The following is a 57,671-nucleotide window of genomic DNA, read 5'->3' as shown; positions in this document are numbered from 1 at the left end:
CTACAAGATAGAAGAGTGGCATACCTACCACATATAAAATACTGATTGTTACTGCGCAGTTTTTTATCTTTTTTAAAGCCCTAACAGATAATTTCGAGAAAGCGTTACCCTTGTCAATGAAGCTTACAAGTTTAAAGGCTTGATATAGAGCAAAATAAAAAGGTATCACGGTTGCATATAGATTGATTAAAACAAGATATTTTATAAATGCAATATCCGGGAACAATTCCGCTGCATATTTCCCTATGTTAGGAACTAAAAATATACATAAAGCAAGAACAGGGATTCCAATCAGAATAATAGCTGTCTTTAAAAAGAGTGTTGATCCTTGTTTCATATAAAGCACCTCATTTGAATATTATCTATTTAATCTAACATGAAATTTATCGTTTAACAATAAACTTTTATTTATTATAATCTTGTTTTTATTGTTAAACCAATTTTGTATTTTAATGAAGATAATCATTCCTTCTTTCTGTAAATGATGTTATGTTAAAAGTAACGATTAAGTCGTTCTTATCCCGCTATTTGTGGGAGTCGGGCTGCCCGTAAAAGCCCGATTGGTGAAGGCTAATAATCAGTGGGGATTGAAAAACCCCCTCTGATTAAAGTTTCACTTTATAGATAATAATTAATATGATTATACCTTTAGAATTTCTTCAACTACTACAAATAAATGAACAGTAAAAAGCCGATTATCCTTTAGATTACAAGAAATCGGCTTTTTTATATAAAAGATCGCTTAGCGTACGAAAATCGCTTTTTGTTGGCAGTGCCCTGTCACAATCAAGCTGAGAAAAACAAATAATCCAAAACGAGAAAATTCTTAAGTTGATGGATGTGTGATGCTACTCCTATGTTAAGGTTCGAGTCATTTGAAACAGCAACCTCTATATTGAGTGGTGTTAAAGCGACGTATATGATAAAAAAGATGTATCGCTTGTAAAAAAATTGCATCACCTTGAATGAGCTAATACGACAAGAATCCGTTTCGGGCCTAATTAGGGAATGCAGTACAGATCAGTATATAGTATACAAGTATTCCCTTTCTATAAATACGGTATGTTTTTAATATAATTAAAAGAAAATTTTTGTGTTCTTTAATATGATGTGACATAATACCAGTTTTTTTCTATTTTTGTGATTTCTTTATATTCATTATTAAAGTCGTATTTGTTTGGTTTAGTATCATTGGGTGTATAAATAAATCCTGAAAAATTATCTAATATACCACGATAAGTAAAAAAGAAAACAGAAATACCATTTTTATTTTGTTGAATAATTACATCCCCACCGTTTTTGGAAGTGGATGCAAACTGTTTAGGTAAATGAATTTGTCTACTATCATAATGAACATTAGGAGTTAACTCTTTATGTTCTATACGTGCTATAACTGTTTCACGGTCTTCTTTATAGATAATAAAATCTAAATTTATATAAATCTCATTAAATGGTATACATATCCAAGTAATTATTATGATTAATTGAATAATTAACGGTTTCCAATTTTTGTATTTGATAAGATGTATGATTGTGAAAATTAATATCAAGAAAAACAATCCATGAACTATTATTGAAAGAAATGGCATAACAAATGGGGTAAGGAATTCAACTAAATACCATTTGAAAAAATGATAAAGTATAAGAGCGAGACCGCTTATTAATGTAATTTTGGTTAAATTCTTATTCAAATTTTGAATCTCCTTTCTATACTAAAAACTATGTGATTTTAGTATGAATATAAAATATATTTTTTCATAAATTTCCCTTGTTTTCATTTTATTAACTTTGTGTGATTAATATTTTGAATATATCATAGATTTAAAATTAAATAAACGGACGTTGAATTTTTATATTTTATATAGAATAACAGTTAAATAAAAGTGAGGGAAGTTTTCAAAATAGACTAGTTTTTTATTTGAAATGTAATTTGATTAGTTTCATGAAATAGATCCAGTTCCGGTAAAATCAATTGCAACAAGTGAACATTACGAGACTAAGAGGAGCATATCAAAGTCGGTGACACCGACTTATGGGACAGTTCACTTCTGATTGTGGAAACGGGGCAGTACAGAAGTGGAAAAATTCTGTGTTTCTTTTTAATTAATATATTTATTGGGAAAAACTTCGAAATTTCCGGCACAAATGCTCCTTCTATCCTATAATAGAAGCTATTCTGGACGTAAGCAATTTGTAAGGAATGAGTAAGAAAAAAGAGATTTTCATAGTATAAAATATTTATTATACCTGCGTATAACACCTGCTACTAATAATGTGTTATAATACGAATTAGCAACATAAAGGAAAGGAATTAGAAAAAATGACCTTACAAAATACTAAAAATTTAAAAAAACAAGTTGCTCCTTTTGAAAAATCAACGGCAAAAAAAAGTGTTTGGCAAATCATCAATACGGTAGTGCCATTTATTATCTTATGGTACCTTGCTTATAAAAGTTTGTCCGTTTCTTATTGGTTAGCATTAGTTCCAGCTGTGTTAGCCGCTGGATTTATGACACGGGTTTTCATTATTTTTCATGATTGTACCCATCATTCTTTCTTTAAAAGCCGTCGTGTAAATAGAATAGTAGGGACATGTATGGGTGTTTTAACTTTATTCCCGTTTGATCAATGGGGGCATGAGCATTCCGTTCATCACGCTACAAGTGGTAATTTGGATAAGCGAGGTACAGGAGATATTTGGACGCTTACAGTGAATGAATATTTAGCAGCGCCATTTAGACTCCGTTTAGCATATCGTTTATATCGCAACCCATTCGTTATGTTTGTGTTAGGTCCGATTTATGTTTTTCTACTTAAAAATAGATTTAACAGAAAAGGTGCTAGAAAGAAGGAACGCATGAACACCTATTTGACGAATGTTTTAATTGTTGCTTTAGTAGGGTTACTTTGCTGGGCAATCGGATGGCAATCGTTTCTTTTAGTACATGGTTCCATATTCTTAATAGCAGGTTCAATAGGTATTTGGCTGTTTTACGTACAGCACACATTCGAGGATTCTTATTTTGAAGAAGATAAAGAGTGGGAATATGTGAAAGCGGCAGTGGAAGGAAGTTCTTTTTATAAACTACCTAAAATCTTGCAATTTTTAACTGGTAATATTGGATTTCATCATGTTCACCATTTAAGTCCAAGAGTACCTAACTATAAACTAGAAGAGGCACACAATAATACGCTTCCTTTAAAGAATGTACCAACGATTACTCTTGCTACAAGTTTGCGGTCACTCCGTTTCCGTCTTTGGGATGAGCAAAACAACAATTTTGTTAGCTTTAAAGACGCCAAAAAATTAGTGAAAAACAATGTTTCTATTCCAGTAAAACCAGAACTATAACTTCATCAAATATGACTGACTCCCCTTAATCATTTTCGATTTAAGGGGAGTTTTTGTTTAACTAGTAGATGCACGATATGGAGAAAACTTAAATGATTTAAATTGTAATGGAGGTGGATTAGGAATAGTAGGTATTAATATTAGAGGACGATAAAAATATTATGTTAACAATTTGAGGCGATTGATATTACTTTTTTCAATAGATATTATGCTTAGTCTCTGAGTATATTTCATCTGGTGTGCATCATGTCTTACAAGAAACGTATGATTTAAAACTTAATACAATCTGCAGCAAATACATATAAAAATGATGTTACCTTAATGATAAAAGGGTATTACGCTATAAAATAAATGATAATAAGAACAGTAAAATTATTTTAAGATAACAAAATACAAAACGGACAAACTCAATTATCCTTGAATTTGTCCGTTCAGTTACTGGTGAAAAAGGAGGAGTATGTAAATGTAATGTACATATAGTCTAAAACTGTTTAAAGATATGTGAATGTATTTAAAGTGGGTTTCTTTACACTTATTTATTACTTTTTAGTTTGCCTAGATAGTTCAACAGACTTTTGCGTACAACGCTGCATAGCTGAAATGATTGCTGTTCGTAAGCCTTTTTCCTCTAATGTTGCTACAGCTTCTATCGTTGTTCCGCCAGGAGAACAAACCATATCTTTCAATGCACCTGGATGTATTCCTGTTTCTAGTACCATTTTTGCAGAGCCGAATACAGCTTGAGCTGCGAATTTATATGCTTGATTTCTTGGCATACCATCTAGTACGGCAGCATCTGCCATCGCTTCTATAATCATATATACGTATGCTGGCGAAGAACCACTTACAGATGTTACAACGTCCATTAATTTTTCGCTTACAATCTCTGTTTGACCAAAGCTATTGAAAATGTTTAGCACATCTTCTAAATCTTTTTCTGTCACCATTTCATTAGGGCATAACGCAGACATTCCTTCTCCAACAAGAGCAGGGGTGTTAGGCATTACTCTTACAACCTTTAATTTTTTAGCAAAAGCTTCTTCAGTACTTTTAATGCTTTTCCCGGCAGCGATCGTTACGACGATAACATCGTTTTTGATTATTTCTTTTATTTCGTTAATGATTGATGCGTATAGGTCTGGTTTAATTGATAAAATTAAAATATCAGCATTTTTAGCTACTTCATTGTTGTCAGTAGTTGTAGTTAGCCCATATTTTTCACTAGCATTTTTTAAATTCGTAGTGTTTAAATCCGAACAAAGAATATTATTTGCAGACACTATCTTTTTGTTTAGCATCCCACCAATCATAGCCACTCCCATATTTCCGCAACCGATGAATCCAATTTGTTTATCCATAATAACTCAATCTTGCTCCTTTTATAATAAATTATATCATTTTGAAATTGTTATCTTAAAATAACAATAACATCTCCATACAATATAAAGAATCATTCTAAGAGAATATATTCCTTTTTGCAACACCAAAAGTTGAAAATCAATTATATTCGACATTATGTAAATATATACACTTTAATTTTAGGTTTTATGTTGATGAATATGAGGTAAACTTATATCGATTTGTATTTTCATTCAGTAGGGTAATAGTTTCATACAAGTAACTTGCCGCTCTATTTATTTTTAAAAATACTTCTTGACACCAAATCAAATTATATCGCATAATATAAAAAATTAAACCGAAAATCGTTGAAGGGAAATAGTACATATGTCTTCTTGCGAAAGAGAGTGGAATTCACCGGCTGAAAGATTCCTCGTATAGAATGTATCGAACCTATCCCTGAGTCTTAAATGAAAGTTTAGGCGTTCGCCTGCGTTATAGGCGCCAAGTGGATATCTATGTATATCAATTAAGGTGGTACCGCGGAACAATGACCGTTTCGTCCTTTTTATTTTATTAAGGGCGAAGTGGTCATTTTTATTTTGCTCTTTAATAGGCTAGGTGCAGCACTGATAAGAATAGAAGCCGCTGTAAGCTGTATGAATAGAAGTGAAATTTATAAAAAACTTTGATTTTAGACTTGGGGGATAAAAAAGTGAAAAAACAACGAATTGTTGTAAAGATTGGGAGCAGTTCCTTGGCAGCAAGTCATGGAGGCATCTGTAAAGAACAACTTTCAGATCACGTTACTGCATTGGCACGATTGAAAGAGGAAGGGCATGAAGTTTTACTAATTACATCCGGGGCAGTCGCTGCAGGTTTTTCTGCTCTAGGGTATCCTAGCAGACCTGTGACAATTAAAGGGAAACAGGCTGCTGCCGCTGTCGGGCAAAGTTTATTAATGCGGGCATACACGGAGGAATTCCGTAAATATGGTATCGTTACTGCACAACTTTTACTAACGAGAAGTGATTTTTCTAGAAAAGAACAATACAGTAACGCTTACGCTACTTTAGGAGAGCTACTAAACCGTTCTGCTCTTCCTATAATCAATGAAAATGATTCCATTTCTTTAGAAGAGCTGACGTTCGGTGATAATGATATGCTGTCAGCTTTAGTAAGCGGACTTGTTTCGGCAGATATGCTCATGATTTTTACAGATGTGAACGGTTTATATGACCAAAATCCTCAGAAAAATGCGGATGCGAAAAAATATCATTTCCTTCCTGAGGTAACGGAAGAAATTGCTTCTCTTGCAGGAGATGCGGGCTCAAAACTTGGGACTGGCGGTATGAAATCAAAAATCGATGCTGCAAAGACGGCACTATCTCTTGGAGTGAGTGTATTTATCGGAACGGGATGTGGACAGGAGAAGTTTTTAGATGTTATGAAGGGCAAAGGTGATGGAACATATATCGGGAATGCTCCTCAAAAAGTGATTAAGATAAACAAGCAATGGATCGCCTTACATTCGCTTGTTAGCGGACAAATTGAAGTAGATGCGGGGGCAGCCACTGCCATCATTCAACATGGAAAGAGTCTTCTTCCTGCTGGTGTTACAAATGTGTCAGGATTTTTCCAAGTGGGCGAAGTCGTGGAAGTAATCACGCAACAAGGGCGCGTAATAGGAAAAGGACAATGCACATATAGCGCAGAGGAACTAAAGGATCTAAAAGGTATGCAGAGCCAAGATATTCAAGCAAGAGGGGAAAGGCATAATTATGAAGTCATCCATAGAGATCACTGGGTTTCATTTTAAGAAAAGAGAGCACTCAAATTTTAATGGGCAGGAAAGATTTAGATACTGGTGTTAAATGGTTCTCAAATAAAAACTGATTAACCTTAAAAAGGAGGAAATAAAAATGAATGAAGTGTTGGCAAAGGGGAAAAAGGCGAAAGAAATTGCTAGAGAACTTGTACTTAAATCTACAAATCAAAAAAACGAAGCACTTGCTGCGATTGCTGATCAGATGATAGTAGAAACAGCTTATATTTTAGAGGAAAACAAACGGGATATTGAAGAAGGGAAGACAAAAGGATTTTCTGATTCTCTTCTTGATCGCCTTATGCTGAATGAACAGCGTATCATTGATATGACTGAAGGTATTAAGCAACTAATTGATTTACGTGATCCTGTTGGAGAATGTGTTAGTGCATGGGAACGACCAAATGGATTATCTATTCAGGAGATGCGCGTACCACTTGGTGTTGTCGGAATGATTTACGAGGCAAGGCCGAATGTGACAGTGGATGCTGCTACAATTTGCTTGAAAACAGGAAACGCAGTAATACTGCGTGGTAGTTCTTCTGCTATTCATTCTAACAAAGCCATCGTTAGCGTTATTCACCGAGCGCTTAAACAAACAAGCTTGCCTCCAGAAAGCGTACAGCTCATAGAAGATACAACGCGCCATAGTGCAAAGCAGTTGTTTACATTGAATGAGTACTTGGATGTTCTTATCCCAAGAGGCGGCAAGCAGTTAATAGATACTGTAGTGAGAGAAGCGTCTGTTCCAGTACTTGAAACAGGTGCGGGAAATTGTCATATTTTCATTGATGAAACAGCGGATAAACAAATGGCATTTAATATTATTATAAACGCAAAAACGCAGCGTCCATCTGTATGTAATGCAATTGAAACGATTATACTTCATGAGAATTGGGCGCAACAATTTGGTAGCGAGCTATTTTCTTCCTTGAAGGAAAAAGGCGTGGAGCTACGTGGTGATAATAAAGCATTGGCAATTGATTCTTCTATTGCATTAGCTTCAGAAGAAGACTGGGAAACAGAGTTTTTATCTCTCACACTGGCAGTTAAAGTGGTTTCCACTATGGAAGAAGCGATTCATCATATAAATACGTATGGATCCATGCATTCCGAAGCGATTATTACAGAGAACGAGGAAAACGTCAGTAAGTTTTTCACATCTGTTGATGCGGCTGCACTGTATCATAATGCATCAACTCGTTTTACTGATGGATCTGAATTCGGATTCGGCGCAGAAATTGGCATCAGTACACAAAAGCTACATGTAAGGGGACCAATGGGGCTACCTGCATTGACTTCCACAAAATATGTGATTCGTGGAAATGGACAGATTCGGAGATAAGAATTATAAAAGAACAAGTAATAAGATGAAGACACCCAATTCAGTTTAAGTGTCTTCATCTTATTACAATTATTCATTTACCATACAAAAAGCCCCACAAGCATAGCGCTTAATAAGGAAACAGCCATTCCGCTAACAAGAAGCTTCCAAACATTTTTACCGATTATTGATGATTTTTCCCCGCCAAATAATGAATTGTAAGTTCCATAAATCATACCTACTGTACTAAAGTTTGCAAAAGAAGCTAGAAATGTAGTTGCAACTGCAATTGTATGTGGTTGTAAAGACTTTAGGTTTGATTTTAAATCCATCATTGCAACAAATTCATTCGTTGTTATTTTTATCCCCATTAATTCAGCTACATACATAGCATCTTTTCCTGATAAACCGAGTAAAAAAGCAAAGGGGCTAAAGATAATAGAGAAGATTTTTTGAATTGTTAAACCTGTTACAAAAAAGCTCAAAATACCATTTAAACATGCTGTTAAAGCTACATACCCAATTACCATCGCTAAAATAACAATAACCATATTCATCCCAACTAACATACTGTTTGAAATAGTAGAAAAGAAATCTTTTTTTTCATTTTTTGAAGGTGAATAAATAACATCATCTTCTTTAGTAACTTCTACAGGATTTAAAACATTAGCCAAGATTAATGCGTTAATACAGTTTAAAGGAATAGCGCTGAAAATATATGTTGCTGGAACCATTGATAGATAAGCACCAAGAATGGATCCGCTGACGCTACTCATACTCATAATTCCAAAAGTCAACAAACGATTTTCTTTTAACACAGATAATTGATCACGAACAACTGCAAGTGCTTCCGTATTTCCTAAAAACATCATTTGAATGGAAAAGAAGCTTTCTAACTTTGGTAAACGAGAAATCTTTGAAATGATTGCACCAACTTTATCAATAATCCAAGTTAAGATTCCAAAATACGAAAGAATATCAAAAAAAGTGATAACAAAAATGATAGGAAGTAAGGCGCTAAAGAAGAAATCAACTGTTTGATTTTCCATAGCTGAAGGAAATGCAAATCGAATACCTTCATTCGCACATGATAGTAGCCAACTGAAAAATGACGCAATTTTATTAATGATAATACTGCCCAATTTCGTGCCTAACATAAACCACGTAATAAAAAGCTCCAATATTATTAGAATAACGATTGGTCTCCATTTTATTTTTCTTTTATTAGGCGAACATAGGAAAACGATTAATATTACAACGAAAATCCCTAACATATTTAATATGAAATGCATGTCAACAACTCCTTGAGGCTTATCCCGCATTAACAGGCAGTAAGACTTCCACCTCAAAATTCGCGAATGCGAGGGAGTTGGTGGGAGTTAACTGCCCATAAATGCCCGATTGGTGAAGGCTAATAATCAGTGGGGATGGACAAAACTCCCACTGATTAAAGTTTCGCTTTATTATTTGTATATAAAAAAGCCTCTATTCTTCCAAATTTGGATTATGATCAGAAGTTATGAAGAATGTAAATTATGTTTGGGATTAGTCTATTTCAATTTATGTACTAAAAATTAATGTTTTTTCGCTTTATAAAGGATATGTATTAATAATGTAAAGCAACAAAATAAATCTATTGGTAGAACGAAGGAGAATTAATAGCTGCATCCATTTTTAAATTGTTTAGGTGAAATACCAGTATGTTTTTTAAAAATCTTTGTAAAATGACTTTGGTCGTGAAAATTTAATAATGTAGAAATTTCGGATATAGAATGTCTCGTATAAGTCATTAACTTTTTTGACTCATCTACTTTGGCACGCTGAATATATTCATTTAGAGAAATTCCAACTTCTTTTTTGAAAAGGGAAGATAGATAACTAGGGTTTAATGTGACTATTTCTGCAAGGATAGTTAGTGTAATATCACCATAAAGATGAGCAAATATATAATTTTGGCATTCGTTTATAGGTTTGGAATGTTGCTGCATTGTACCATTTTTGACACGTTCTGCAAACTCAAGTAAAGCATTCTCCAAAAAAGGGGCAATGGCTTCATTTTTATGTATTTCTTCGAGTTTTTGTATAAATAAATCGCTAAGAGTATATGCGATTTCAGGGAAAAGTCCTCCTTCTATCGCAGATCTAGTTGCAAGTGTAATAGCTGCAATGGCAGAATTTTTTTGGCTTCGCAGGTGACTCGTCTTTGATAACACCCCAAGCTCTCCTGATTCAGGTAATCTCCTTAGATTTTTAATTAAATCATCCTTTTTCCCTTGCTTAATACACTCAAATATTTTCCTCTCAGCTAGTGGATCGATATGAGTTAATGTACTTTGTCGTTGCTCCGATATATGTATTTCAGGCTGTTCAATTTTAAATTCCACCTTTTTTACAAGCATGTTTTTTTGCAGAACATCTGCTATGTTCAATTGTTTCTGATACAGCATGTAATAAAGCACTAAACTTATATTTAAAAAACTCAAATTATTTAATACGGGTAGAGAACGATAATATCGAATCATTTCTTCTTTGTCTATTTTTAGTTGAAGATCATTAACGATACCTTTAATTGATGTTTCTGATAGCCTGGAATAAAGGACGGGTCCAACAATGATGTTCCCACTAATTTGGTCGTTCAAACGCAGATTAATTGCGAAAAAATTTTCAAGAAAGGCTGTCTCTTCTAATGACGGAAAAGTAAAGGGAGGCTGTTCTTTAAATATTTCATTAAGTATCGCCTCTTTTGAAGAATACATAGGGTTATGCTGAATATTGGACGAGATTTCAAATACTAAATCTCCATTGTTATTAAGAAAATAGACAGGTGTTTTATGTACGTCAAAGACTAATTTACAAATATAATATAAATCCTCTAGTTTGGAGAAACTCATTATTTTAACCTCTATTCTTTAAAAATCAGCTAAATTTTTTACCAGTATTCTAAAAAATATACCATAACATCTAAAAAATAATAACTATAATGACATTAAGAAAACGTTTACTTAATTATTTTTTAGGAGGGCTATCATGAAAAGGGATATTAAGAAAATCATTTCACAAATGACATTAGAAGAAAAGGCAAGTCTATGTTCTGGATTAGACTTTTGGAATACAAAAGGGATTGAGCGATTAGGAATTCCTTCAATTATGGTAACTGATGGACCACACGGACTTAGAAAACAGGCAGAGGGAGCAGATCACTTAGGGATTTATAACAGTATTCCAGCGACTTGTTTCCCTTCAGCAGTAGGATTAGCAAGTACATGGAATAAAGAATTAATAAAACAAGTAGGAGTTGCATTAGGAGAAGAATGTCAGGCTGAAAATGTAGGAGTTCTCCTTGGACCAGGTGCAAATATAAAACGTTCGCCGTTATGCGGAAGAAACTTTGAATATTTTTCAGAGGACCCGTATTTATCATCACAAATGGCTGCAAACCATGTTAAAGGCGTACAAAGTCAAGGGGTTGGAACGTCATTAAAACATTTCGCTGCTAATAATCAGGAGCATCGCAGAATGTCAGTAGATGCAATTGTTGATGAAAGAACATTGCGTGAAATCTATCTTGCTAGCTTTGAAGATGTTATTAAGGAAGCACAGCCTTGGACAGTAATGAGCGCTTACAACAAAGTGAATGGTGAATACGCTTCGGAAAATAACTATTTATTAAATGATATTTTAAAAGATGAATGGGGATTTGAAGGTTTTGTTGTTTCTGATTGGGGTGCAGTAAATGAGCGTGTTGCAAGTCTAGCGAACGGTTTGGAGTTAGAAATGCCTTCAAGCTTTGGAATTGGTGAGAAGAAAATTGTCGACGCAGTTAACTGTGGTGAGCTAGCTGTAGAAAAGCTTGATCAAGCAGCAGAGCGTCTTCTTTACATTATTTTTAAGGCTTATGATAACCAATTAGAAAACGCTGTGTATAGTAAGGACGCACATCATCAGCTTGCAAGAGAAGTTGCAAGTGAAAGTATGGTTATGTTACAAAATGAAGCTTCCATTCTTCCGCTGAAAAAAGAGGGAACGGTAGCAGTAATTGGAGGATTTGCAAAGCAACCACGTTTTCAAGGTGGCGGAAGCTCTCATATTAATCCAACAAATCTTGAAAGTATTCTCGAAGAAATTGAAACGGTATCAGGTGAAAAAACGAACATATTATTTGCCCAAGGCTATGACATTGCCAGTGATGATGTAAATGAAAGCATGGTTAATGAAGCAAAAAAAATAGCAGAGCGAGCAGATACAGCGGTCCTTTTCGTTGGACTTCCAGATCGTTATGAATCTGAAGGCTTTGATCGAAAACATTTACAAATGCCAGAAAATCATGTGCAATTAATTGAGGCTATCGCTGAAGTTCAAAGTAATGTCGTTGTAGTTTTAAGTAACGGTGCTCCAATTGAAGTGCCATGGATAGGTAAAGTAAAAGGAATACTTGAAGGCTATTTAGGTGGCCAAGCATTAGGCGGGGCGATTGCCGATATATTATTTGGTGATGCGAATCCAAGCGGGAAATTAGCGGAAACATTCCCGAAAGTGTTAAGCGATAATCCTTCTTACTTAAACTTCCCTGGTGAAGGGGACAAAGTGGAATACAAAGAAGGTGTGTTCGTCGGATACCGTTACTACGATGCGAAAAATATTGAACCGTTGTTCCCATTTGGTTTTGGATTAAGCTATACAAATTTTGAGTATAGTAATCTTTCAATAAATAAGAAAGAGATAACGGATACGGACACTGTTTCTATCAGTGTGAACGTGAAAAATACTGGCAGTATAGCAGGGAAAGAAATTGTTCAACTCTATATAAAAGATGTTGAAAGTACAATGATTCGTCCTGAAAAAGAATTAAAAGGATTTGAAAAAGTAGAATTGCAGCCGGGAGAAGAAAAAACGGTTAACTTTACTTTAAATAAAAGATCATTTGCTTATTATAATGTTGAATTGAAGGACTGGCATGTTGAAACAGGTGAATTTGAGATTTTAGTAGGAAAGTCTTCAAGAGAGATTGTTTTACACGATAGTATGTATGTTCAATCAACAGCTATAATTCAAAAAACAGTGCATCGTAATACGTTACTTGGGGACATATTTACGGACCCAATCTTAGCACCAATCGCAAAAGGGCTTATGGAAAAAGCATTAAAAGACAGTCCGTTTGGTAGTATGACTGAAGGGGATAGTGATGCCTCTGAAATGATGGACGCTATGCTGAACTATATGCCATTACGAGCATTAGTGAACTTTAGCGCAGGTGCTTTTACAGAAGAAATGTTAAGTGAAATAATTGGGATATTGAACGATGCGCAGATGAATTGATAAGCGGCGAATGCGAGGAAGTTAGTCGGGAGATAATGGCCCGGAAATGTCTAATTAAAGTTTTACTTTATCCATTGAACATTATTTGTTGAATATTAATTAAGCTTAATAATTCATTGCAGGATGTTTCTCCAGCACGCAAAAAGGCAAATGAGAGTTAGAAACTCATTTGCTTTTTTTGTACTTATTTTGCTAAATGTAGAATCATATGCTTATCTATCATCTTTAATCATTGCTTATAAATATGAACGATGAGATGGCCATGAACCTTGGAGTTTACGAAGTTGTATAATTTGACCTGTATGATATGCATCGTGCAATAGGATATTCATATATTGTTGCCAAACTGGTAGAGACGGACTTGGTTGATCCAGTTCTGCTTCTTGAAGGGATGTTAATGAAGATTGTAAGGCATCATGTACTTGGAGTGTTCGCTTCACTGTTTGTTGCCAAGCATCATCATCATTAGGTCCACCTTGGAAAAACGTGTCATCATTATTTTGTGGAGCAACAAATGTGTCATCTTGATGTAAGCGGGAAAGTAAGCGCTCTTTAAAGGTTAGTAAATGGTTTGCATTTTCCCAAATCGTATTACTGGCCTTTCCTTCTGGGTGCCAACATGCTTGTGCAGCGGTAAGATTCTTTAACGCTTCTGATATCGGTGGGTACCATTCTTCTTCGTAAAAAACTTGCTTGACTCCATTTTGCAACATTTCTTTTTTACTCATTCGTATAGCCTCCTTAACTATGAGATAGACCGGCAATAAGTGTTAGAGAAATTAGGTAGAAACGTACCTACTTATCATCTGATTGATGTTTGGAAGTTTCTAAAAGAACAATACGGCGCCGTTGTAGCAATTGCAAAAATAAACTTATGCTTTCAAAATCATTTTTATAAACGTAATAAATTCTCCTTTCTCTTCAATAAACCTGCCTCATAGTTGAACAAGAAAATTAACTGCAGCTTAAATTTAAAACTTGTAGCAATATAAAATTTCAGAAAGTTTTAAAATTCTAAAAAATTAGAAGGTATAATTCGATAAAAATAGAATTAAATACATAGCAAATAAGGAGGGGATAAAATGGAAGTCTTTCACGTGACGAGTAGAAAGAGGGAAACGTACAACGTTGAAATGAAGTATTCGATACTTTTCGAATGCGCACTTGGCATTGCGGCAATTACTCATAAGAGGTTAATCGATACTCTTGAAAAGACTCAAAGTGAATGGGAAGAAATTAGAAAATCGTTACCTCATGAAATGATAGAACATTTACAATTTGTCGAGAGGCATAATACGTGGAAAGCGTTGCTTCAGTTACTGTATGATGGAGATTTTACGGATTTAACTCAGTTTATTCATAATATCAATTCGCTATCGGAAGTAGATTTTAAATATGTGTGCTTACCGTTTTTAGGAGAAATCCATCAAGAAAAAAGACGTTTAGCCGCAAGCGGAGAAGCATCTGTAATACACGAACTAAAGGAGCTGACACATGATCATCAGTTTTTCTCTACGTATATAGAGTTTGTATGTCATGCCGATGTGCGTGAACTAAAAACGCATTTAATTGCCGTTATGACAGGGTGGTATGACAGTGTTGTTAAAAAAGAGGCAGAAGAAATTGTTTCTATACTAGAGCGAGATTATGAAGCGAAAAATGAAATGAATAAAAAGATGCAACCGGAAGAGTTTGTAGAGTGGGCAACAGGTGGCGTTACATATATGCCAGAGCCAAGTGTTCATCACGTACTTCTTATCCCGCAAATTACATACAGACCGTGGAACATAGAAGCTGATATTGAAGATACGAAAGTGTTTCATTATCCAGTCGCAAATGAAAGTATACATCCAGAAGATCCGTATGAGCCGAGTTATTTTTTAGTTCATAAACATAAGGCGCTCGGGGACGAGGCAAGGCTTCGTATTGTAAAACTACTCTTTGAACAAGAGCGTACGCTGCAAGAAATAACGGAAAGATTACAACTAGGAAAATCGACAGTACATCATCATTTGAAATTGTTACGTTCAGCAAAGTTAGTTGATATTCAAGACGGGAAATATGTATTGAGAAAGAAAGCAGTGCAGTCTTTAGCGAAAGAATTAGATGCATTTTTGAATAGATAATATACAACGAGAATGTACATAAAGGGAGGAATTTAATAGAAAAGTTGGTGAGCTATAGTGAAAAGTGTATTGAAAAACCGTTCATTCTTTTATATGTGGATTGGTAGTGCAATTTCAGAATTAGGCGGGGCTTTCGGGACGTTATGTAATTCAATTCTTGTATATGAGTTAACAGGATCGAAAACAGCATTAAGCAGTATGTGGTTACTATATCTAATTCCTTCTCTCATACTGCAACTTATAAGTGGCCCATTTATTGATAAATGGAGCCGAAAGTGGATTATGATTTTTTCGCAATGGATGCGGGCATCTGTTTTCTTACTGCCTTTGGTGATGCTAGTTACTAGCGGTATAGAAGTTTGGCACATTTACGTTGTCCAAATTATAGTTGGTCTCATTACGCCTCTTTATACCCCTGCGAGCCAAGCGATTACACCAACTGTTGTGAATAAAGAGCAGCTTCAAGACGCGAATGCGTATATTGATGGAATGACTCGTCTTATGATGTTTCTCGCGCCAGTAATAGGTGGTATCGTCATTAAATTTATTGGAATCGAACTTACGCTATCTTTCGTATGTATGTGTTTATTTATAAGCGGAGGATTATTGCTTTTCATAAAAGAAAAGAGGGTACAGCAAGAACTTCGAAAAACGTGGCTAGAGCAGTTTCTTCACGGCTTTACATACTTTTTCACAAAACCAGTTATCGTTTGGCTTGGTATCTTTCTAACATTCGTTCAATTTGGAGTAGGAGTAACGATGGTTACGAATCTTCCTTATATTAAAGACGAACTATCGGCAGGGTATGCTGAATACGGTTATTTTATGGCAGGATTCCCACTTGGCTATGTAGTTGGTTCCATGTTAGTTGGGAAAGTGAAGTATAGAAGCCGTAGATTACTTATGCTTGGAGGATTATTCGTAGGGGGCCTTACTTACATTTCACTAGGTTTAAATAATAGTATTATTATTGCGATTGTAATCGAGGTAATTGCTGGTATTTGTATTTCATTTTTCAATGTTCATAATACGACGATATGCCAACAAACTGTCCCAAATAATATGATAGGAAAAGTATTTTCAGTGCGATTATTTTTCATACGATCGGCAATGCCATTAGGTGTGTTATTAGGGGGAATACTGAGTGAAATGTGGGGAGTGAGAGTACTATACTTTATCATTGGCTCGATTATATGTGTCACTTCTTTAATAGGAATATTGCTTCCGTATTTCAAATTTTTAGATGAGGCGATTGAAGAGAAGTCAGCATAATTCTAAAGATTTGAAACTTTATAATTGAAAATAATTATCATAATCAATTATAATAGAAGAATACTAGTATTCGTATTACAAAGAGGGAGTGGAATATATGTTTATCGAAACGAAAACATTTACAGTAAAAGAAGGTACATCAGATATAGTTGTAGAGCGTTTTACAGGAGAAGGCATTATTGAAAAATTTGAAGGATTCATCGACTTAAGTGTTCTCGTTAAAAAAATAAGACGCGGAGATGAAGAAGTAGTAGTTATGATTCGCTGGGAATCGGAAGAAGCATGGAAAAACTGGGAAACGAGTGAAGAGCATTTAGCTGGACATAGAGCGGGCCGCGGTAAGCCAAAACCAGATCATATCATTAAGGTTGAGCACGGGGTTTATTATGTGAAATCATCGAAATCGGCTTATCAACAGTCGTAAAAATACATTTGTTTAATTATATTTTTTCGAATAAATAACCATCTATCTGCTTACTGATAGATGGTTATTTATATTGAATAAAGAGAATGATTCGCATGCGATGTAAGAAGAATTAACGGACAGGTTAAAACTAGAAATGTTATAATATAAACTCGATTAGTGAGTAAGATTAGGAGGGACAATAATGGTTCAATCGATAGTTCATATTGCATTAGTAGTAAAAGACTATGACGAGGCAATAGAGTTTTATACAAAGAAACTAAATTTCACATTAGTTGAAGATATTTATCAGCCAGAAGAAAACAAACGGTGGGTAGTGGTATCTCCTCCAGGTTCAGTCGGCACAACAATATTACTAGCTAGGGCATCTAAACCTGAGCAAGAGCCCTTTATTGGTAACCAATCAGGCGGTAGAGTATTTCTTTTCTTAAATACTGACGATTTTTGGAGAGATTATAATGAAATGATTTCAAGAGGAATAGAATTTGTGAGAGAACCGAAAGAGCAATCATACGGAATTGTTGCAGTATTTAAGGATTTATACGGGAATTTATGGGATCTGTTGCAACTAAAGGATGATCACCCAATTGCACAAAGAATTAATAGTAAGCAATGTGACTAAGCATTTCACAAGTATGTGAAAATAAAATAGAGCTAGGTATGTAAAAATTAGCAGTGTTTATAATGGAAATGTATGAGAAAAAATATAATTCAATATCGTTTAAAAGGTGTTTGCGTATTTTAGAAACTGAGAAATATCGATATATTCTTATAGGAATTCTATTACGTGCTCAATAACTTTGGAGGATAAAAATGATAGAAAATCTTTCATTTATTACATATGAAAACCATAAAGAGTTAGTACATAAAATTCTAAATGAATATATAGCTAGGAATGAAGAGTGTGGATTAATGCTCATCGGATCTATAGCAAGAGGTGACGCATACCCCGAATCCGATTTAGATTTATACGTTCTTTTAGAGAATGGACAAAAGAAAGATTTTCATTCTGAAAAGAGAGAAGGTATTTTAATTGAATATAAGTATGCAGATTTTAATAGAATTCAATTAAACTTTAAAAATAATCCAATGGAATTATACTCTTTTCTAGAAGGAGAAATTTTATTTGATAGTAACGGTGAGTTGAAAAGGTTAAAGGAAATAGCTCAACATAAATATGAAAATTATTCTGTTTCTAGTGATAAAGTAAAAGGCATTTCTCATTGGTTACATAGTTCGCTTATTAAAATTCAGGCTGCTTTGAAAGCAAACGATGAGTTAAAAGCTTCATACATAGTTCACACATCAATGTGGACATTGCTAGAGGGAATATGGGCTATTAATAACAGACCAACACCTCCAGCTGGATCTGCTTTGAAATATATTGAAACATTATCTAAAGTACCGACGAATTTTGCAGGTTTTATAAATAAATTGTTTTTAGGTGATACGACAGAGCGTATCTCTTCAGCAGTTTTCTTGATTGAGTGGATTTTACTTAATTTGGAGAATAAATAATATGGCTATAACACTTGTCAACTTATATAGGTAAATCGATACTCCATGTCGAATTTTTCATATGATTGCATTCATTTCGAAAAACGTTCTAAGCTATAGGAAAAAGCATAAGACTATAAAAAAGTCTTAGACGGTATATCTTTCTTTACATATGTAAGTGTTATCAATATGAGTATATATACCCTCTGCTTAAATGGAGATGAGTAAATGAGGTTAAATCATATGAATCTATGTGTTGATGATTTATCAGAAGCTAGACATTTCTTTGAAACATTTTTTGATTTTCAATTTTTGGAGCAAAAGGGAAAGGCACTTGTAGTAATGAGTGATGAGAGTGGATTTATACTTGTGCTAAGTGATCCAAAAGCATTTAAGGGGAATAAGGAAGTTATGTATCCTGAAGCTTTTCATATTGGTTTTTTAGTGGAAACTTCAAGTGAAGTTGATCAATCATATAATCGTTTAGTAGCTGGTGGCATTGAAATAGACAAGGAACCGTATTCAATGAGAGGTAGTAGTTATGGTTTTTATTTTACAATGTTTAATGGATTGTTAATTGAAGTATCTTGCCTTGACTATAGAGATGGTAAGAAAGTCTCAAAACTGAATGGCACTCATCAAGAATAATTCTTTGAAGGTGTATATATAGCCCCTTATCCAGTTTGGAAAGGGGCTTGTTATCATAATGCTCGTTATTCAAAAAGCTAAATTTAATCATTTGAACTACTCTCATTTAACAGGTTAACTAGCTGTTTTTTTAGTTAAGGTAAATAATAGGGGAAATATGGAGGTATCAATGTGTTGGCTTGAAATAAAGTTTAATCAAAAACACTCCACAAACCCATATTATATGGTAAATAAGAATAATCCATTTTGAAAAGAGATTAATTAAAATGGATTATTCTCTAGCAGTTTTCAGTTATGGTGTTATAAAAAAGTTTAATCATTTTCTCAAAGAAATCAGTTATATAGAAAAATTCTAGGTCACGGTTAAGTTTTTTAAGTCACATTTAAGTTATTTACTTCACAATCAGTGAGCTAGGCCAAAAAACATAATTCTTAAAATACAAATTCGTTCAGGAGCTGAAATCCAATATTTTCTTTCTGTTAAATCATTTATGATGGACCTATGAGATTTCACCAAAGTCTAGTGTACTTCCTGTTTCTACTAAAGTCTTTGTATTATTTAATATCATCCACCAGGCCTTGTTGCTGTTCTCATAATAAGGATCATCTTCTTTCCATTGGTCATGAATTAGTATTAATTTCGTGCATGATCCAATAGGCTTTAGAATATAAGAAATTCTTGACTCAAATGCACGATCATCTTTCATATAAGACTTTCCAGGATAGTGAGTAAATCGAAGTAACTGATTTGGTTCATATTCCAATACGTTTCCGTATACATGCACCGTTTCATTTCCATCTAATCCAGGACCTACATATTCCAAGAGATCGCCCACTTGAAATGTAGATCGAATGATGGACCCATAATAAATTTGTTTTGTGCCCTCAGGAGAAATCAATGCCTTCCAAACTGCCTCTGGTGAGCCTGCAATATAAAATTCATACATCAAATTCTTCATGATTTTTATGCCTCCTAAAAATTTAATTCGCTACATGTACATTATAAAAAAACTTCACTGACAATTACGGTCAGTGAAGTGAAGGGTTTTTATAATGATTGAATAATTCAAAGCTGATAGTTGCTAATCTTTCTTGTAATAAAGTTGGTTCCAGAATGCTAATAGATTTACCATAAGGGAGAAGGAGGTAAGGTACAAAAGTATGAATAGACTCTATATCAACCTTAAAAAGGGCTTGATTGTTTTTTCGTTCTATTAAAGCATGGTTAAATAACCAATGCTGACATAAATCATCAAGCGCATGTGGCATGCCTTGGATACGGACAGAAATGAGTTCTTTAAGTTGGTTTGAATCAGGTAAAATGTCTTTTAGAAAGAAAGAACGCGCTGAAAATTCCAAGGGCCGATCAAATTTTTTATCTGTTCTGGATAATGATTGAATACGATCGATTCGAAAACTTCGAATTTCTTTACGCAGATGGCAATAAGCAACTGTGTACCACTTGCCTTTCCAATAAACAAGACCATAAGGATCAATATGACGTGATTGAGGTTCGATTTCTCCACCCTTACGATAAACAATAAATAACCTATAACTTTCGGCAACAGAAATTTCTAAATCTTGAAGAATAGATTTCAAAGAGGGTTCGACAGTAGGATGGATGACTTCAAACCCTCTTAAATGACGATTGATATGATTCAATTGTTCCTCATTTGTATACATTTTCAATTTAAAAATTGATGTATCTAGTGCTTCACTAAAGGGATACCCTGCATCTATTGCAAATTTTGCAGCATGGACAAGCGCTTTCTGCTCATCCAAATTAAAAAACAAGGGTGCCTTTGTAAACTCATTCAGTAAACTGTACCCACCATTATGCCCTGCATCTGAAATAATTGGTACTCCACTTGCACACAGAGCATCAATATAGCGGTACACCGTACGAATACTGATTTCTAATTCCTCTGCTAATTCCTTAGCAGTCAATTGTTTTCTCGTTTTGAGGAGCCATAAAATAGAAAGCATGTTAACCATTTTAGACATATATAGACATTCCTTTCGCAAAGATTCAAGATAAGCATTCTACATTAGTATAAAACATTCTGCTTCTCTATTAATCATATTCCAATTACACAATCTGGCCCTTTAGTGGAGTAACTTTATTACTACCCAATAGTTCCTTAATCAGCCTTTCAGTTCCGATCTTCTTTTCATTTTTCGCTATAAATACGCGCTTTTAGATAAATAGATGAAAAGGGATAAAATAACGCATCTTTTAGTCAGAAATCCGACTTATGAGACAGCTCCTTTATTTATTAATCTAACCGAATTTCAAACTCAAGCACATCTGGATCTTTCATAAATGGCATACTTTGCTCTTTAAATCGTAAGCTTAATCCAGACAAATTATCAGGAAGAGCAGGGGAAACTACAAATTGGTAGCTCACATGTCCATCTGTTCCAGTCCATCCTTCTGCCCAGCAATCGTATGTATCATTTATCGATAATTCAACAAGGCTATGTGTATGATTCTCATTAAGTGTATTGTTTTTTGGATCCCATTCCTTATATAAATTAATTACACTAGCGTTAGAATATTGACGAATAAAGGTTACAGTATACACAGTTTCTTTATGTTCATAAGTTTTTAAAACGGGTATATGTTTTTTAAACTTAGTCGGTTCGACGCGAGGTTTAAACTCATCTTCGTCCATCATAGATGAGAATAATGAATTTAAATAATCAGGATATAACCCGTTCTGCTTTGCCCAATTAGAAATGGCTTCATCTGGTGGGAAACCCGGATTCCCATTCGAAAGTTCTTTCCGTTCTTTTAATAAAGAGCAAATTTTTTCATCAATAGAAGATAAGCGTTCATCATAATGATCAGTAGGGCGTTCAAAAGGCATTCGTTGCATAATCATTCCTCTTTTCCTTTATTTTGTTTTCATATTTTATTATAACTGAAACAATTTTCGTTTTTTACAATATAATCAATTAATTTAAATATTTCGAAAAATAGGATGTTTATGTGTTAAAATAAATATAGAAAACCATTTATTAACTATCGGCAGGTTAATAGAAAAAGGGTGTAAATAGTTAATAATGTCACAATTAAAATGCAACTAGATAGTTAGGAGGAATCATTATAATGGATACTACACAACAAAACAGTAATGCATGGGATAAGAAGGTTGAAGAAGGTTCTAGATACACTCAACCTGTAAGTAGTGAGGTTATTGAAAAAAGTAAATCAGGTGAATGGGAAATCACAGTCACCACAGAAAAATCAGTTCCTAGAGATTGGTTTCCAAAGTCATTAGAGGGATTAAAGATACTTTGTTTAGCATCAGGTGGAGGGCAACAAGCACCAGTACTGGCTGCTGCTGGAGCAGATGTAACAGTTACTGATATATCTAAGAAGCAATTGGAACAAGATGAAATGGTAGCGGAACGGGATGGATTAACTTTAAAAACAGTACAAGGAGATATGTCAGACCTTAGTGATTTTGAAGATGAATATTTTGATATTGTCGTAAATCCTGTTTCTAATTTGTTTGTAAAAGATGTTTATCTTGTATGGAATGAGATTTCAAGGGTTTTAAAGAATAAAGGTATTCTTATTTCTGGATTTACAAATCCTTTACTATGGATTTTTGATGACAACCAAGAACAAAAAGGTATTTTGGATGTTAAACATTCAATACCTTCATCAACATTGGATTATTTAACAGAGGATGAAGTTCAAGATTATATTAATTTAAATCAAACAATAGAATACGCACATACTCTAGAAGATCAAATCCAAGGTCAAGTTGAAGCTGGTTTTGTTATAACGGGTTTTTACGAGGATGATTTTGGTGGAACAAGGATATTAGATAAGCATATTAAAACTTTTATTACTACAAAAGCTATAAAGTTAAAGGTTGATTAAAATTTTTGGCTCGTTAGTCGAAGAAGGAAACTTGAAAACAATAAAAGTTCAATGTATGTCAAAAAGGATGGCAAGTGCCATCCTTTTCCTTGTGTAGTTTGAGTGTCAAAACAAGTTTTACTCCTCTTAACTGAACCCGTTATAATAAACGGTCCATCTTTTCACCTTAATTTTTCACATCATTATATAGTTCCAGCGCCTCTTTCACATTCAATCTATTTTTCACAATGCCATGAATTGCTTGAATCATCGCAGCTGGATGTTCGGATTGCCATATGTTTCGGCCCATGTCTACTCCAATTGCACCTTCTTGCAGCGCATTGTAAGTAATGTTTAATGCGTCTTCGATTGAATCTAGTTTTGGGCCGCCCGCGATTACGACTGGAGCAGGGCATGTGCTCGTGATTTTTTCGAATCCTTCGCAGTAGTAAGTTTTAATAATGTCAGCTCCCATTTCAGCACATACGCGGGAGGCGAGTGCCAAAAAGCGAGCTTCACGTTTTTGTAGTTCTTTCGCAACGGCGGTAATACCGAGTACTGGCAGGCCGTAATCGTGAGCTTCAGAGACTACGTTTGCGAGATTTGAAACAGTTTGTGTTTCATAGTCTGATCCAACGAAAACAGAAACGCCGACGCCAATTGCGTTTTGTTTTACTGCTTCTTTCACAGGTGTAACAATTGTTTCATTCGCTAAATCTTTACCGACTACAGTTGCCCCACCTGATACACGCATAACCATTGGTGTGCTGCAATTTTCAGGTATACAGGAGCTGAGTACACCTCGTGTTAAAAAGAGGGAGTCTGTATATGGAAGTAAGTTTTTAACTGTTTCTAACGGTTGTTCAAGTCCGTGAATTGGTCCTAAAAAGTAACCGTGATCTATCGCTAGCATAACCGCTCTGCCATCAGGTAAAATTGTGTTTAATCGATTTTTAAATCCCCAAGTCATTCGAAATCACTCCTTCGTTAATGTTGGATTTTCAGTTTGCACTGTATCTTTATTTGGTAAATGTGGTGACTTTATAAAAACAGCTTTAAAAGGCTTATCGGAATGGTTAATAAGATAGTGAGATTCATGAGGGCGAACTTGCAAGACATCTCCTTGTTTTATTGGAATTCTTTCGTTATTTACATAGAAATCTATTTCGCCTTCTAACGCATAGAAGACTTCTTCGCACGTTGTATGATAGTGATTTTGAAACTCTTGTCCAGGCTGAATAACGACTAGGCCAAGATCGATATTTGGACCTTGTATTAAATATTTAGGCCCGTTATCACCGAAGCGATAGGTGAAATCATCTTCATTCACTTTAAGCATAGAAATCACTCCTTTATCCCGCGTTAACGGGCAGTAAAACTCCCATCTCAAAATTTGGCTGGAGCAAAGAAGTTAGGGGGAGGTCAACTGCCCGTAAACGCCCGATTGGTTCAACTAATAATCAGTGGGGGAGGAACAAAACCCCCACTGATTAAAGTTTCACTTTATGTAATGTGTTACAGCGCACCTGGCGCAATCCACATATGTGAGGTGAGCCCTTTATCGGCTAAAGCGAGCTGACTGTCATATACGGTTTTCCATGTTTCATAGAACTCCTTATAGAGTTCATGATTTTCAGTGACTGGCTCGAATGTGTTTTCCCACTGTACAAACTGTTTGGCAGTCTCTTCCATAGATGAATATATTCCAGCGCCAACACCAGCAGCAATTGCAGTTCCTAAAGCAGCTGCTTCTTTCACAACGGGTACTTTTACAGGAATGCCGAGTACGTCTGATAGAATTTGAGGCCATAGTTTTCCTTTAGCACTACCGCCAGCAAAAACAACTTCAGAAGGGAATGTACCTGTGAGATTTTCAATTCGTTTTAAGTTTCCAAGTGTAACGAAGGCGGCATTTTCTTCAATAGCGCGGAACATTTCTTTCTTCCCACATTTGTCAGCATCTAAGCTTAAATTTAAAAAAGAAGGTGCGGCATGACGCCAAGAGATATAGTTCATGACGTTTGAGAAAGTAGGGATAATGCCATGTGAGCCGACAGGTACGTCTTTCGCTTGTTCTTCTAACAATTCATATGCATCTACACCGAGTTTTTCAGCGAGTTTCTTTTCTTCTTGGCAAAAAGCATCTCGAAACCAGCGCATAACGAGGCCTGGGAAAAAGGCGATCGTTTCATATTGCCAAAGTTTAGGAACGACATGGCAATTTACGCGAATCGCAGCATGCGGATCCGTTATTGGTTCAGTAATGTTAACTTCTTGTTGCCAAAAGCTACCCCCGCATATTAATGTTTGATTTTGCTTAACAACTCCAGTTCCGAGTGATGCCATTTGTGCATCTCCGCCGCCAGCAACGACAGGAGTTCCTTCATGTAATCCTGTTAATTCAGCACTTCGTTTTGTGACATTCCCAATAGTTGTACCAGCTTCATTTACTTTTGGAGAAAAGGCTAGAGTAAGACCGCATTGCTCAGCGATGGAGTTATCCCAAGCTCTATTTTGTAAATCGAATATACCGGACGTACATCCATTTGAAGAATCAATTTGCAGTACGCCGCACAATTTATATAAAATCCAATCGTTTAACATCGTAAAGGAATGAATGTTTTTGTACACGTCTGGTTCATGTTTTTTAATCCAAAGTAAGCGAGGTAAAGCACCTAACGAAAAAGTTTGACCGGATGTTCTATATAAATCTTCTTCAATTTCGGAACGTATTTGTTTTAGTTCACTAACTTCCGCTGATGCGCGGCCATCAACATTTGCACAAGCCCATATTTCTTGCCCGTTTTTATCGTATAAAACAAAGCCTTCGCGCATGCTCGTTGCACTAATACCTTTAATAGAAGAGGAGGACGTATTACTTTTTTGAAGAACCTCTTTCGTACATTGTTGAACGAGCTGCCAGTTTTCAGTTACATCAAAATTCATAGAACCAGGGTAACGACTATCTGATTTATGAATCCATTCTTTTTGACTAACAGCAAGTTGATTACCGTTTAAATCAAAAAGAACTGCTCGAATGCTCCCTGTACCAGCGTCGTAAGCTAATAGAGTAGACATTAAGAGTCACCTTCCTTTCTTAGTAAGGAGAGGGCAGTTTCTTCATCGGTAATTAATGTATGAATGAACTTTCCTTTTAAGGCGCCGTAAATTGCAGCTATCTTTTCCGTACCGCCAGCTACACCAACGACATGTTTCATATTTTGAAGAACAGAGAGTGGTGTGCCGATAAGACGGTTATGATGGGGAAGTTCTAATTGTTTTCCGTTAGTATTATAAAATTGCCCTAAAATATCTCCAGCCCCGTGTTGACTACGTATATAAGTCATTTCACGTAGTGTTAATTTTTCTTCTTTTACAATTGTGGCATCTTGAGATAAACCTCCAATGCCGACTACTGCTGTATGAGCAAGTGAAGCGACGTGAAGCATATCTTTCACGCTCGGTTCTGATAGAATACTTTGTGCCATTTGGGTTGTGGATGCTAGAAAAGGGGTAGGGATAATGTGAAGATCTCCTTGCATGTAGTTCAAATAGTTTTGTTTCCTCGGAATATAGTGGTTAACACCGCCTGTAAGAGTAACGATTGAAAGATTCATAGAACTTTCAAAGTGGATGTTTTCTAACATGTTACTGATCGTCTCTCCCCAGCCAATGCCGAGTAAATTGCCTTGTTGCAGGTGAGTTTCTAAATATTGTGCGGCAGCTTTTCCGAGTGAAGATGCATAATCTTCTGTTGGCGTTGGGATAACGAAAGCATCTTTTAGATGGAACTTTTTCATAAGGCCACGTTCAATACTTAAACAGTGCAAACCAGTACCTTTTACGTGAAAGGTGACGACACCTTCCGTCCGTGCTTTATCTAACAACCGAACGACTTTATTGCGTGAAATGTGAAGAAGTGAAGCAATTTCTTGCTGGGTTAATTGATCTTTATAATAGTACCAAGCTACTTTTGTTAACAAATTGTCTTCAAAGTTCAGCTGTGACATGCTCTTCATCCCTTTCAACAATTGACCACTGCTTAAACATATGTGTTCGTTATTTTGTTTATTCCAGTTGAAGCGATAAATAGTCCAGTGAAAAAAGTGTTCTAGATATGAAAAAAGAAATATACAATGCTACAAAACAAGTAGAACAAAAAATCATTTTCTCAAAAAATGTTCTGCATAAAGGCAGGTGACATCATGTGGAGAACGTGCCCTTATTACAAGTTACAAAGATGAGTAAATCATTTGCAAATCAACTCGTATTAAAAGAAGTCAATCTACAATTAGAGCGTGGAGACGTATATGCTTTAGTCGGTGGAAATGGTGCCGGGAAATCAACATTAATGAAAATATTAACGGGTTTGCATTCATTCGATTCAGGTGAGATGTTTGTGAAAGGGGAAGTAAAACAGTTTTCAAACACAGCAGAGGCGCATCAACATGGTATTTACTTAATACCACAAGAGCCGCTCATCTTTCCTCATATGACAATTGAAGAGAACATTTGTATCGGAATGAAAGCGAACAAGAAAGAACTGCGAAATAAAATTAATAAGTTGCTAGAGGAATTAGGGTGGAACATTCAACTTCATGAGCTAGGGTTATCGTTATCCATTGCCCAGCAACAATTAGTAGAAATATTGAGAGGATTAATAAGGGAAGCTGAGATTCTTATTTTAGATGAGCCAACATCGACATTAACAACTCACGAAATTAAGAGTCTTTTTGTATTGATAAAAAGTTTAAGAGAAAAAGGAATTGGAATGATATATATTACGCATCGTTTTCCAGAAATCTTTGAAATTGCAAATAAAGTAGCGATTTTGCGTGATGGTATGATTGTTAGTCAAGGAAATGTATCGAGTTATACATATGACTTGCTAATGGAGGGGTTATTGCCGAAAGGTTATAGACTTGAGGAGAAGAAAGAAATTGCACATAAAGAAATAGAGCCTTCGGAAATAATATTAGATGTCACGAATGCGTCAAGCTATGCGTTTCAAAATGTATCATTTACTGTACACGCTGGAGAAGTTGTTGGGATTGCTGGGATCGTTGGATCAGGTAGGACTGAACTAGCTGAATCGTTATGTGGATTAAAGCCTTTGAAATCAGGTTCTGTTTTATTAGATGGGAAATCCATTACAAAGTATTCGGTACATAAGCGAATAAAGGAAGGTATGGTGTATGTACCGGAGGACCGGGTAGGGAATGGTATTTTTTCAATTGCGTCTGTTAAGGAAAATATAACATCTGCATCTTTAAACAGTATGAGTAGCTTCTTTTTAAATAACAAAAAAGAAAGCGCTTTATCCGAATTGTATATAAAACAGTTTAGAATTGTTGTCCCTCATATGAATGAGAAAATGACGTCTTTATCAGGTGGGAACCAACAGAAGGTCGTGCTAGCGAAATATCTTGCATGTAATCCGAAAGTGATTATTCTTGATGAACCGACCCGTGGTATTGATGCGAAAGCAAGATTAGAAGTATATGAAACGATACAAAGTTTGAAGAGAAAGGGACTTGCGCTCATATTAATTTCTTCAGATATGGAAGAAATCGCTCAATTAGCGAATCGTGTTTATGTGATGAGAAACGGAGCATTCGTCTCTCATTTGGAGAAGAAGGAAATTTGTATTGATGAAGTTACACGCCTTGCGTACGGAGGAAATGGAGGTGTAACCGAGTGAACCGTTTATTTAAAATGCATGAGACGTCTATTATTATTTTATTACTTCTTTACATAGCCTTCGTTGGAGTGATGAATCCTAGTTTTGTTCAGTTTAGCTCTTTATCTTTAATTATGAAATCAAGCGTTATTTTAGTTATTTTGGCAATTGGTCAATCTTTCGTATTGTTTACGAAAAATATAGATGTATCAGTAGGATCTATTATGGGATTAAGCGCTGCGGTTTGCGGGATGTTGTTAACAGATGGATACAGTGCCTTTATTTCAATATTTGCGGCAATTATACTTGGTGCTCTTATTGGTATGGTAAACGGAATTGGCGTTACGAAATTTCGAGTGCCAGCTATCATTATGACATTAGGAATGCTCGGTATTATTAGAGGTGCAATGTTACTATTCACGGGCGGAAAGTGGATTGAAGATATTCCGAATGAGTATAAACAAATTTCTTCTATTATGATGTTAGGCATTCCGGTAACGGTATGGACCGTTCTTATCATATTACTACTACTATATTTCTTTTTAATGAAAGTACAAATTGGAAGATATTTTTATGCGGTCGGTGATAATGAAGATGGTGCAAGGCTTATTGGAATACATGTAGATAAAGTGAAAATATACGCGTTTATCATATCAGGCATAAGCGCTGGGCTCGCTGGATGTATATTCGTAATGAATATTGGATTCGTTCCAAATCAAACAGGTACAGGGATAGAATTGCAAGTTATCGCCGCTGCTGTTTTAGGTGGTATACATTTAAAAGGAGGAACAGGTTCTATATTTGGAGCGGCATTAGGTGCATTTTTTTTAGAAGTGATAAGCAGTTCACTCGTCTTTTTAAAAATACCTGCATTTTGGAATAGTGCTATTTCAGGATTTTTACTTTTACTCATCATCATATTAGATAGTGTCTTAAAAAAATGGAAGAAACTCCGGCAACTAGAAGAAAGAAGGGTGAATCTATGAGGGGAATACGTAGCTTGTATAGATGGGAAGGGGTTCTTCTCATATTGCTTCTCGTAGAACTCATTCTCTTTAGTTTCATAAATAGTGATTTCTTAAACATTAGTAACCTCCTTTTTAGTATGAACGATTTCCTCATTATTTCAATCGCGGCTATTCCGATGACATTTGTCATTGTAACTGGTGGAATTGATGTATCAGTAGGATCTATTATGGGGCTTACTTCGATTCTTATCGGAGCACTTTGGATGAATGGCATGCCTATACTGTTGGCCGTTATCATTGCGCTCGTAATAAGTTGCATAGCGGGCGGATTAAATGGACTTATTATAAAAATGACAGATGTAGAACCTCTTGTCGTTACACTTGGAACGATGTTTTTATATGCAGGAATCGCCCTTGTTATTTCAGGTGGTTCGGGTGCAGCGGGCTATGAAGGAATAAGTGGTTTACCAGATTCGTATGTGCAAATGGCAAATGGTAGTTTTATCGGTATACCTAATCTATTATGGCTCCTTGTCATTTTAACGATAGTATTTACAATATTGTTTCACCGTACAACATATGGTCGCTACACAAAATTAACTGGCGCAAATGAAAGTACGGCGAGATATTCCGGCATTCGAACGAAGAAAGTAGTGATTATTGCTTACGTACTTTCTGGGTTAGGAGGTGGATTAGGAGGAGCTTTCTTAACAGCGTATTTCGGTTCAGCTCGTGCAGATATTGGAAGTGAAACGATTTTGCCAGTAATTACGGCAGTTGTATTAGGCGGCACACTTATTACAGGCGGAAAAGGGAGTATTATTGGGACAGTACTAGCGAGTATTTTTATAGGACTTATGCAGTACGGTTTGCAAATGACGGGCTTAACGAATGAACAATCTAATGTAGTAATAGGTATTATCCTTATTGTTTCTGTTATTATGAGACATTTTAAATTACAACGATTCACTACGGGGAAAAGAAGGAATTTGCATAAGGGGGAAATGTCATGAAGAGAAAACTGGGGATTGTTATTATTATGTGTATTTGTTTAATCGGTTTAATTGCTTGTTCTAGCCAAACAGCGGATAAGAAAAAAGCAGATGATGTGAAATTTGCATTCATTCCGAAATTAACGGGAGTTGGCTTCTTTACATCAGGCGGTGAAGGTGCAAAAGAGATGGGAGATAAGTTAGGTGTACAAGTGAAATATGATGGACCTTCTGAAGCGAGCGTATCAGGGCAAGTAAAATATATAAACAATTTTATTAATCAAAACTACGATGCAATTATGGTTTCATCTACGTCAGTTGATGGTCTCTCGCAATCATTACAACGTGCAAAGAAAAAGGGGATGACCGTATTAACGTGGGATTCTGATGTGAATCCGAAAGACCGTTCGTTTTATATTAGCCAAGGTACACCAGACCAACTTGCAAACTTATTAATTGAAATGACTTCCAAGCAAATTGGAGATAAAGGGAAAGTAGCATTCTTTTATTCTAGCCCAACAGTAACAGATCAAAACCAATGGGTAACGAAAGCGAAAGAAATTATTAAAAAGAAATATCCGAACTGGGAAATTGTAACGACGCAGTACGGTGAAAATAATGCACAAAAGTCTTTGTCAGTAGGGGAGAATATATTAAAAACGTATCCAGATATTAACGCAGTTATTTGTCCAGATGCAACAGCACTCCCAGCAATGGCGCAAGCGGCTGAGAACTTAAAAATGGATAAAAAAGTAGTCGTAACTGGGTTTTCAACGCCGAACGTTATGCGTGATTATGTAAAACGAGGAACAGTACAACAATTTGGATTATGGGATGTAAAACAACAAGGTGCCCTCGCAACGTATGTTGCAAATGAAATTGTTGTAAAAGGGAAGAAGTTAAAAGTCGGGGATAGCTTTGAAGTAAAAGGAATCGGAAAAGTGAAAGTAGAGTCGAACTCTATTCAAGGGTATGACTATGAGGCAGAAGGAAATGGTATTATCGTATTACCTGAACGAGTTGTATTTACGAAAGATAATATCGATAAGTATAATTTCTAGTAGAAAATAAAAACGTCCGAATATATCGGACGTTTTTATTATGTCGTTTTTTTAATCTATTCATTAATTGTGAACAGCTTCTTTTTCATTTAACCCAAGTGTGCGTCCTGTTGAAGCGTGAAGCTCTTGGAACAGTCTTGGATTTTCCGTTAGTGATACGCCGTAAGAAGGGACCATTTCTTTTATCTTTGGCTCCCATTCTAGTATACGTTCTGGGAAGCATTTTTCTAATACTTCAAGCATAACGTGAACAGCAGTAGAAGCACCTGGAGAAGCGCCAAGTAACGCAGCGATTGATCCGTCATTTGCACTAACAACTTCTGTACCAAATTGAAGTGTTCCTTTACCACCTGCATCAGTATCTTTAATTACTTGCACACGTTGTCCAGCAACGACAGTATCCCAATCTTCACTTTTAGCGTTCGGAATAAACTCACGTAATTCTTCCATACGCTTTTCGTGTGATAACATAACTTGTTGGATTAAGTATTTTGTTAATCCCATTTCTTTTACACCGGCTGCTAACATCGTTAAGACGTTATTCGGTTTTACAGAACCAATTAAATCAAGGTTTGAGCCAGTTTTTAAGAATTTAGGTGAGAAGCCTGCAAATGGTCCAAACAGTAAAGCTTTTTTGTTGTCTATATATCTCGTATCAAGGTGAGGGACAGACATTGGCGGAGCACCAACTTTAGCTTTTCCGTATACTTTTGCATGATGCTGCTCTACAACTTTTGGGTTTTTACATACCATAAATAGTCCACTTACTGGGAATCCTCCAATATGTTTTGACTCAGGAATACCAGTCTTTTGAAGTAGAGGTAGACTACCGCCACCGCCGCCGATAAAGACGAATTTCGCAGTATGATGTTCGATTTTGCCACTATTCATATCGTGAACTTTTACTTCCCACAAACCATTCTTCGTGCGTTTAATATTTTCAACACTATGTTTGTAGTTTAGCTCAACATTTTTAGTTTTTAAGTAATCAAATAACATGCGCGTTAACGCACCGAAGTTAACATCTGTTCCAGAGTCAATTTTCGTTGCAGCCATTGGTTCATTAGAGTTACGGCCTTCCATAATGAGTGGAAGCCATTTTTTTAATGTGTCAGGAGCATCAGAAAATTCCATTCCTTGGAATAGAGCGTTTTTTGAAAGCGCTTCAAAACGATTTTTTAGAAACTCTACATTTTTTTCCCCTTGCACCAAACTCATATGAGGTAGTGGCATAATAAAATCTTGTGGATTACGAATTAAGTTTTTCTTAACAAGATACGCCCAAAATTGTCTTGAGAGTTGAAATTGCTCATTTACTTTTACAGCTTTACCAATATCTATAGACCCGTCAGATTTTTCGGATGTATAGTTAAGCTCACATAGCGCAGAATGTCCTGTACCAGCATTATTCCATTCGTTAGAACTTTCTTCTCCGGCATTTGTGAGTTTTTCAAATACTTTAATTTCCCATTCAGGTGCCAATTCTTTAAGTAATGATCCTAACGTTGCGCTCATAATTCCAGCGCCAATTAAGATAACGTCTGTTTTTTGCTGCATGTTGCTCATGATAATCTCTCCATCCCCTATATTGGCAAAAAAGAGTAGGTGTTTTTATATCTAAGCCGTAAAAAGAAAACACCGCCTAGGCCCCACCTAGGTATTTACCTTTTTTGTCTCAATTATATAACCATCTCATACTCTATTATAATAATTAATAGACTAAAATATCTAGTGTTATCTGATAATTTTAAACTATTTAACGCTTTATTTTGTAGAATTCTTCTGCCATAAGGGTAAAAAGCATTGTAGTAAAGCGGAATTTGGAGAAGAATTCCAGTTTGATGTTATCTCAAAAAAACTTACTAATACTTTTATTTTTAAGTTTTAATCTTTGGAAATTTGTAAAAATATGTTTTTATTACATCTTATTTGAAAAAAATAACAAATGAATGATAAGATTATTCTGAAAATAATTAAGGAGGAATACCAATGCTTACAAAAGAACAAGTCGCAAACTTATTTCGAAACTTTTCTGTGAATGAATGTAAAGGATCTAGTGACTTATACGAATATTTATCAATAAAAATTTCTGAAGATGAGGAAGTTCTTACGTTAGCTTCCTACGCACAACCTGGTCAACCAGTCCCAAACTTATTATTAGGTGCAGTCCATTATTTATTGTTAAAAGGAAAAGAGCACAGTTTAAAAAACTATTATCAAAGTTTAGTTGAAAATGCTGATATAAATTTTGAAAATGCCTTTTACCAATTTAAAGATTTTTGCCATGTATATCGAGAAGAAATTATCTCTTTATTACAAACGAAACTTGTTCAAACGAATGAAGTAAGACGATGTGCCTATTTATATCCAAGTTTCTGTTACATATTTAATAAAGTGAACAAACCGTTAGCGTTAATAGAAATTGGTACAAGTTCAGGATTACAACTATTTTGTGATCAATATAGTTATTCATATGGAATGGAAGAAGTGTATGGAAATACACAATCGAATGTTCAGTTAACCTCTGAAATAAGAGGGGAGAATATGCCGAATCTGCTAAAACAAAGTCCACCTGTCGTAGAAAGAATCGGACTAGATTTACACGTGAACGATTTAAATGATGACGAAGACTATTTATGGTTACGAGCGCTTATTTGGCCAGAACATAAAGAAAGACTGGTACTATTCGATCAAGCAGCAGAACTTGTAAAAGAACAATCAGTGCAATTAATTGAAGGAGATGGTGTAGTGCTTCTACCATCCATTGTAGATCAAATAAGGGAAGATGCTGTAATCTGCATTTTCCATACACACGTCGCAAATCAAATACCTGAAAATGTAAAACATACGCTAGAAAAACAAATTAAAGAAATTGGTGCAAAACGTGATGTATTCCACCTATATAACAACATGTGGGACCGGGACCTTCATATTGATTATTATATTAACGGAAACGAATATTGTGAAACGGTTGGGGAAACGGAAGGGCATGGAGGGTGGTTTAGTTGGAAGCTGGGGGATAAGCCGCTTTGTTAATGTAATCCTATAGGATGGGGACCTTTTGTTTTAAAATTAATTTTTTTGATTAATATGATAATAATTTATGATAAGTTGTATATAAGGATAAAATAAAAAGGATGATAAGCATGCAAAAGAGACCAGAAGCAAATGAATATAACCCGTATTATTCAACGTACATAAACTTAATACCAGATGGAGATATCATACATATTTTAGAGCAACAAATGAAGGAAACGAATCTTTTATTGAAGGATATTTCTGATAGTGAGGGACATTTTAGATATGCTCCTAATAAATGGAGTATAAAAGAAGTAATCGGTCATATTGCGGATACTGAACGTATTATGGCGTATCGATTGCTTTCCATAGCAAGAGGCGAGACAGCAGAACTTCCTGGATATAACGATGATATGTATGTTCTTAGAGCAGCTTTTGATAAGCAATCTATGCAAGATCTTCTTGAGAATTTAACAGTTGTTCGCCAATCTACTATGCATTTGCTTAAAAGTTTAGATAAAGAAGCTTGGTTACAAAGGGGAATTGCGAACAATTCTGAAATCACGGTTCTTGCATTAGCAAACATAATTGCTGGTCATGAGCTTCATCATCGTCAACTTATAAAAGAACGTTATTTGGGTTCTAAGACATATCCAACATGTTAAAATATGAAAATAAAAAGAGAATGATTCATAGGGGATTTTTGAATTATTCTCTTTTTATTTTTCTGCGTATCAGTGGAATTATAAATATTTTTTTACAAGGTCTATTCCTTCTCGTTGATGCTAATAGGGGGCACTATACATGCCCATCAAGCTAAGAGTGGCTATTGGGGTTTGTGTAGCAATGAAACCAAATCACGCAATAAGCATTAACGAACATTAGAAATAGTAAAAATGCCACTTTTTCCTGTTAAAACGGGGTGATTTTAAATTTCAAATTCTTCTTTTACAACAGTCGCTAGTCCATCAATTGATTTACGTAAATTTGTTTCCCCTTGTGCAAGATATACTTTTTTTATTGTGATTTCTGACGGCTTATTTATTAGTAAATTCATCAGGAGTCCAAGTAGCGATTTCATTTCCAGGTGCAGCAACTACAAGCCAATCCTCAAATTGGACCCCAGCTTGCCAGCATTCATAATAGTCATGAAAACCATTTACAAACATGATTTGCCCATTTTCAAATGTAATAATTAAATGCGGAGTTGCCTTACCTAATTGTATGTCTGTAACTTTTTTTCTTCTCATTTCAAATATTCTCTTATATTCTTCTTCCTCAGTATAATCGTCAAATTCATCCTCATTAGATGGATATTTTTCAGGTGGAGTATTAAATAAACACCATTTCGATTCAATGTTGACATGTAATTGTCCATCATAATCCACTGCAGCTTCAAAATCTGTAAAAAGAATCTTTATAGTTGCTGGAGAAATACCAAACTGTAATCCATCAACTTGTGCTCCTATGAAGAGATGTTTTAATACCTTTTCTGCATAAATTTTGTCTTCTTTGTTCATTATACGAATCCTCCTTTCTATAAAATATATATTATATTTTTATTGTAATAAATAAATTTTTGTGTAACTGGTTTTCCAATAAAGCGTCCTAGCTATATTCCGAAATACCATGTTCTTATTTCAGAAGAGGCAAAAGCAGATGCCACAGTAGGAAAACCAAGACCTCTTATTACAATGAGGTATGAAGATAGTAATGTGAAAAAAGGACAAACTACATCAGATGTGGATTTAGGGTTTAGACTATACCAATCTGGAATATTTGATGATAATAAAGATTATATGGATAAACCGTTTGACCAAGCAACTGAAAAAGGTCCACATTATTATAAAGATATAAAGACTTATCAATTAAAAGGATACGATATTACGTATGGGGAATATAAAGAATCCAATGTACGAGCTATGAAAATAGTGGTTCCTGCAAAAGAAGGGGAAAATGCATATCAAGTCTATATAAATGGTACTACATTATCAAAAAAAGAACTTGAGAAAGTTCTACTTTCGGTTGTTGAATAGATAATAAAATTCCATAAAAAATGAAAGTAAGTAGTTACTTTCATTTTTCTTTTATGATAATATGTTAGTAATCACTTACTTACATATTGAATGGAGGAAGAAAGATGGGGAAATTAACAGCGCGAGAAAAAATTATGGAAGCTGCTACTTTATTATTCGGTGAGAAGGGGTATACAGCGACAACAATTCGTGAAGTGGCAGAAAAAGCTGGGGTAAGCGAATTAACGATATTCCGTAATTTTAAAAATAAGGAGAACCTATTTAGAGAAAGTATTATTTTACGCACGACACCAGTGGCTTTGTTAGAGGAAATAGAAGAGCAATTTACTGGCGATTTACAAAAGGACCTTACGAAAGTGGCAGAAACATATATTCAAATCAATTTGCCGAAGCTAAATTATATTTGGGCTGCGTTAATAGAATCAAGACAAAATAGTGAAATGAAAACGTTACTGCATGAGTTGAATTCACATTTAGTAGATCATTTAGAAACCTATTTAAAACAACTTGGAGAGAAGGGGCATATTGCTTCATGTAACTATCGTTTAATAGCGAATATGTTTTATGGACAACTGTTTTTATACATTATGAATGTTAGTATAGCGGAAGAAGAAATTCAGTTAGAAGAGTATATAGGGACATGTGTAAATTTATTTATGAATGGGATTTTAAATAAAGAAAACGAATAGGGGTAGGGGAATTGAGGAATACATTTGCATTAATTGCATTAATTGCAGGGTTTTTTATGGCAATTTTAGATTCAAACATTGTGAATATCGCATTACCAGAAATGACAAAGACATTTCATACGTCAATTGACACCATTTCTTGGATTGCTAATAGTTATAACGTTGCCTTTGTATCGTGTTTATTAATTGCAGCACGTCTTGCGGACCAGTTTGGTCGCAAGAAGCTGTATATTATCGGTTTATTAGGGTTTTCTATTAGTTCACTAATGTGCGGTATTGCCACTTCTTTTCATACATTAATAGCCTTTAGGATAATACAAGGAATCTCAGCAGCGGTTATCGTACCAGTTGCTATGCCTCTTGGTCTAAAGTTAGTACCGAAAGAGAAACAAGGTATGATAGGCGGTATTATGGGGGCTTTCGGAGGGTTAGCAGCGGCAATTGGGCCTTCACTAGGTGGTGTTTTAACTGATAAATTGAATTGGAGCTGGGTGTTTTTTATAAATGTCCCAGTAGGTATATTATCTTTAATCTTCGTGATTCTTTGTATTAAAGAATCGTATGATCATACTGCAAGTTCTAAAATAGATTGGGCGGGTATGATTACCTCTGCATCTGCACTATGCTTACTTGTATATGCACTTATACAAGTAAATACAAATCAATTAAGCACGTTAAGCTTAATTCTTCTTTTTATGCTCTCATTAATAAGTTTTATATTATTTTTCATTATCGAAAAGAAAAGTAATAATCCGATGTTACCTTTAAAGTTGTTTTCATATAAAGAGTTTTCAATTTCAAATCTTTCCTTATTTTTCGTTGGTATGGGATTAATGAACTTTCTATTTATACTTGCTTTTTATTTCGTTCAAGTAGAAGGTATGTCTGAGCTACAGTCAGGCTTAATTATTAGTACTTTAGCAATTGTTTCAATGATTGTTACAGGGTTAGTAACACCAATTGCGGCGAAACGAGGTAGTTTATTAATAGGTAGTATAGGGATGATTGCTTTTATTATAGCCTCGTATTTATTTAGTCATATAGATTCAAACTTTACTACATGGGATTATATATGGCGATTAGTGATCGTTGGAATTGGAACAGGGTGCACATTAGCACCGTATACAACAACTGCGGTTTTAAGTGTGCCAGCGGAGAAAACAGGTGTTGCTTCAAGCGTATGTAATATCTCTAGAACGGTCGGAAGTATTGTAGGGGTAGCAATACTGGTCATGTTTTTGAATCATCAATTGTTAGTTGAAAAAGAAAAAGTAAATAAAGAAGTAATGACTGTGATTGAAAAAAGTAATGTAACAACTATAGAAAGAGAACAGGCGTTGCAAGCGATGAAAGGAATTGATAAAAATAAATACAGCATATTAAAGTCTGAAGAGGCTAACAAGTTATACGAACAGATGAAGCAGCAACATAAACAAGGAATTGTATATAGTTTTAATAAAACATTTTTAATGGGTGCAGTTATTTTTACTTTAGCGCTCATTAGTAATGTAGTTAGTATGTATGTTAGTAGGAAAAAAGGTACAATTTCGTTAAAAGGTTAGTTTTATTCACATAATATTATTATGTAAACAAAATGACGAATGTACACATAGTTAAATATTTTTACTTTTACTATGGTTACAAAAGTATGGTGTCCGCAGGAGGGATTATATAAGTAAACACAAAAAAATCATAGAGACTTCAGACAGTATTAGGGAAGAATCATCCAACACAAACATATAAAAAGCTCTAGAAGCATTTTTTCCGGATGGAGTAGATTTGTTTTATAAAAAGGCAATACGACCAGTAGTATTGCCTTTTTAAATTTGTACTAACGATTATGAAATCATGTCAACTATTTTAAGGTTCAGATAAAATATATATTAATGTACGCTCGGGTTCGCGTCTTTTTTCGTCTTAGTCAAATAAATAACTAAGCTCAAAATTGTTACGAGAAAGATTACGCTTGTTCCCACTGTACCGAGACCAAGACCACCGGCATCGTGAGGCTGTGATAAATAATCTCCAAAAGAGGCGCCGAAAGGACGAGTTAAAATATAAGCGATCCAAAAGGCCAACACTGCATTTAATTTGAAGCGATAGTAAGCGACGGTTACAGCCCCAATTAAAGCGGCAAATATGAGCGCTGAAATCCAGTAACCTAAGTTGAGACTTTCTGCTACGAGATCACCAGCTGCAGTACCTAATGCGAAGGTGAATAGGATAGCCAACCAGTAGAATACTTCACGTTTTGTTGTGTAAATAGAGTGAATGGACAGTGTCTTCTCACTCACATACCAAGCAGTAAAAGTTGCCAGTAGCAAAAGGGTGAAAACGATGGTTGTAGTCTCTAAAGCGACCCCGAAGTTGTCCGTAAGATTGTCGGTGACTAGCGTACCAACAACACTAATTAGCAAAACAGTGAGCCAGTAAACCGAGGGAACATACTTCTTCAACCTGAACTGGAAGAACAGTGTGATGAGCAAGAGAGCACTCATAACAAAGGTCGTTTTAGTCAAGCCGAAGTTCAAGTTTGTATTTAAGAAGTCCGCGCCTGTTTCGCCCACTGTAGTTGCCATGATTTTGATAATCCAGAAGAAAATCGTGACTTCTGGAACTTTGCTCAGCATTTGCCAACCTCGTGATGAAACAGAAGTGACTTCATCAGGAAGAGGGATATTATCTCTATTCTTATTTTGGTCCGTCTCATAATTTTTCATATATGATTCCTCCTTACTAGTTATTTATGTATAAACTGAGTGTAACTAATAAGAATGAGATTCAGATGAAATTAGGATGAAAAGAACATTAAAAAAAGATGAAAAAAGAAATGAAATACATCCAGCATAGAAAAAGAACGATTCTTCCCATAATTTTTATGGGGAAAATCGTTCTTTTTTTGCTAGAAATATAAACTATAAATTTCAGTATCGACTATTAAAAGGGCGGAATACTTTGCGGGAAGTTGAAAATGTTTTTTGGGTCATATTTAGCCTTTACTTCCATTAACCTATCAAAGTTACAGCTATAGTAAGCATCTGGCCAATCTTTAATGGAAAGGTCAGGTGTATTAACGTAAACGCCTTTTGTGTATGGTAACATTGCTAATCGGAAATCTTCGGTCCATCGAATGCTTGCGGCAGCACCTTCTTCTTGATCCCAAGTGGAGAATATTGACATGTTCGAAAGTGCTTTTCGGTAAAAATATGCTGTAGAATCGTTCGATACGTCTGCTACGGCTCCGCCTAAGCCATGGAAAAATAGAGAGGTTGTTGCATGCTGCGGTGAATTGTTTATAAAGTGCTCGATGATCGTGAGTGCTTCTTCAGGCAATAGTGCATACAAATATGGACCTACACTTTTAAATGGTAAAGGCGCTATAGGTTGTGTTGCAGCAATTCGTGTTGCAGCTTCTACCCAAGGTATTTCTTCTATAGTTACTGTTAACGGTGAACCAGCTTGTAATAATGGCTGCAGAAGTGCTTGCAATTCCTGAACTGAACCTAGGAATACTCCTTGCATCAATAACGATGGTTCCACCCCTGAAGACATGAAGAGGGTGCTTGTAAATCGCTTATCAGCGCAAGGAAGGGTGTATTCTTGCCAAGAATTTAGTACAGATTTTAAATCTTTTAAGTCCCAGCTTATTTCCGCAAATCCCACTGTATTAATTTTATGTGTTCGAAACTTGAAGGAAGTACATATTCCAAAGTTACCACCACCCGCACCTCGATATGCCCAGTAGAGATCCGAATTATGATTAGCGTTGGATCGTATAATACAACCGTTCGCGTCAACCATCTCTAGCTCAATTAAATGATCAAGAGTTAATCCCCATGGACGGGAGAGTATACTATGTCCACCGCCTAATGTCACACCTGCAATACCAGGAGTAGGACAAACGCCGCTTGGCACAACTAACCCTTCAGCTGCGAGCGTTTCAGTTAAAGAAAGGTTTCTCCATCCAGTTCCGATTGTAACAGTCCCACCATTATGATCTATTTCTAATTGCTTCATTTCACTTACATCAATTACAATTCCAGCATTGTTAACGGATAACCCTTCGTAATTATGACGACCAGAGCGCATGCGCATAGGTACGTTATGCTGTCTCGACCAGCGAACTGCATTTACTACATCCTGTGTATTTTGAGCAAAGACAATGATTAATGGGAATTTGTTGAAAAATGTGTTGAATTCCTCTCTAGCGGAATTATATTCTGGATTTCCGGGAGTTACGATACGTCCTGTAAGTTCAATATTTTGATTACTCATTTAAGTCTTCTCTCCTTGTCACATAATAAAATAGCTAAAATGTTAGTCGTCAGGTGTAAAATCAAATAGAAAAATAGAACTGACTATACGTTATAAGTAGATGAATGAGTGAGGGGGATTATTCCTAGAATGGGATTTTCGGGCCTATCGGGGAATCGAGATAATAAATAAAAGGCAACACTACATGTATCTCAAATGTAGCATTGCCTTAATAAAGTTAAATATATATACTTAAAATTTCCCCAGGTAATCCATCAATCTCACAAACTACATCTGATGTAAAACCAACGTTTGTTAATATTTTTCGAGAGGGGATATTATTTGGATCGATAATTGCCTTTAGTACGTTTACATCTGTCTGCTTCGCTATTTCAATTAATTCTCTTGCAATATAACTACCATATCTTTTTCCCCAGTGCTCTGGCAAAATCATATACCCAATTTCAGCTTCTTTTACATTATCTTCATTCACTGTTACATGTCCAAGGCCGATAAATTCATTTGTTGCACTGTCATAAACTTTATAAGACCCAAACAGTTTATGCTTTTCATTGCGCCTTAACAATTTTTCATAGTCGTTTTGTGCCTCTTCTAGCGGAATAGCACGCTCTGTAATTTGTGCCATCACTCTTTCATTTGATACGAGCTGGAAATATGGACTAAAATCTGTTGCTTCAAATTTTTTGAAATGCAGTTTATGCATAGGGTTCCTCCAAACGAATTTTTATTTGTTCTTCAGAAAAGATAAACGATAGTTAAATAGTGATCTCTATTTGATTGCCTTCCGGATCACTAATTACACTTTCGTAATAGCCATCTCCAGTGAAACGTGGTCCATTTAATAAAGGAGAACCAGCTTCTTTTAACGTTTTTGTTAGTTCATTTACACGTTCTTCACTTCCAACTGAGAATGCCATATGTGCATAACCAGTAATATTAAGGTTAGGCTCATTTTCTATACCTTTTTTACGCATAAGTTCAAGCCTTGCTCCAGATTCGAACGTAATAAAATAAGATTCAAATTGCTTTGCTTCGTTATGATATAAAGAGTTTGCTTTACCATTAAAGTACTTTGTATAGAAAGTACGCATTAATTCTAAATCATTTACCCAAAGTGCTATATGTTCGATTTTCATTCGTTTCACCAATCCTATCTTTATGTAAATTTGAAAATATGTACTCTGTAATAATTAGCGAAATTCAACAACACTAATTAGATGTTCACTTTATTAAATTTGCATGCATATTGCAAGAAATAAGAATGGACGTTAGGAAAAAGCGGATTGTAATGAAAAAATTTTATTAATGGTATTAGATAATTTTTAAGTCATAACATGCATACAATGTCTAATTAAGTGAATTACGTACGTCAAAATTTCAAATAAGGAGGGACATTTGTGGGGCAATTTGAACAAATGGTGATTGTCGGTATTTCCATGTCTTTTATACTGTCTATTATGATATTAGGGTCTACATATTATAATCCTCGCCTTTGGTTAAATGATTATCCGAAAGATATTCAAAAAGTAGTTTTGCCAAAATCAATAAATGAGAAAAAACAAACATTTTATTTCGGAATTATTTACAATATTATTCTCTTCGGAACGCCTTTAGTTTCTACATATATACTACATCACCATGGAAAATTATTGTATATTGAAGCCTATTTATATACTTTTGGGATTGTAATGATTTTCAATTTAGTAGATTTATTAATAATCGATTGGCTTATATTTTGCTGGATTACTCCGCGGTTTGTTGTTATTCCTAGTACTGAGGGAATGAAAGGATATAAAGACTATAAGTTTCACTTAAGAGGTGCAATAGCTGGAACGCCATTTTTAGCAATTGTAAGTTTATTCTTGGCAGGAATTGCGACAACGATCTAGTGTGAAGTAGAAGGTCATGAAGAGTTTATAGAAGATAAATAGATTTATAATGTATAGAATTAGAAATGAAAATTTGATAATATTGGAGTAGGAAGTTTTAAAAACAGTATATTAAGTGGTATTAATATACTGTTACAAATGTTTTGATACTCTGTGGAATTCCCTAATTTAATGGAAGGATTTCATAGAATTCAAAAAAATGTAATGGAGGCTATTATGAAAAAAATAATTGGCGCAGCAACAGCAACGTTTTTTGGATTGGGGGCATTTACTACAACTGTTACCGCAGAAACGATCGTAACAGCAGATGTACTCAATGTACGTGAAAAACCGACTACAGAATCAAAAGTTGTCGAAAAAGTAAAAAATGGGCAAGAGTTAAAAGTCATAAATACCGAAGATGGGTGGTCAAAAATTGAGTTAAATGGTAAAGAAGTATTTGTAAGTTCGGAGTTTACAAAAGATATTTACCATGTAACAGCAAATTTGTTAAATGTACGTACTGAAGCAAACACAGAATCAGAAATTCTTGGCAGACTGAAACAAGATGATGTAATTGAATCAACACATCAAGTAAAAGATGGCTGGCTGCAATTTGAGTATAAAGGAAAAACAGCTTATGCAAATGTTTCTTTCCTATCAAGTACAGCGCCAATTGAAAAGAAAGCTGAAGAGAAAACGAAGCGAGTAGCGAAAGTACAAAAAGCAGTTAAAGCAAAGGAAGTAGTAAAAACGCAGAAAGAAGCAAAAGTACAAGAAATAGCAAAAGCGAAAGAAACAACAAAAGAGCAGAAAGAAACGAAAGCAGAAGAAATAGTAAAGCCTAAAGAAGAAGCGAAAGTAACAGAGAGAGTAAAAGTTAAGGAAGAAACGAAAGCAGAAGAAATAGCAAAGCCTAAAGAAGAAGCGAAAGTAACAGAGAGAGTAAAAGTTAAGGAAGAAACGAAAGCAGAAGAAATAGTAAAGCCTAAAGAAGAAGCAAAAGTGCAAGAAATAGAAAAAGTAAAAGAAGAAGCGAAAGCGCAAGAAATAGCAAAAGCTAAGGAAGAAGCAAAAGTACGAGAAATGGAAAAAGAAAAAGAAGAAGCAAGAGCGCAAGAAATAGCAAAAGCTAAGGAAGAAGCGCAAGTACGAGAAATAGAAAAAGCAAAAGAAGAAGCAAAAGCGCAGGAAATAGCAAAGGCTAAGGAAGAAGCGCAAGCACGAGAAATAGAAAAAGCGAAAGCAAAAGAAGCAACAAAGACACAAGAAGTATCTAAAAATAACAAACAGTCTGCTAAACGTGAATTAACGGTAGTAGCGACAGCATATACTGCTGATCCAAGTGAAAATGGTACATATGGTGGACGCGTTTTAACTGCGATGGGTCATGATTTAACGGCAAATCCTAATATGAGAATTATCGCAGTAGATCCGAAGGTAATCCCATTAGGATCTAAAGTATGGGTAGAAGGTTATGGAGAAGCTATTGCTGGTGATACTGGTAGTGCTATTAAAGGAAATCGTATTGATGTTTTAATGGGTTCAAAAAGTAAAGCTATGAACTGGGGAAGACAAACTGTTAAAGTAAAAGTTTTATAATAATTATAGTTATCCAAATAGAAGTCAGTTCTCTAATATTGAGACTGGCTTTTGTTTTTGAGTTAGTGTAATTCATTGGGGAATTTTGTTGATCTGACATAGGCTTTTTAAGGGATGTGTTGCTAAATCTGCACCAAAACTTAAATTAAACATGAAACTTGTATTATGTCTATAAAATACAAATATATTAAGAACGAGCTGAGTTTTAATTTTTATTTAAGTGAGTTTGTGGTTTGGTGTGGAACTGAAATTTATCGGGAAATACAGAATACTAGTATGATGGCAATGAAGAGTTAACGTATAATGAAATATACAAATAAAACCGATTAAATCATTTACATAGCATTTTTATATAACATAATTGTTGGAGTAATCAGGCTGAAAGTGATGAAGTTGCGGTTTATTGGCAATTATATTTTGAATTACAATATTGTAATTCAGTTTAAAGGACAGGTGTATTTCATGAAAAAAGTAAGAGGATATATTGAAACAAAGAAACAAGGAGTATTTGAATTACATATAAAAGAAACCGAAGAAAAGTTAGGTGCTATTTTTCCAGCACAATATAGGGATCTTTTTAAATTAGTTAATAACGCCGAAATAGGAGAATGGATACTATATCCTATTAAAGATAATAGAAATTTAGTGAAAACTTGGGATGATATAGTTAGACAAAACGTTGAGTTGAGCGATGAGCATATGCCTGAAGATCTTATTATAATTGGTGACGATGGTTCAGGGGATAAATTGTGTTTTAAAATAAATAACGGAATAATGGATGATGAAATATATATTTGGTATCACGAAGATGCTGAAATTGAAGAAATAGCCCCAAATTTAAAAGGTTTTATTATAGAAACTATTCAGGAAGATGACGACTTGTAATGTTTATTTTCTTATAATAAAGTGGATCAGATTTAAATGAAGCGAGGAATAAAAATGACAATGGAATTATATGGCGAACATTGGGATGGAATAAAAGGGTATAGAGTAATGGAAGGGAAAGATTCATATAATCATTATTTCGGTGGTCAAGATTGTGAAGTACCATTGTGTAAGTTATGCGGTGAGAAAATGCATCAAATTTTTTGTTTTGATTTGAAAGATGAGAAACTTGCTGAACTTAAAAATGATGAATTGATTGTATTACCATTCATCTCTTGCTTGAATTGTGCGATGGTGTGGGAGCCGCAATATTTTCAATTAAGTAATGGGGGCAAGGCGGTACAAATAATAAAACAAGACAATACGGAAGAGTGGATTATGGAAGCTGAGGATAAGCTACCGGTCAATCTTCCAAAAACTAATGTAAAGCTCACGAATATGAAAAATGAAGATATACCTACTGATGAAGATAGTTACTGGGAAGCTTTTGACTTATTCGGTTCGGAATATATATGTAGATTGTTAGGAGCGCCTTTATATGGTGATGTTCCAGAAGATTTAGGATGTCCAACTTGTTCGAAAGAGATGAAATATGTTGCTACAATTACACAAGATCTTGAAGAACGGGAACTTATTTCAGTAGTTGATTTTCTGTTCGGTGAGATGAATATATATTATTACTTATGTAAAGATTGTTCCGTTATGAAAACTGAAATTCAAGGAACATAAAAGAATAAGACTGACATAAAAAATCAGTCTTATTTTTGATGTGTCACATCATTAACAATCGCATGGAATATATCTTTTTGCGTGAAATCATCTGTAAAAATAGTTTCTCTATCAACTTCAATTGTATCGTGAGGGTTATACCATTTACTTAATAAATCCTCACCAAACTCATGCCGTTTTTCTCTTGTATTATGCCGTCTAATCGTTTCTTCAAGTGATAAATCAAAATAATATGTATTGGCATTTCCTTCAAAATAATGTATTAATTCTTTTAACATATCACCGTACCTACGACTGTTTAGTATACCTTCTAAAATAACAAATTCACATTTTTCTTTTCCATACTTCGTAATTTCAAATAGTAAATCATGAGATAAGTTACCCATTGTGTCGTGCACTTTTAACATATCTCTACGTACGACATCTTGAGAGACTAGTAGTGTCCCTTGGCCAAAATGCTCTTGCAGTTCTTTTGCGATTGTTGTTTTGCCACTTGCGGAGTTTCCTCGAAGAATAATTAATGTTGACTTCAAATTCTCATCTCCAAATTGTTTTAGTTTTTTGCTTTGTTACATTGAAAATTGTTTTAGTAAGCGCTTCTCGCCAGTTTATAGAAGCTATTGCTTTCAAAGTGATATGGGACATCGCAAATAACCTCCAGTTTATTTGTTGTTTGATTATAGGAATACTTTATTTTAAAGATACAATATTTTCTTGAAAAATAAACAGAATTATTGTAAAGTAATGATAATTAAAATTTATATTGTTTAAAAGCTATGAAAGGAAATAGTAACAAGTATCTTTTCTTTTAGAGAGTCGGTGGGTGGTGTAAACCGATAGAAAGCGCTTGTGAATCCGTCCTTGAGCGAAATGTGGAACCCTTCAATGTGAAACCCTTCAATGTGAAGTTAGTAATCGTTTCCGGTTAAAAACCGTTAATTTTTTAAGTGGAAAGCTTTTATATTCTATGCTTTCAACTAGGGTGGCAACGCGGGTTAACTCTCGTCCCTTTTATAGGGACGGGAGTTTTTTGTGTTTTTTTAGTGAAATTCCCTATCTTAAAAGCTTAACGTGAATGAAGAAGATGACATTAGTCACTTATTAAAGGAGAGATAAGACATGTTAGATGTAAAAGTATTACGTGCTAATTTTGAAGAAGTAAAGAAAAAATTGATTAATCGCGGTGGAGAGTTTCTTGAATTGGATACATTTGAAGAATTAGATCAAAATCGTCGTGAACTGTTAGTAGAAGTAGAAGAATTAAAAAGTAAACGTAATGGAGTATCTGAGCGTATTGCGAAGTTAAAGCGTGAAAAACAAGATGCAAATGAACTTATTAGTGAAATGCGTGAAGTAGGAGAAAGTATTAAAACGTTAGACGATGAGTTACGTAATGTAGAAGAGAAATTGAATTCTATATTATTGGCATTACCAAATATACCTAATGAAACAGTGCCTATTGGATCATCAGAAGACGATAATGTTGAATTACGTAAGTGGGGAGAAATAAACGAATTTTCATTTGAAGCAAAACCACATTGGGAAGTTGCTGAAAAATTAGGATTACTAGATTTTGAGCGAGCAGCAAAAGTAACAGGAAGCCGCTTTGTATATTACAATGGCTTGGGAGCACGTTTAGAGCGAGCGGTAGCTAACTTTATGCTAGATTTACATGTTGAAGAACATGGATATACGGAAGTAATTCCACCGTTTATCGTAAATAGCGATAGTTTAATAGGAACAGGACAATTCCCAAAATTTAAAGAAGATGTATTTACATTAAAAGACACAGATTACTCTTTAATTCCAACAGCGGAAGTACCATTAGCGAACTATTATCGTGACGAAATATTAAATGGTGCAGAATTACCTATTAATTTTACTGCTCATACGCCATGTTTCCGTTCTGAAGCTGGTAGTGCAGGACGTGACACGAGAGGGCTTATTCGCCAGCACCAATTTAGCAAAGTTGAAATGGTTAAGTATACCAAGCCAGAAGAATCATACGATGAGTTAGAAAAATTAACTGCGAATGCCGAAAAAGTACTACAATTATTACGATTACCTTATCGAGTTATCGTATTATGTACAGCTGATATAGCATTTCCAGCTGCGAAAACATATGACATTGAAGTTTGGTTACCAAGTTATGGGGGATATCGTGAAATATCTTCTTGCTCAAACTGTGAAGATTTCCAAGCGCGTCGTGCAAGCATACGTTTCCGTCGTACACCATGTGCAAAACCAGAATTTGTGCACACATTAAATGGTTCTGGGTTAGCTATAGGGCGTACAGTAGCAGCTATTTTAGAGAACTACCAACAAGAAGACGGCTCAATTATAATCCCAGAAGTATTGCGTCCATACATGGGGGGAGTAGAGGTAATTAAATAAGAAAGATGATGATGTAAAATAAAGTTTAGCAGTTTATAAAATACTAGCAACGAGGTGCTACATGTTATTTCAAAAAGAAAATTTATTAGTTAGATACGTAATAAAAAACGATGCACCTATCATTTCAAAATGGCTAACAGACCCAGAAGTCCTGCAGTATTACGAAGGACGAGATAATCCGCAATCTGTAGAAAAGGTACTTGCCCATTTTATACATAATCCAAACAGTAATGAAAAAAGATGCTTAGTAGAATTTGATGAAATGCCAATCGGTTACATTCAAATGTATCCAGTTGATTTTGAATGGAAAGCGTTATATGGATATGAAGAATCGCAGAATGTATGGGGCATGGACCAATTTATCGGTGAACCGATCTTTTGGGGAAAAGGAATTGGAACAAAACTTGTTCAAGCAGCAATTACATACATTATGGAGAAATTGGGTGCGGAAGCAATCGCGATGGATCCTAGAGTAAATAATGAACGTGCGATAAGCTGTTATGAAAAATGCGGATTTAAAAAGGTGAAGATACTAAAGAAACATGAACTGCATGAGGGGAAATTAGAAGATTGTTGGATGGTAGAATATAAACAATTATAATAAATATGCAGGGGCTTATAAAAATAAAGGGAGCTGTGTGAAATGAAAAAGGCATTACTAGTTATTGATGTGCAAGCGGGTATGTATACAGCAGGAATCCCAGTACATAATGGGGAAAAGTTTTTAGAAACGTTGCAAGAGCTCATTGGGGAATGTCGTTCAAATGGTATTCCGGTTATTTATGTACAACATAACGGGCCAAAAGGTCATCCGTTAGAAAAAGGTACAGATGGCTGGAAAGTGCATGCGGCGATTGCTCCGCGAGAAGGGGAGCTTGTCGTTGAAAAGACGACTCCAGACTCATTCCATAAGACAAACTTAAACGAAGTGTTACAAGGAAAAGGGATTGAGCATGTTATTATTTCAGGAATGCAAACAGAGTACTGTGTTGATACGACAACACGAAGAGCGTTTAGTGAAGGGTATAAAGTAACATTAGTAAGTGATGCACATAGTACATTTGACACAGATGTATTACGCGCTGAAGATATTGTAAAACATCATAATGTTGTGTTTGGGGCATTTGCAGATGTTATTACGTTAAAAGATTTAAAAGTAAAAGCGTAATTACAGAAGTTGCTGTCTCTTAATGGGGCAGCTTTTTTATTTGAAGATAGGCTATCAAACGTTGTCGATAAATCGATATTTCTTATCGAATCGTTGATATAATTTCATTCACCGTATTGATAGTACAAAAAACAAAAAGGAGCGCCACATCGTCAAAAATTCGACTGATGAGACAGCTACTTTTTTGCACCAGTAATTATGGCTTTATTTCTTCTTATCTTTATCCAACACATTCTGTTCTTCAGCAAACTCCGTGCCATATGCAAACCGGCGATTAATTCGAATGTTATCATTGCTGTGCCTTGTGTGGGAATTAGAAAAGCGATGGACGATTACTTCTGATAATGTAAAGACGATGGCAGAAAGGATACTGCCCCATGCAATTTGCATGTAGTTGTCTAATAAAATATTACCGAAAATCCAAACACTTAAATACGCAAGTAAGAAATCCGTCATAATGGCAGCGGAATTGCCAATTCGATTTAAAATAATTTTATCAACAAACATATAAGAAACGATTGTGACGAAGAGACTAAAAGAAATGATTTGGACGAGCGTTGCTGGGAAAAATAGAGCTAGTCCGATACTAAAAGCGATGATGCATGATATAAATTTGATAAGTATTACAGTAATATCACTCAATATTTACACCTCCCATTTATACATAGTTTTACAATAAATTCAGGAGTTCATACATTGGAACGGTTTAATTTATATAAAACTTTATCATGCTGAAAATTTATCTAAATATTAAAAAAACAATCAAAAAATGTTATAGTGAAATGAGAGCGTATGACATTTTTAGGTAAGGGGGAATCCGGGATGTGGATAACTTCAGAAGTAGAAATTCCAGATGAGTTAATCGATCACCTTGAACAAGGTAAGTTAGTATTATTCGTTGGAGCAGGAGTTTCTATGAAGGGGAAATCAAACTTACCGAATTTCGATGATTTAGTTGATGAAATTTCGAAAGCTTTATATGTCGAAAGGCGTGAGATGACAGAACCCCACGATTATTATCTCGGTAAAATTGCGAAAACGAAAGATGTGCATCAAGTTGCAAGAGACCTCGTTAATATAGAAAAATCAAAACCAAATCCATTACACTATGCGATTCCAAGGCTGTTTCCGTTAGATACGGATGTTCGAATTGTAACGACAAACTTTGATCAACATTTTACGTCTGTAATTACAGAAATGAATAGAGAGCTGAATATTTATTATGCACCTGCTTTACCGACAGGGAGAGCGTTTAAAGGGTTGGCTTACATACATGGGAATGTAGAACAAGAGAAAGAAGCTTTAATTTTAACGGATGGTGATTTTGGAAGGGCTTACTTAACAGAAGGATGGGCGAGACGATTTTTAGTTGATTTATTCTCAAATTACACTGTTTTATTCGTTGGGTATAGTCATAATGATCCTGTAATGAAATATTTAGCAACAGGCTTACCACCGAGTACAAGGCGTTATGCTTTCGTCGCACAAGGTGATAATACATATCATTGGGAGCATTTAGGGATAAGACCGATTGTGTATCCGAATAAAGCAAATAATCATCAGGCGCTTGTGAAAGCGGTGAAGCGGTGGGCGGAATTAATGGGGGATAATTATATTACGAAAAGAATGCGTATTCGTGATATTGTAACCGTTCCTCCATCAGTAGAGCAGGAGCAATTATCCTATATAAAACAGTCAATAAAAAAAATTGAAACCGTTCGGTACTTCGTTGAATTTGCTCGTGATTATGAATGGGTGGAATGGCTTGAAGCAGAAGGGAAACTAAGAAATTTATTTCTGCTTACAGCAAATTATGATGAAGTAGATGAATTGCTTGCGGAATGGTTAGTGGAGCAATTTCTATTTAGTCATCAAAAAGAACTATTTCAATTGATTTTTAAAAATCATTCTAAAATATCCCCGTTATGGTGGCGAACAATTTGTACTTACTTAAACGAAACGAAAGAAACGATGGACCCTTTGTTGTTTGCAAGATGGACATTGCTTTTATTAGAAACAGCAGAGAAAGATAGTAGCTCTATTGAAATGATCACATATTTATTGCAAAAATGTTCTTTCCCTGAGCATAAAGAAATTGGCTTGTTGCTATTAACGTTTATTTTAGATGGGAAACTTAAATTGAAGCGTGTAAGAAGATGGGGAAATGATACGCAAGAGTCGATTGAACTCGAGGAATCGAGTCGTATACCGATGCCTATTTTTTCTCATGTGGAGCGAATTTGGAAAGAGAAAATGAGACCTCATATCGCTTACTACGCAAATCCGATTATGGTTACAGGGTTAGAAAAGATACAACTATTGTCATTAAGACAAAATGCACTGAAAAGAAGAGATAGAGAAATTTCAGAGCAGGAGTTACAGCAAAATGATTTTACATTTTTAATTCAAATTGTAAAAGAGTGTCTTACATATTTATGTGAAAACAATGAGAAAAAAGCAAATCATTATATTACAGAAATGATAGAAACTGATAGTGTACTTCAAAAGCGAATTGCAATTGAAGCAATGATTAATAATGTATTCGTTACAGCGGATGACAAACTGAAGTGGTTGTTACATGTGGATGTTCTGTTAGATTTCACATGTAAACATGAAGTGTTTCAACTTTTAAAGAATTATTACGCAGATGCTTTAGAGGAAACGAAAGAAGAAGTAATTCAACATGTATTAGAGTATCTTGCAGAAGAGAGGGCGTTTGATGCTTGTCTTGTATTAGACTTACTATTCACGTGTGATTCGAATAGTAAGTGTACGGCGGAAGGATACGAGCTAATGAAACAGAAACACCCCCATTTTTCTTCAGATCTATACAGTGTTCCAAAGAAAGAGGCAAATGAACAACGTATTACATGCAATGTAACAGCTGATGGATTACTGCAGCTGAAAGACGATGAAATAATGGAGCAAGTTCGGCAATTTTCAAGAGACGGTGTTTTTGAACAACGCCATTTTTTAGAGATGTTATCAAAAGCGTGTAAATTGAATGTAGAGTGGAGTATTTCGTTTGCTTATCAACTAGTAGGCGTGCACGAAATTAGTAATGAAGTATGGTTTGTATGTATTAGAGAGTGGCGAAATAACCGGAATTTGGCGAATGAACAAATTCAAAAAATCATTCCGTTATTGCAGAAATTTATTAGAAATACTGCTTTTCATTGGTTAATTAGTAGTTTTCTATATGAAATTAGTAATCGATTAGAAGAGTTAGATGAAAATAGTATAAGGATTGTAAAACGCTTTGCTTTTTCTGTACTTCCACAAGTTATGAGAGGGGAATCGGATTTTAAGATTGGAAAACAAGAGTTTTACAATGAATCTATTCAGCATCCTGTTGGGAAGATGACTGCTGTATTACTAAAACTGTTAGCATATGATCATTTATACGATCGCAACGTGTATGAATATTTATTTTTATTTGAGGAGCAGGTAAGGGTTACTTCGGAAAGAACGAACTTCATGTTTGCGCGTTTAACAGCAGATATTACGTTTTTATACCATATTGAGAAGCAATGGTGTCGGAAAAATGTATTACCTTACTTAGATTTAAAGAAAGAAAGTGAGCTTACGAAATATGCGTGGGCGGGATTATGTTATACGCAAATTAATCTACCTTTGTTTACAGAAATAAGACGATATATTAAGTATGCAGTAGAACATTTAGATGCACTACATCCATATACGAGAGAAGCATTTTTAAAATGGCTTAGCTTTGTATTTATTAAATGCGTATTATATTGGGAGCAAAAAACAGATTGGTTATATCCACTTTTGATGCAAGAAAACGAAGAGAATAAAATTAGATTTATGCAGTATGTATGCTACTACGTAAAAACGTTAAGTGGTAAGGAACAACAAAAATTTTGGACAGCGTGGCTTAGTGTGTTTTTAAGAGAACGTCCGAAAATGGGCGTAATAACAACGAGAGAATATATGATGCTTTTACGTATTGTTTTATGCATGGATGAGGTTTTAGAAAAAGGATTAAATATTATTTCGAGTAAATTTCAAGGTGTGGAAGGACAATATAACCAAGAAGAAATGAAACAGTTGTTTATAGAGATACTTGAAAAGAAAGAGAGTATGAAAGCGTATAAAGAATTGTATGCAAATGTGTTTTTCACTTTACTTCAGACGTGTCAAGAAGCTGATTTACTTGAAAGTGAGATCATACAAATAAAAGAACTATTAACCAGGTATGAAGTAGAAAGACATGTATTAAATTTAATAGAAAATGAAATAATTCGCATCGGAATCGTAACGGAGAATTTACAAGAGGAATCATAGGGCAGAAGTGGAATTTTAAAAAAATATATAAAAAGTTATTGACAGTGTTTTGAAAAGCGTTCTATAATACGAATCATACTTATTCAATTTCAAACACATTTGAATAAACAAAGTGCAATGAAGAGATCACAGTAGTGGTTAGTCTTACTGTAACAGAGAGCTGGTGGTTGGTGTGAACCAGTACAGGGATAATCATGAATTACAGTCTTGGAGCATCTTTTTCGTAGTAAAGATAGTATTGTCTTTATGAAGGGAAAGCGGTCAATTGATCGTTAACAGTGAAGAGAGGTAGACGGAAAGTTAGTCTACAACTAGGGTGGTACCGCGATAAATATCGTCCCTACTGATTTATTCAGTAGGGACTTTTTGTATTTTAGTGGTCCAACTTGAAAATAAAATAGTCATGCATTGAAAGGAAAAGCAGTAGTTGTTGTTTCCCTGTAACAGAGAGCTGGTGGTTGGTGTGAACCAGTACAAAAACAAGAGCGAATTACAGTCCTGGAGCATCTTTTTCGTAGTAAAGATAGTTATTGTCTTTATGAAGGGAAAGACGGTCAGATGATCGTTAACAATGAAGAGAGGTAGGCGAAATAAGTCTACAACTAGGGTGGTACCGCGATAAATATCGTCCCTACTGATTGAATCAGTAGGGCTTTTTTGTACAAAAAAGTGGCTTATTAACTAGTAGTTAGTGTCTTTATGGTAATTATTAGTTTAAAATAAGAAGAGGTATCGATTCCACTTTAAATTTGTATAATTAACCAGTTCAGAAAATAGAGAATTTTTCATTCTCTTACTATACTTTTAAAACATTAGAGGAGGATTTCCAAATGGCAAATCACGAATTAGATCAATTACGTAAACAGGTAGATGAAATTAACTTACAACTATTACACCTATTAAACAAACGCGGTGAAATCGTTCAAAAAATTGGAGAGCAAAAACAAGTACAAGGTACGAAACGCTTTGATCCAGTACGTGAGCGTGAAGTACTTGATATGCTTGCAGAGCATAACGAAGGACCATTCGAAACGTCAACGATTCAACATATTTTCAAAACGATTTTCAAAGCAAGCTTAGAATTACAAGAAGATGATAACCGTAAAGCATTACTAGTTTCACGTAAAAAGAAAAAAGAAAATACAATTGTTAATGTTAAAGGTGAATTGATTGGAAACGGAACACAAACGTTCATCATGGGACCTTGTGCGGTAGAAAGTTTAGAGCAAGTTCGCCAAGTAGGGCAAGCTATGAAAGACCAAGGCTTAAAATTAATGCGCGGTGGTGCTTTCAAACCGAGAACATCTCCATACGATTTCCAAGGTTTAGGAGTAGAAGGTTTACAAATTTTACGCCAAGTAGCAGATGAGTTCGACTTAGCGATTATTAGTGAAATTTTAAATCCGAACGATGTGGAAATGGCGCTAGAATACGTTGATGTAATTCAAGTTGGTGCACGTAACATGCAAAACTTCGATTTACTACGAGCTGTAGGTAAGGTTAATAAGCCAGTATTACTAAAACGTGGATTAGCAGCAACAATTGATGAGTTCATTAATGCAGCGGAATACATTATTGCACAAGGTAATGACCAAATTATTCTTTGTGAGCGCGGTATTCGCACATACGAGAGAGCGACACGTAACACATTAGATATTTCAGCAGTACCGATTTTAAAGAAAGAAACACATTTACCAGTTATCGTTGACGTAACACATTCAACAGGACGTAGAGATTTATTATTACCAACAGCGAAAGCGGCACTTGCAATTGGAGCAGATGCAGTAATGGCGGAAGTACATCCAGACCCAGCAGTTGCGTTATCAGATTCTGCGCAACAAATGGATATTCCAGAATTCCATAGATTCATGGATGAGTTAAAAGGTTTCAAAAATAAATTATCTTAATTCCATATCATAAATGCGCTGAAGAGGAAACAGTAGTGCTTATCTCACTGTTAAAGAGAGCTGATGGCCGGTGTGAATCAGTACAAAGGTAAGCATGAATTACAGCCTTGGAGCATCTTTCCCGCCAACTTTTGGAGAGAAAGACGGTCAAACGATCGTTAAAGAAGAAGAGAGGTAGACGAAAGAAGTCTACAACTAGGGTGGTACCGCGATAAACATCGTCCCTACTGAGCGCTCAGTAGGGACTTTTTTGTACAAAAAAATAGTAAAGGGGCAAGAGAAATGAGATATATTACAGCTGGAGAATCACATGGGCCGCAGTTAACAGTTATTTTAGAAGGTGTACCAGCAGGTTTAACATTAACAGCGGAACATATTAATAAAGAATTATTAAGAAGACAAAAAGGGCATGGGCGCGGAAGACGCATGCAAATTGAAACAGATACAGTTGAAATTGCAAGTGGTGTACGTCACGGAATGACACTTGGTTCGCCAATTACGTTAATCGTAAAAAATGATGATTTCAAACATTGGACGAAAGTAATGGGTGCTGAACCAATTTCGGAGCAAGAAAGTAAAGAAATGAAACGTACTATAACGAAACCACGTCCAGGACATGCGGATTTAAACGGGGCAATTAAATACGGCCATCGTGATATAAGAAACGTATTAGAGCGCTCTTCTGCAAGAGAAACGACAGTTCGTGTAGCTGCTGGTGCAGTTGCGAAACAAATTTTGAAAGAATTAGGCGTGGAAATTGCAGGGCATGTTCTTGAAATTGGTGGGGTACAAGCGAAGCGTATTTCAAACTTACCAATTGAAGAAATTCAAACGATAACTGAAAACTCACCAGTTCGATGTTTAGATAAAGAAGTAGAACAAGAGATGATGAATGCGATTGATGATGCGAAAAGTAGCGGAGATTCTATAGGCGGTATTGTCGAAGTCATTGCAGAAGGAATGCCAATTGGAGTTGGTAGCTACGTTCATTACGACCGCAAATTAGATGCAAAACTTGCCGGTGCTATTATGAGCGTGAATGCATTTAAAGGTGCTGAGATCGGAATTGGTTTTGAAGCGGCAAGACAGCCAGGAAGT

Annotated in this window: 51 protein-coding genes, 1 pseudogene and 5 other annotated features (2 of these 57 only partly in view); of the genes and pseudogenes, 30 read left to right on the top strand and 22 right to left on the bottom strand. The window is 35.1% G+C overall.

Features of this window, described 5'->3' with window-relative positions; all coding sequences use genetic code 11:
• Positions 1 to 337, bottom strand: the 5' portion of a protein-coding gene (locus tag MR155_RS10290; RefSeq protein WP_002032872.1) for a DUF2975 domain-containing protein. 146 nt of this gene lie to the left of the window's left edge; only the first 337 of its 483 coding nucleotides appear in the window; it begins with the start codon at positions 335 to 337; its stop codon lies beyond the left edge, outside the window.
• A 763-nt stretch (positions 338 to 1,100) separates the two neighbouring features.
• A complete protein-coding gene (locus MR155_RS10285) occupies positions 1,101 to 1,691 on the bottom strand; it encodes a hypothetical protein (protein ID WP_242309567.1) in 591 nt (196 codons plus the stop codon).
• 629 nt (positions 1,692 to 2,320) lie between these two features.
• Here MR155_RS10285 and desA point away from each other — a divergent pair.
• The gene (gene desA, locus MR155_RS10280) at positions 2,321 to 3,352 is read left to right on the top strand and encodes a Delta(5) desaturase DesA (RefSeq protein ID WP_242309565.1); all 1,032 of its coding nucleotides are present in this window, start codon (positions 2,321 to 2,323) and stop codon (positions 3,350 to 3,352) included.
• Between the two features lie 539 nt (positions 3,353 to 3,891).
• Here the strand turns inward: desA and proC are convergent.
• The gene (proC, locus tag MR155_RS10275; RefSeq protein WP_242309563.1) at positions 3,892 to 4,710 is read right to left on the bottom strand and encodes a pyrroline-5-carboxylate reductase; all 819 of its coding nucleotides are present in this window, start codon (positions 4,708 to 4,710) and stop codon (positions 3,892 to 3,894) included.
• Between the two features lie 339 nt (positions 4,711 to 5,049).
• Positions 5,050 to 5,260 (top strand) — a binding site (T-box leader).
• Positions 5,261 to 5,405: 145 nt separating this feature from the next.
• On the opposite strand from proC, the gene proB reads away from it, so the two are divergent.
• Together proB and MR155_RS10265 are read left to right on the top strand one after the other, a co-directional pair.
• Positions 5,406 to 6,509, top strand: coding sequence for a glutamate 5-kinase (proB, locus tag MR155_RS10270; protein ID WP_242309561.1), 1,104 nt, complete (start codon positions 5,406 to 5,408; stop codon positions 6,507 to 6,509).
• Between the two features lie 103 nt (positions 6,510 to 6,612).
• Positions 6,613 to 7,860, top strand: a complete 1,248-nt coding sequence (locus MR155_RS10265; RefSeq protein WP_242309559.1) for a glutamate-5-semialdehyde dehydrogenase — start codon at positions 6,613 to 6,615, stop codon at positions 7,858 to 7,860.
• Between the two features lie 77 nt (positions 7,861 to 7,937).
• On the opposite strand, the gene MR155_RS10260 is transcribed toward MR155_RS10265, so the two are convergent.
• Both MR155_RS10260 and MR155_RS10255 read right to left on the bottom strand, forming a co-directional pair.
• Positions 7,938 to 9,131 (bottom strand): NupC/NupG family nucleoside CNT transporter, encoded by a 1,194-nt coding sequence (locus MR155_RS10260; protein WP_078203511.1) that lies wholly within the window; start codon positions 9,129 to 9,131, stop codon positions 7,938 to 7,940.
• A gap of 363 nt (positions 9,132 to 9,494) precedes the next feature.
• Entirely contained in the window at positions 9,495 to 10,730 is a 1,236-nt protein-coding gene (locus tag MR155_RS10255; RefSeq protein ID WP_242309557.1) for a helix-turn-helix domain-containing protein, read from the bottom strand.
• A gap of 136 nt (positions 10,731 to 10,866) precedes the next feature.
• Here MR155_RS10255 and MR155_RS10250 point away from each other — a divergent pair, with 136 nt between their 5' ends.
• The gene (locus MR155_RS10250) at positions 10,867 to 13,155 is read left to right on the top strand and encodes a glycoside hydrolase family 3 C-terminal domain-containing protein (RefSeq protein ID WP_242309555.1); all 2,289 of its coding nucleotides are present in this window, start codon (positions 10,867 to 10,869) and stop codon (positions 13,153 to 13,155) included.
• Between the two features lie 236 nt (positions 13,156 to 13,391).
• On the opposite strand, the gene MR155_RS10245 is transcribed toward MR155_RS10250, so the two are convergent.
• Positions 13,392 to 13,883, bottom strand: coding sequence for a DinB family protein (locus MR155_RS10245; RefSeq protein WP_219302836.1), 492 nt, complete (start codon positions 13,881 to 13,883; stop codon positions 13,392 to 13,394).
• 354 nt (positions 13,884 to 14,237) lie between these two features.
• Between MR155_RS10245 and MR155_RS10240 the strand changes: the two genes are divergently transcribed.
• The 6 genes from MR155_RS10240 (at position 14,238) to MR155_RS10215 (ending at position 19,122) form a co-directional block, all read left to right on the top strand.
• Complete coding sequence (locus tag MR155_RS10240) at positions 14,238 to 15,281, top strand: ArsR/SmtB family transcription factor (RefSeq protein ID WP_242309553.1); 1,044 nt, start codon at positions 14,238 to 14,240, stop codon at positions 15,279 to 15,281.
• Between the two features lie 57 nt (positions 15,282 to 15,338).
• The gene (locus tag MR155_RS10235) at positions 15,339 to 16,553 is read left to right on the top strand and encodes an MFS transporter (protein ID WP_242309551.1); all 1,215 of its coding nucleotides are present in this window, start codon (positions 15,339 to 15,341) and stop codon (positions 16,551 to 16,553) included.
• A gap of 97 nt (positions 16,554 to 16,650) precedes the next feature.
• Entirely contained in the window at positions 16,651 to 16,977 is a 327-nt protein-coding gene (locus MR155_RS10230) for an antibiotic biosynthesis monooxygenase family protein (RefSeq protein WP_219302830.1), read from the top strand.
• A 184-nt stretch (positions 16,978 to 17,161) separates the two neighbouring features.
• Positions 17,162 to 17,599 carry a VOC family protein gene (locus MR155_RS10225; RefSeq protein ID WP_016091644.1) on the top strand — a complete coding sequence of 146 codons (438 nt, stop codon included), beginning with the start codon at positions 17,162 to 17,164 and terminating at the stop codon, positions 17,597 to 17,599.
• A 191-nt stretch (positions 17,600 to 17,790) separates the two neighbouring features.
• Positions 17,791 to 18,495: a nucleotidyltransferase domain-containing protein gene (locus MR155_RS10220; protein ID WP_219302828.1), complete on the top strand. Its 705-nt coding sequence runs from the start codon at positions 17,791 to 17,793 to the stop codon at positions 18,493 to 18,495.
• Positions 18,496 to 18,702: 207 nt separating this feature from the next.
• Positions 18,703 to 19,122, top strand: coding sequence for a VOC family protein (locus MR155_RS10215; RefSeq protein WP_088039628.1), 420 nt, complete (start codon positions 18,703 to 18,705; stop codon positions 19,120 to 19,122).
• 500 nt (positions 19,123 to 19,622) lie between these two features.
• Here MR155_RS10215 and MR155_RS10210 read toward each other — a convergent pair whose 3' ends face one another.
• The 3 genes from MR155_RS10210 to MR155_RS10200 form a co-directional block, all read right to left on the bottom strand.
• Positions 19,623 to 20,081 carry an SRPBCC domain-containing protein gene (locus tag MR155_RS10210; RefSeq protein WP_002147085.1) on the bottom strand — a complete coding sequence of 153 codons (459 nt, stop codon included), beginning with the start codon at positions 20,079 to 20,081 and terminating at the stop codon, positions 19,623 to 19,625.
• A 70-nt stretch (positions 20,082 to 20,151) separates the two neighbouring features.
• Complete coding sequence (locus MR155_RS10205; protein WP_088039627.1) at positions 20,152 to 21,126, bottom strand: helix-turn-helix transcriptional regulator; 975 nt, start codon at positions 21,124 to 21,126, stop codon at positions 20,152 to 20,154.
• 272 nt (positions 21,127 to 21,398) lie between these two features.
• Positions 21,399 to 22,001: a chorismate mutase gene (locus MR155_RS10200; protein WP_207626253.1), complete on the bottom strand. Its 603-nt coding sequence runs from the start codon at positions 21,999 to 22,001 to the stop codon at positions 21,399 to 21,401.
• Positions 22,002 to 22,234: 233 nt separating this feature from the next.
• Between MR155_RS10200 and MR155_RS10195 the strand changes: the two genes are divergently transcribed.
• Positions 22,235 to 23,017 (top strand): class I SAM-dependent methyltransferase, encoded by a 783-nt coding sequence (locus tag MR155_RS10195; RefSeq protein ID WP_242309549.1) that lies wholly within the window; start codon positions 22,235 to 22,237, stop codon positions 23,015 to 23,017.
• A 166-nt stretch (positions 23,018 to 23,183) separates the two neighbouring features.
• Here the strand turns inward: MR155_RS10195 and lsrF are convergent, their stop codons facing one another.
• The 4 genes from lsrF to MR155_RS10175 all read right to left on the bottom strand — a co-directional run bounded on the left by lsrF (position 23,184) and on the right by MR155_RS10175 (position 27,006).
• The gene (gene lsrF, locus MR155_RS10190) at positions 23,184 to 23,966 is read right to left on the bottom strand and encodes a 3-hydroxy-5-phosphonooxypentane-2,4-dione thiolase (RefSeq protein ID WP_242245819.1); all 783 of its coding nucleotides are present in this window, start codon (positions 23,964 to 23,966) and stop codon (positions 23,184 to 23,186) included.
• Positions 23,967 to 23,972: 6 nt separating this feature from the next.
• Positions 23,973 to 24,335: a cupin domain-containing protein gene (locus MR155_RS10185; protein WP_002147097.1), complete on the bottom strand. Its 363-nt coding sequence runs from the start codon at positions 24,333 to 24,335 to the stop codon at positions 23,973 to 23,975.
• Between the two features lie 176 nt (positions 24,336 to 24,511).
• Entirely contained in the window at positions 24,512 to 26,074 is a 1,563-nt protein-coding gene (gene lsrK, locus MR155_RS10180) for an autoinducer-2 kinase (RefSeq protein ID WP_242309547.1), read from the bottom strand.
• Positions 26,074 to 27,006, bottom strand: a complete 933-nt coding sequence (locus MR155_RS10175; RefSeq protein ID WP_242309545.1) for a sugar-binding transcriptional regulator — start codon at positions 27,004 to 27,006, stop codon at positions 26,074 to 26,076. Before MR155_RS10175 ends, lsrK begins: the two co-directional genes overlap by 1 nt.
• Before the next feature lie 197 nt (positions 27,007 to 27,203).
• Here MR155_RS10175 and MR155_RS10170 point away from each other — a divergent pair, with 197 nt between their 5' ends.
• From MR155_RS10170 to lsrB, 4 genes are read left to right on the top strand one after another with little or no spacing between them, the layout of a single operon-like run.
• The gene (locus MR155_RS10170; protein ID WP_242309543.1) at positions 27,204 to 28,697 is read left to right on the top strand and encodes a sugar ABC transporter ATP-binding protein; all 1,494 of its coding nucleotides are present in this window, start codon (positions 27,204 to 27,206) and stop codon (positions 28,695 to 28,697) included.
• Positions 28,694 to 29,662, top strand: coding sequence for an ABC transporter permease subunit (locus MR155_RS10165; protein ID WP_113735809.1), 969 nt, complete (start codon positions 28,694 to 28,696; stop codon positions 29,660 to 29,662). Before MR155_RS10170 ends, MR155_RS10165 begins: the two co-directional genes overlap by 4 nt.
• Positions 29,659 to 30,657 (top strand): ABC transporter permease, encoded by a 999-nt coding sequence (locus tag MR155_RS10160; protein WP_219302814.1) that lies wholly within the window; start codon positions 29,659 to 29,661, stop codon positions 30,655 to 30,657. Before MR155_RS10165 ends, MR155_RS10160 begins: the two co-directional genes overlap by 4 nt.
• Positions 30,654 to 31,697, top strand: a complete 1,044-nt coding sequence (gene lsrB / locus MR155_RS10155; RefSeq protein ID WP_242309541.1) for an autoinducer 2 ABC transporter substrate-binding protein LsrB — start codon at positions 30,654 to 30,656, stop codon at positions 31,695 to 31,697. The genes MR155_RS10160 and lsrB overlap by 4 nt, the downstream gene beginning before the upstream one ends.
• A gap of 63 nt (positions 31,698 to 31,760) precedes the next feature.
• On the opposite strand, the gene MR155_RS10150 is transcribed toward lsrB, so the two are convergent.
• On the bottom strand, positions 31,761 to 33,263 hold the full coding sequence (locus MR155_RS10150) for a malate:quinone oxidoreductase (RefSeq protein ID WP_113937557.1): 1,503 nt from the start codon (positions 33,261 to 33,263) through the stop codon (positions 31,761 to 31,763).
• Positions 33,264 to 33,686: 423 nt separating this feature from the next.
• Here MR155_RS10150 and MR155_RS10145 point away from each other — a divergent pair, with 423 nt between their 5' ends.
• A complete protein-coding gene (locus MR155_RS10145; protein ID WP_242309539.1) occupies positions 33,687 to 34,733 on the top strand; it encodes a DUF2332 domain-containing protein in 1,047 nt (348 codons plus the stop codon).
• A 110-nt stretch (positions 34,734 to 34,843) separates the two neighbouring features.
• Positions 34,844 to 35,380 carry a DinB family protein gene (locus tag MR155_RS10140; RefSeq protein ID WP_219302810.1) on the top strand — a complete coding sequence of 179 codons (537 nt, stop codon included), beginning with the start codon at positions 34,844 to 34,846 and terminating at the stop codon, positions 35,378 to 35,380.
• Positions 35,381 to 35,643: 263 nt separating this feature from the next.
• Here MR155_RS10140 and MR155_RS31765 read toward each other — a convergent pair whose 3' ends face one another.
• Together MR155_RS31765 and MR155_RS10135 are read right to left on the bottom strand one after the other, a co-directional pair.
• Positions 35,644 to 35,772: a Xaa-Pro dipeptidase gene (locus tag MR155_RS31765; protein ID WP_088039615.1), complete on the bottom strand. Its 129-nt coding sequence runs from the start codon at positions 35,770 to 35,772 to the stop codon at positions 35,644 to 35,646.
• On the bottom strand, positions 35,753 to 36,235 hold the full coding sequence (locus MR155_RS10135) for a hypothetical protein (protein WP_242309537.1): 483 nt from the start codon (positions 36,233 to 36,235) through the stop codon (positions 35,753 to 35,755). Before MR155_RS10135 ends, MR155_RS31765 begins: the two co-directional genes overlap by 20 nt.
• 63 nt (positions 36,236 to 36,298) lie before the next feature.
• Here MR155_RS10135 and MR155_RS10130 point away from each other — a divergent pair.
• The 3 genes and pseudogenes from MR155_RS10130 to MR155_RS10120 all read left to right on the top strand — a co-directional run.
• Positions 36,299 to 36,751 (top strand): annotated as a pseudogene (locus tag MR155_RS10130) (hypothetical protein); the annotation flags it as partial.
• A gap of 104 nt (positions 36,752 to 36,855) precedes the next feature.
• Positions 36,856 to 37,440, top strand: coding sequence for a TetR/AcrR family transcriptional regulator (locus MR155_RS10125; protein ID WP_242245810.1), 585 nt, complete (start codon positions 36,856 to 36,858; stop codon positions 37,438 to 37,440).
• Between the two features lie 11 nt (positions 37,441 to 37,451).
• Positions 37,452 to 39,002 (top strand): MFS transporter, encoded by a 1,551-nt coding sequence (locus tag MR155_RS10120; protein WP_242309533.1) that lies wholly within the window; start codon positions 37,452 to 37,454, stop codon positions 39,000 to 39,002.
• A gap of 321 nt (positions 39,003 to 39,323) precedes the next feature.
• Here the strand turns inward: MR155_RS10120 and MR155_RS10115 are convergent, their stop codons facing one another.
• The 4 genes from MR155_RS10115 to MR155_RS10100 all read right to left on the bottom strand — a co-directional run bounded on the left by MR155_RS10115 (position 39,324) and on the right by MR155_RS10100 (position 42,851).
• The gene (locus tag MR155_RS10115; RefSeq protein WP_242309532.1) at positions 39,324 to 40,160 is read right to left on the bottom strand and encodes a COG4705 family protein; all 837 of its coding nucleotides are present in this window, start codon (positions 40,158 to 40,160) and stop codon (positions 39,324 to 39,326) included.
• Between the two features lie 217 nt (positions 40,161 to 40,377).
• Positions 40,378 to 41,715 carry an FAD-binding oxidoreductase gene (locus tag MR155_RS10110; RefSeq protein WP_242309530.1) on the bottom strand — a complete coding sequence of 446 codons (1,338 nt, stop codon included), beginning with the start codon at positions 41,713 to 41,715 and terminating at the stop codon, positions 40,378 to 40,380.
• A gap of 217 nt (positions 41,716 to 41,932) precedes the next feature.
• Positions 41,933 to 42,418, bottom strand: a complete 486-nt coding sequence (locus MR155_RS10105; RefSeq protein WP_088039607.1) for a GNAT family N-acetyltransferase — start codon at positions 42,416 to 42,418, stop codon at positions 41,933 to 41,935.
• Positions 42,419 to 42,470: 52 nt separating this feature from the next.
• Positions 42,471 to 42,851, bottom strand: a complete 381-nt coding sequence (locus MR155_RS10100) for a VOC family protein (protein WP_002142261.1) — start codon at positions 42,849 to 42,851, stop codon at positions 42,471 to 42,473.
• A 261-nt stretch (positions 42,852 to 43,112) separates the two neighbouring features.
• On the opposite strand from MR155_RS10100, the gene MR155_RS10095 reads away from it, so the two are divergent.
• The 4 genes from MR155_RS10095 to MR155_RS10080 all read left to right on the top strand — a co-directional run bounded on the left by MR155_RS10095 (position 43,113) and on the right by MR155_RS10080 (position 46,799).
• Positions 43,113 to 43,604: a nitroreductase gene (locus MR155_RS10095; protein ID WP_219302797.1), complete on the top strand. Its 492-nt coding sequence runs from the start codon at positions 43,113 to 43,115 to the stop codon at positions 43,602 to 43,604.
• Positions 43,605 to 43,820: 216 nt separating this feature from the next.
• The gene (gene entB, locus MR155_RS10090; RefSeq protein ID WP_242309528.1) at positions 43,821 to 45,185 is read left to right on the top strand and encodes a cell wall-binding protein EntB; all 1,365 of its coding nucleotides are present in this window, start codon (positions 43,821 to 43,823) and stop codon (positions 45,183 to 45,185) included.
• Positions 45,186 to 45,647: 462 nt separating this feature from the next.
• Positions 45,648 to 46,070 carry an SMI1/KNR4 family protein gene (locus MR155_RS10085; RefSeq protein ID WP_098498497.1) on the top strand — a complete coding sequence of 141 codons (423 nt, stop codon included), beginning with the start codon at positions 45,648 to 45,650 and terminating at the stop codon, positions 46,068 to 46,070.
• A gap of 54 nt (positions 46,071 to 46,124) precedes the next feature.
• The gene (locus MR155_RS10080) at positions 46,125 to 46,799 is read left to right on the top strand and encodes a hypothetical protein (RefSeq protein WP_242245797.1); all 675 of its coding nucleotides are present in this window, start codon (positions 46,125 to 46,127) and stop codon (positions 46,797 to 46,799) included.
• Between the two features lie 29 nt (positions 46,800 to 46,828).
• On the opposite strand, the gene MR155_RS10075 is transcribed toward MR155_RS10080, so the two are convergent.
• Entirely contained in the window at positions 46,829 to 47,332 is a 504-nt protein-coding gene (locus tag MR155_RS10075) for a kinase (protein ID WP_242309526.1), read from the bottom strand.
• 234 nt (positions 47,333 to 47,566) lie between these two features.
• Positions 47,567 to 47,812, top strand: a binding site (T-box leader).
• Between the two features lie 106 nt (positions 47,813 to 47,918).
• Here MR155_RS10075 and serS point away from each other — a divergent pair.
• From serS to MR155_RS10060, 3 genes are all read left to right on the top strand, one after another.
• Positions 47,919 to 49,193, top strand: coding sequence for a serine--tRNA ligase (gene serS, locus MR155_RS10070; protein WP_242309524.1), 1,275 nt, complete (start codon positions 47,919 to 47,921; stop codon positions 49,191 to 49,193).
• Between the two features lie 61 nt (positions 49,194 to 49,254).
• Positions 49,255 to 49,794, top strand: coding sequence for a GNAT family N-acetyltransferase (locus MR155_RS10065; RefSeq protein WP_242309521.1), 540 nt, complete (start codon positions 49,255 to 49,257; stop codon positions 49,792 to 49,794).
• Between the two features lie 42 nt (positions 49,795 to 49,836).
• Entirely contained in the window at positions 49,837 to 50,361 is a 525-nt protein-coding gene (locus MR155_RS10060; protein WP_242309520.1) for a cysteine hydrolase family protein, read from the top strand.
• A gap of 204 nt (positions 50,362 to 50,565) precedes the next feature.
• Here MR155_RS10060 and MR155_RS10055 read toward each other — a convergent pair whose 3' ends face one another.
• Complete coding sequence (locus MR155_RS10055; RefSeq protein ID WP_219302789.1) at positions 50,566 to 51,003, bottom strand: YndM family protein; 438 nt, start codon at positions 51,001 to 51,003, stop codon at positions 50,566 to 50,568.
• A gap of 150 nt (positions 51,004 to 51,153) precedes the next feature.
• Here MR155_RS10055 and MR155_RS10050 point away from each other — a divergent pair, with 150 nt between their 5' ends.
• The 3 genes from MR155_RS10050 to aroC all read left to right on the top strand — a co-directional run.
• Positions 51,154 to 54,666: a DUF4020 domain-containing protein gene (locus MR155_RS10050; protein ID WP_242309518.1), complete on the top strand. Its 3,513-nt coding sequence runs from the start codon at positions 51,154 to 51,156 to the stop codon at positions 54,664 to 54,666.
• 108 nt (positions 54,667 to 54,774) lie between these two features.
• Positions 54,775 to 55,011, top strand: a binding site (T-box leader).
• Positions 55,012 to 55,065: 54 nt separating this feature from the next.
• Positions 55,066 to 55,302, top strand: a binding site (T-box leader).
• 194 nt (positions 55,303 to 55,496) lie between these two features.
• Positions 55,497 to 56,573 carry a bifunctional 3-deoxy-7-phosphoheptulonate synthase/chorismate mutase gene (locus tag MR155_RS10045; RefSeq protein ID WP_002013433.1) on the top strand — a complete coding sequence of 359 codons (1,077 nt, stop codon included), beginning with the start codon at positions 55,497 to 55,499 and terminating at the stop codon, positions 56,571 to 56,573.
• A 9-nt stretch (positions 56,574 to 56,582) separates the two neighbouring features.
• Positions 56,583 to 56,802, top strand: a binding site (T-box leader).
• A gap of 53 nt (positions 56,803 to 56,855) precedes the next feature.
• Positions 56,856 to 57,671, top strand: the 5' portion of a protein-coding gene (gene aroC / locus MR155_RS10040; RefSeq protein ID WP_002013434.1) for a chorismate synthase. It continues 357 nt past the right edge of the window; only the first 816 of its 1,173 coding nucleotides appear in the window; the start codon lies at positions 56,856 to 56,858; its stop codon lies off the right edge, out of view.

Origin of the sequence: Bacillus cereus group sp. BfR-BA-01331, assembly GCF_022663915.1 — a bacterium.
GTDB classification, from domain to species: domain Bacteria; phylum Bacillota; class Bacilli; order Bacillales; family Bacillaceae_G; genus Bacillus_A; species Bacillus_A mycoides.
Note: the sequence above shows the minus strand (reverse complement) of the source record. Positions and strands in the feature narration are given on the sequence as shown.

Coding starts and splice junctions, on each gene's coding strand:
- MR155_RS10245 (WP_219302836.1), bottom strand. CDS start 13,883: ATGAGTAAAAAAGAAATGTTGCAAAATGGAGTCAAGCAAGTTTTTTAC.
- MR155_RS10105 (WP_088039607.1), bottom strand. CDS start 42,418: ATGCATAAACTGCATTTCAAAAAATTTGAAGCAACAGATTTTAGTCCA.
- MR155_RS10110 (WP_242309530.1), bottom strand. CDS start 41,715: ATGAGTAATCAAAATATTGAACTTACAGGACGTATCGTAACTCCCGGA.
- MR155_RS10195 (WP_242309549.1), top strand. CDS start 22,235: ATGGATACTACACAACAAAACAGTAATGCATGGGATAAGAAGGTTGAA.
- entB (WP_242309528.1), top strand. CDS start 43,821: ATGAAAAAAATAATTGGCGCAGCAACAGCAACGTTTTTTGGATTGGGG.
- MR155_RS10225 (WP_016091644.1), top strand. CDS start 17,162: ATGGTTCAATCGATAGTTCATATTGCATTAGTAGTAAAAGACTATGAC.
- MR155_RS10140 (WP_219302810.1), top strand. CDS start 34,844: ATGCAAAAGAGACCAGAAGCAAATGAATATAACCCGTATTATTCAACG.
- MR155_RS10100 (WP_002142261.1), bottom strand. CDS start 42,851: ATGAAAATCGAACATATAGCACTTTGGGTAAATGATTTAGAATTAATG.
- MR155_RS31765 (WP_088039615.1), bottom strand. CDS start 35,772: ATGAATTTACTAATAAATAAGCCGTCAGAAATCACAATAAAAAAAGTA.
- MR155_RS10250 (WP_242309555.1), top strand. CDS start 10,867: ATGAAAAGGGATATTAAGAAAATCATTTCACAAATGACATTAGAAGAA.
- MR155_RS10240 (WP_242309553.1), top strand. CDS start 14,238: ATGGAAGTCTTTCACGTGACGAGTAGAAAGAGGGAAACGTACAACGTT.
- MR155_RS10145 (WP_242309539.1), top strand. CDS start 33,687: ATGCTTACAAAAGAACAAGTCGCAAACTTATTTCGAAACTTTTCTGTG.
- MR155_RS10255 (WP_242309557.1), bottom strand. CDS start 10,730: ATGAGTTTCTCCAAACTAGAGGATTTATATTATATTTGTAAATTAGTC.
- MR155_RS10060 (WP_242309520.1), top strand. CDS start 49,837: ATGAAAAAGGCATTACTAGTTATTGATGTGCAAGCGGGTATGTATACA.
- MR155_RS10265 (WP_242309559.1), top strand. CDS start 6,613: ATGAATGAAGTGTTGGCAAAGGGGAAAAAGGCGAAAGAAATTGCTAGA.
- proC (WP_242309563.1), bottom strand. CDS start 4,710: ATGGATAAACAAATTGGATTCATCGGTTGCGGAAATATGGGAGTGGCT.
- lsrF (WP_242245819.1), bottom strand. CDS start 23,966: ATGACTTGGGGATTTAAAAATCGATTAAACACAATTTTACCTGATGGC.
- MR155_RS10080 (WP_242245797.1), top strand. CDS start 46,125: ATGACAATGGAATTATATGGCGAACATTGGGATGGAATAAAAGGGTAT.
- MR155_RS10160 (WP_219302814.1), top strand. CDS start 29,659: ATGAGGGGAATACGTAGCTTGTATAGATGGGAAGGGGTTCTTCTCATA.
- MR155_RS10065 (WP_242309521.1), top strand. CDS start 49,255: ATGTTATTTCAAAAAGAAAATTTATTAGTTAGATACGTAATAAAAAAC.
- serS (WP_242309524.1), top strand. CDS start 47,919: ATGTTAGATGTAAAAGTATTACGTGCTAATTTTGAAGAAGTAAAGAAA.
- MR155_RS10205 (WP_088039627.1), bottom strand. CDS start 21,126: ATGTCTAAAATGGTTAACATGCTTTCTATTTTATGGCTCCTCAAAACG.
- MR155_RS10260 (WP_078203511.1), bottom strand. CDS start 9,131: ATGCATTTCATATTAAATATGTTAGGGATTTTCGTTGTAATATTAATC.
- lsrB (WP_242309541.1), top strand. CDS start 30,654: ATGAAGAGAAAACTGGGGATTGTTATTATTATGTGTATTTGTTTAATC.
- MR155_RS10150 (WP_113937557.1), bottom strand. CDS start 33,263: ATGAGCAACATGCAGCAAAAAACAGACGTTATCTTAATTGGCGCTGGA.
- MR155_RS10175 (WP_242309545.1), bottom strand. CDS start 27,006: ATGTCACAGCTGAACTTTGAAGACAATTTGTTAACAAAAGTAGCTTGG.
- MR155_RS10045 (WP_002013433.1), top strand. CDS start 55,497: ATGGCAAATCACGAATTAGATCAATTACGTAAACAGGTAGATGAAATT.
- MR155_RS10220 (WP_219302828.1), top strand. CDS start 17,791: ATGATAGAAAATCTTTCATTTATTACATATGAAAACCATAAAGAGTTA.
- desA (WP_242309565.1), top strand. CDS start 2,321: ATGACCTTACAAAATACTAAAAATTTAAAAAAACAAGTTGCTCCTTTT.
- MR155_RS10135 (WP_242309537.1), bottom strand. CDS start 36,235: ATGAACAAAGAAGACAAAATTTATGCAGAAAAGGTATTAAAACATCTC.
- MR155_RS10115 (WP_242309532.1), bottom strand. CDS start 40,160: ATGAAAAATTATGAGACGGACCAAAATAAGAATAGAGATAATATCCCT.
- MR155_RS10210 (WP_002147085.1), bottom strand. CDS start 20,081: ATGAAGAATTTGATGTATGAATTTTATATTGCAGGCTCACCAGAGGCA.
- lsrK (WP_242309547.1), bottom strand. CDS start 26,074: ATGTCTACTCTATTAGCTTACGACGCTGGTACAGGGAGCATTCGAGCA.
- MR155_RS10215 (WP_088039628.1), top strand. CDS start 18,703: ATGAGGTTAAATCATATGAATCTATGTGTTGATGATTTATCAGAAGCT.
- MR155_RS10085 (WP_098498497.1), top strand. CDS start 45,648: ATGAAAAAAGTAAGAGGATATATTGAAACAAAGAAACAAGGAGTATTT.
- MR155_RS10200 (WP_207626253.1), bottom strand. CDS start 22,001: ATGCAACGAATGCCTTTTGAACGCCCTACTGATCATTATGATGAACGC.
- MR155_RS10050 (WP_242309518.1), top strand. CDS start 51,154: ATGACATTTTTAGGTAAGGGGGAATCCGGGATGTGGATAACTTCAGAA.
- MR155_RS10185 (WP_002147097.1), bottom strand. CDS start 24,335: ATGCTTAAAGTGAATGAAGATGATTTCACCTATCGCTTCGGTGATAAC.
- MR155_RS10230 (WP_219302830.1), top strand. CDS start 16,651: ATGTTTATCGAAACGAAAACATTTACAGTAAAAGAAGGTACATCAGAT.
- MR155_RS10125 (WP_242245810.1), top strand. CDS start 36,856: ATGGGGAAATTAACAGCGCGAGAAAAAATTATGGAAGCTGCTACTTTA.